A 57,223-nucleotide genomic window follows, 5' to 3' on the forward strand; every position below is an offset into this window, starting at 1 on the left:
TCCTACCTGCCTTACGATACCGGCTGGATGGTGCGGCGTTTTCTCTCGCATTTCCAGCCCCGCCTGTGCGTATTGATGGAGACTGAAGTCTGGCCGAACCTGATTGCCGGTTGCGTGCGTCAGCATGTCCCGGTGATGTTGGTCAATGCCCGCTTGTCGGAACGTTCGCTGGCCAAGGCACAGCGCCTGTCGGGCCTGATGCGGGAAGCGGCGCGGGGATTTTCCTGTATTGCCGCCCAGACCGAGGCCGACGCGGCGCGTCTGCGCCAGATGGGCGCCAGCAACGTGCATGTCACCGGCAGCATCAAGTTCGATGTCGCGCCGCCGCAGGAAATACTGATCCGTGGCGCTGCCTTGCGTGGCCAGATCGGCAGTCGTCCGGTATTGTTGTGCGCCAGCACGCGCGAAGGCGAAGAGGAATTGATCCTGGACGCGCTGCTGCAATGCGACCTGCAGCAGGCGCTGGTGGTCATCGTGCCGCGTCATCCACAGCGTTTCGATGCAGTCGCGCGTATGGCGGCCCTGCGCAATATCATGCTGTGCCGCCGTTCTGAACTGGGCAGCGCCTGGGTCGGGCCGGAGGTGCGTGTGCTGCTGGGAGACTCGATGGGCGAGATGTTCGCCTATTATGCGGCCTGCGATGTCGCTTTCATCGGCGGCAGCCTGCTGCCATTGGGCGGGCAGAACCTGATCGAAGCCTGCGCACTCGGCAAGCCGGTGCTGATCGGCCCGCATACCCATAATTTCCTGACCATCAGCGCCGATGCCGTGGATGCCGGCGCCGCCATCCGCGTCGCCGATGCGCCCGCCATGCTGCAGCAGGCGCGACGCCTGCTGCAGGCCGACGTCGAGCGCATCGTGATGGGCGCCAAGGCCAAGGCGTATGCCGAACAGCACCGCGGCGCCACCGCCAGGACGATGGCCTTGCTCAAGCCGCTGATCGATTAAGTTTTTTCGAATTCCGGACCCGCGGTTGGGCGTCGCCGAAACGCGCCCTGGCGTCGTCACTTATTTTGCAGCGCTGGCGGCATTTTCCTGCAGGCCGCCGCCCAGTGCCCGGTACAGGTCGATTGCATTGGTCAGCCGTAGCAGCCGGGTTTGCACCAGCGCCTGTTCGGCGTTAAACAATTCGCGCTGCGCGTCCAGTACTTCCAGCGAACTGGCCACGCCATTCTTGAAGCGCAGGTCGGCCAGGCGCAGACGATCGGCCTGCGCTTCGCCCACGCTGCGCTGGGCGTCCAGCTGCTCATTCAAGGTGGCGCGCGCCGCCAGGGCGTCAGCGACTTCGCGGAATGCCACCTGGACCGATTTTTCATAATCGGCCACGGCGATATGCTTGCGTACGTGCGCAAGATCCAGGCTGTTGCTGTTGCGGCCGGCATCGAAAATCGGTATGGCCAGTTGCGGCACAAATGACCAGGTGCGCGAACCGGCATCGAACAGGCCGGACAGTGTATTGCTGGCGGTGCCTACTCCCGCGGTCAGGGAAATGCGCGGGAAGAAGGCGGCGCGGGCGGCGCCGATGTTGGCGTTGGTGGCAATCAGGCGCTGTTCGGCGGCGCGGATGTCGGGGCGCTGCGTCAGCAAGTCCGAGGGCAGGCCGGCCGGCAGTTCCGCCACGATCCCTTGCGAATTCAGCATCTGTGCCGTCGGCAAATCTGTCATAGGTTTACCTACCAGCAGCGCCAGCGCATTGGCGGCTTGCGCGCGCTGCCGCGCCAGCGTTGCCAGTGCCACCCGTGCCGAGCCGACCAGGGTTTCATTCAGACGCAGATCAAGCGCGGACGAGGCGCCGACATCGAAGCGCTGTTTTGCCAGTCGGTAAGCGGATTCGCGGCCTTCCAGGGTTTTTTGCGCCAGCACGTATTGTTCATCGAAGGCGCGTTCGGCCAGGTATGCCTTGGCCGTTTCGGCTACCAGGCCGATATGGGCCGCCTGGCGCGCCTCGGCGGTGGCCAGGTATTGCGCCAGCGCCGCGTCATTCAGGCTCCTTATCCGGCCGAAGAAATCCAGCTCGAAGGAGGTCAGGCTCAGGCCGACCTGGTAGCTGCGGCTGACCGTCGACAGGCCGGTGGGCGACAGCGTTACCGGCACCCGCGCGTTCGAGTTCGACACCTGGCCGTTCAGGGTGGGCAGGAGATCGGCCGACTGGATATTGTAGAGCGCGCGTGCCTCGTCGATGCGCAGCGCCGCTGTGCGCAAGTCGCGGTTGTTTTCCAGGGCGGCGGCAATCAGCGCCTGCAGGCGCGCATCGGCGAAGAATTCGCGCCAGCCAAGTTCAACGGGCCTGGCTGCCGTGCCGGCTGCCTCTGCCGGGTAGTTGGCCGCCACCGGCGCCTGCGGTCTCTCGTAGCGCGGCGCCAGCGTGCAGCCGGCCATGAGGCTGGCGCTCAACAGTAAAAGGCTTGATTTGATCATGCCGCTTCTCCATCGTTCGGTTCCAGGTGCGCGGCATACATGCGGCGCTGGCGTTCGCTGCCCTTGAAGATTCTCCTGACCACGACAAAGAAGACCGGCACCAGGAACACCGCCAGCACGGTGGCGGTGATCATGCCGCCCATGACGCCGGTGCCGATGGCGCGTTGGCTGGCCGAGCCGGCGCCGCTTGCCGTCACCAGCGGCAGTACGCCGAGAATGAAGGCCAGCGAGGTCATGACGATCGGGCGGAAGCGTAGCTGCGCAGCTTCCAGCGTGGCTTCGACCAGGCCCTTGCCCTGCGCATGCAAGTCCTTGGCAAATTCGATGATCAGGATGGCGTTCTTGGACGACAGGCCAATGATGGCGATCAGGCCGACCTTGAAATAGACATCGTTGGGCAGATCGCGCATGCTTGCCCCAAGCAAGGAGCCGAGAATTCCGAGCGGCACCACCAGCATCACCGCCAGCGGAATCGAGGTGCTTTCGTAGAGGGCCGCCAGCACCAGGAATACCGCCAGCAGAGACAGCAGGAATAGTGCCGGCGCCTGCGAGCCGGAGGTCTTTTCCTCAAACGACTGGCCGGTCCACTCATAGCCGAAACCGGTCGGCAACTGCGTCGCCAGCCGTTCCATTTCCGCGATTGCTTCGCCAGTGCTGCGCCCTTCGGCGGCCTGGCCGGAAATGCGGAAGGCAGGATAGCCGTTGAAGCGCACCAGTTGCACCGGGCCGGTGCTCCAGCGCGAGGAAGCGAAGGACGAGAACGGCACCATGCTTCCCTTGTTGTTGCGTACGTACAGCCGCAGCAAGTCTTCCGGACGCAGCCGCTGCGGCGCATCGACCTGCACGATCACGCGCTGCTGCCGCCCCTGGTTTGGAAAGTCGTTGACATAGCTGGTGCCGATCGCAGTGGACAGGGTGGCATTGATGTCGGCGAAACTGAGACCGAGCGCGCTGGCCTTGTCGCGGTCGATGTCCAGACGCAGCTGCGGCGTGTCTTCCAGTCCCTCCGGATGCACACCCTTGAGCACCGGGCTTTTCGCCGCCAGCTCAAGCAGTTGGTTGCGCGCGGCCAGCAGCGCCTGCTGGCCTTGGCCGCCACGGTCCTGCAGGCGGAAGGTGAAGCCGGTGGCGTTACCCAGTTCACGGATCGGCGGTGGATTGACCGGGACGATGATGGCGTCGCGGATGCCGGACAGCGCGCCCCTGGCACGCTCGACGATGGCGCCAGCCGAATCATCGGCGCCGCGATCTTGCCAGTCCTTCAGCGGCACGAATGTCAGTGCGGCATTCTGGCCGCGGCCGGAGAAGCTGAAACCGAGCACGGCGATGACGTGCTCGACCCCTGGCTGTTTCAGGTAATACTCCTCGACCTGCTTGACCACTTCGCGCGTGCGGTGGGTCGATGCCCCCGGTGGCAGCTGGATGTTGGTCATGATAAAACCCTGGTCTTCGGTGGGCAGGAAGGACGAGGGCAGGCGCGCGTACAGTAGCGCCACGCAACCGATGATCAGGGCATAAATCACCATGTAGCGCAGGGATTTGCCGAGCATCCTGCCGACCACGCTTTGGTAGCCGGTCGAGGCGCGCTGGAAGCTGCGGTTGAACCAGCCGAAGAAGCCCGACTTCTCATGGTGATGGCCAGCCTGCACCGGCTTCAGGATGGTCGCGCACAGGGCCGGCGTCAAGGTCAGTGCCATCAGGGCCGAGAACACCATCGACGACACCATCGACAGGGAAAACTGGCGATAGATCGAGCCCACCGCGCCGCCGAAAAAGGCCATCGGGATGAACACCGCGATCAACACCAGCGTGATGCCGACGATGGCGCCGGTGATCTGGCCCATGGCCTTGCGGGTGGCGTCGCGCGGCGACAGGCCTTCCTCGCGCATGATGCGCTCGACGTTTTCGACCACCACGATGGCATCGTCCACCAGGATGCCGATCGCCAGCACCATGCCGAACATGGTCAGGACGTTGATCGAGAAGCCGAAGGCCAGCATGGTGGCCAGGGTGCCCAGCAGCGCCACCGGCACGACGATGGTCGGGATCAGGGTGTAGCGGATGTTCTGCAGGAACAGGTACATCACCAAAAACACCAGCAGCACGGCTTCGGCCAGGGTCTTGACCACTTCTTCAATGGAGATCTTGACGAACAGCGAAGTGTCATAGGGAATTTCGTACTTGACGCCAGCCGGGAAGAATTTTTTCAGTTCTTCCATCTTGGCGCGCACCGCGGTGGCGGTGCCGAGCGCGTTCGCGGTAGGGGACAACTGTACGCCAATCGCCGCGCTGGGGCTGCCATCGGTGCGTGAGGAAGTGGCATAGGTCTGGCCGCCGATCTCGATGCTGGCAACATCGGCCAGGCGCACCACCGAGCCATCCGGGTTGGCGCGCAGCGTGATGCGGCCGAATTCGTCGGCGCCGGCCAGTTGCCCGCTCACCACCACGCTGGCCGAAATCGGCTGCGTTCCCGGACTGGGCAAATCACCCAGCGTGCCGCCCGAGACTTGCGCGTTCTGGGCACGGATGGCATTGCTGACGTCGGCCGGCGTCAGCTTCAGGCTGGCCAGCTTGGCCGGGTCGATCCAGATGCGCATGGCGCGCTCGGTGCCGAACAGCTGCGCCTGGCCGACGCCCGGCACGCGCTTGATTTCGTTGAGGACGTTGCGCGAAAGGTAGTCGCCCAGCGCCACCGGATCCAGGCTGCCGTCGGTGGTGGTCAGGCTGATCATCTGCAGGAAGTTGCTGCGCGCCTTGTTGACCTGCACCCCTTGTTGCAGCACTGCCTGCGGCAGGCGCGGCTCGACCCGCTTGATACGGTTTTGTACGTCGACTGCGGCCAGGTCGGGATTGGTGCCCGGCACGAAGGTGACCGTGATCTGCGCGGTGCCGTTGGACTGGCTTTCCGATTCGATGTACTGCAGGCCTTCGGCGCCGTTCATCTCCTGCTCGATCAGGCTGGTCACGCTTTCGTCGAGGATTTTCGCGGTGGCACCGGGATAGGTGGCGGAAATCACCACCGACGGCGGCGCGATGGTCGGGTATTGCGCCACCGGCAGCGCGCGGATCGCCAGCAGGCCGGCCAGCATGATGAACAGCGCGATCACCCAGGCGAAGACCGGACGGTCGATGAAAAATTTTGCCATGGCGGGCTTCCTTTAGCGGGACTTTAGCGGGACTTGACGTCCAGGACGACTGGTTTGGCATCCTTGTCGCCCTTGCCGGCGGCGCCGGACCACGCCACCGTCCTGACTGCGGCGCCCGGTCTGGCTTTTTGCAAGCCTTCGACGATGACACGGTCGCCTGCCTGCAAGCCTTCGCTGACGATCCAGGCATCGCCCTGGCTGCGGTCGGCCTTGACCTGCCTTGCCGTGACCTTGTCGCCGGCGTCTACCAGCATCACGCTGGCGCCATTGGCATTACGCAGCACTGCTTGCTGCGGCACGATGATGGTGTTTTCACTGATCGCCTGGTCCAGCCGCGCACGCACGAACAGGCCGGGCATCAGCAGGCGTTCTGGATTCGGGAATACCGCGCGCAGGATTACCGCGCCGGTGCTTTCATCGACCGTCATGTCGGAAAACAGCAGCTTGCCGGCATGCGGATAGGGGCGACCGTCTTCCATCAGCAGGCTGATCCTGGCTTCATCGCGACCGATGCCTTTGAACTGGCCGGCGGCCAGCGCCTGGCGCAACTGCAGCACCTCGGCGCCGGACTGCGTGAGCGTGACATAGATCGGGTCGAGCTGCTGGATGGTGGCCAGCGGGGTCACCTCGTTCTGCCCGACCAGCGCGCCTTCAGTGACCTGGGCGCGGCCGATGCGCCCGGTAATCGGCGCAGTCACCGTGGCGTAGCTCAGGTTCAGCCGTGCCGTGGCCAGCGCCGCTTTGGCGGTGGCGACATCGGCGGCTGCCAGTTTTTGCGACACATTCACATCATCGTATTCCTGCTTGCTGATCGCGCTGGTGTCGACCAGTGCCGCATAGCGCTGCGCTTTCATGCTGGTTTGGGCGAGATTGGCCTCGGCCTTGGCCAGCGCCGCCTGCGCGCTTTGATGACTGGCCTGGAACGGCGCATCATCGATGCGGAACAGCACCTCGCCGGCCTTGACGTCGCTGCCTTCGTGAAATACCCGCTGCAGCACGATGCCCGGCACGCGCGCGCGCACCTGAGCAACACGCGCGGCTTCCAGCCGGCCTGGCAGTTCGGTAGTCAGCGCCAGGCGTTGCGGCGCCACCGTCATTACCGCCACTTCCGCCGGCGGCGGGCTGGCGGGGGTCTTGCTGGCACCGGCCTGGTCGATGCAAGCTGACAGCAGAGCGGTGGAGGCGAACAGCGCAATTCGGGTGGAACGGCCGGCTATGTTCATGGCTTGCTCGTACGGTAAATGGAGGTCCTGCCGGGCCAGGTCAGCGGGCGGCAGGACACTGCTGTTGGGACGAATCGGCTACGCTTGTTTTTTTAGGTAATTACCAACTTGCACGTTATTATATATACATCCAATGGTGTATGTATATTTTGCTCGCTGCTGCGACTGGCCGAATTACCAGTCCAGGCGGGAATCAAGCCGGTAAAACGACAATGGCAAGAGCGACGAAGGAAGAAGCACAGGAAACACGCAATCGGATTCTCGATGCGGCCGAAGATGTCTTCCATGAACAGGGCGTGGCGCGCACATCGCTGGCCGATATTGCCCAGGCGGCAAATGTCACGCGTGGCGCGATCTACTGGCACTTCAAGAACAAGGTGGATCTGTTCGATGCCATGTGCGAACGGGTACGCCTGCCGATGACGGATATGGTGCAGGCCAGCGCGCAGGGGAATGTCGATGACCCGCTCGGGCAATTGCGCGCTACCTGTCTGTTTGTGCTTCGCGAAGCATCACGCAATCCGCATGCGCGCAAGGTGTTCGGCATCCTGTTCCACCGTTGCGAATACATCGATGGCGCGCACGGTTTCATTACCCTCCAGCAGGGGACGTTGAACACAGGGGCACGCAATATCGAACTGACCCTGAAAAACGCCATCACACGCGGCCAGTTGCCGGCAGATCTGGATGCCAGGCTGGCCGCCATCCTGTTTCAGGCCAGCTGGCGCGGTTTGCTTAGTAACTGGCTTATATCGCCGGAAAGCTTCAATCTCGAGCAGGATGCCGAAAGATTCGTCGATGCCTGCATGGATAACCTGCGCCAGGCGCCCTCGTTACGACGCAAGTAAGCCAGGCGCAAGAAGGGCGATGCGCCGGCTTGGGGGGATGAATCGGTGGGGCGAATGAATCGAGGATCAGGGCTTGAGCAAGCCGTTGACCTGTGCCAGGTCCTCTTCCTTCAACGAGCCGGCGGCGGATTTCAGTTTCAAACCGTTCACAATGGTGTCGTAACGCGCCTTGGCCAGGTTCTGACGCGTGGTGTAGAGCTGCTGCTGGGCGTTCAGGACGTCGATATTGATGCGCACGCCGACCTGGTAGCCAAGACGGTTTGAATCGAGCGCCGACTGGCTCGAACGCTCCGCCGCCTCCAGCGCCTTCACTTGCGCCAGGCCGCTGGTGACGCCAAGATACGCCTGGCGTGCGCCCTGGGCCGCAGTGCGGCGAACGTTTTCCAGGTCGTTGCGGGCCTTGTCTTCCAGTGCGATGGCTTCGCGCACGCGGCTGCTGGTGCCGAAACCGGAAAACAGCGGAATGGTCCACTGTACGCCGACGCTGCTGCTGTCCGTCTTGCCGCTTGGCGAAGTCAGCGTGCTGCCGTTCTGATGGTTGTGGCCGCGCGAAGCCACCAGATCGACGGTCGGCATGTGGCCTGCGCGGTTCCTGCCGATTTCGCGGCGGGCGATTTCCAGCGCCAGCTTTTGCCCGGCGACGCCGTAGTTCTGCTGCTCGGCGCTCTCGACCCACTTGTCGATCTGTGCCGGGCTGGGCGAATTGATCTGCACGCCGGGCCGCAAGGCGGCCAGTTCGCCGGCGGGCTTGCCGATGATCTGCTGCAGGGCGTTGCGCTTGATGTCGAGATCGCTTTGCGCCGCCAGTTCCTGGGCGATTGCGAGGTCATAGCGGGCTTGCGCTTCGTGGGTGTCGGTGATGGTGGCGGTGCCGACCTCGAAATTGCGTTTGGCCGAAGCCAATTGCTCGGTAATGGCCACCTTCTGTGCCTGCACGGACGCCAGCGTATCCTGAGCCGCCAATACGTCGAAGTAGGCTTGCGAGACGCGCACGATCAGGTCCTGTTGCGCCTGGGCGAATTGCGCCTCGCTGGCGGCAACCGACAGTTTGCCTTGTTGATACTGTTCCCAGTTAGCCCAACGAAATAGCGGCTGCGACAGCGAAATGCTATGGCTGTTGCTACGTACGTTGCGTGACAATGTGGCCGACTCCTGCTCGCTGCGGGTATAGCTACCCGACAGCCCGACGGTGGGCAACAGGCCGGCGCGTCCCTGGGTTTCCTTTTCCTGGCCAGCGGCCAGCGTGGCGCGTGCGCTGGCATACACCGGATCATTGGCCTGTGCTTCCTGGTATACCTGCAGCAAGTCGAGCGCATGGGCATTCAATGACAGCAAGCCTGCGGCAAGCAGCGAGGCAATCAGGGTAGGGCGCATTCAGCTCTCCGTCGGGCTATTCGGGTTAATACGTCGGCATTTCAGGATCGACCTGTTGCGCCCACGCATGCACGCCGCCGGTCAGATTGATGACATTGGCAAAGCCATGCTGCTCCAGAAAGCGTGCAACCTGCATGCTGCGCATGCCGTGGTGGCAGATGCAGACGATGCTCGCATCTTCATCCATTTCGCCCAGCCGCGCGGGCACGCTCTGCATTGGCATGCTCACCGCATCGCCGATATGGCAATAGGTAAACTCGTGCGGCTCGCGCACGTCCAGCAACAGCGGCGGCGCGCGCAAGGGGTCTGCCAGCCAGGCAGCCAGTTCCGGAGCGGTGAGTTGCAGCATGGCTAAGTCCTAGAAGTGGAAGTGAGACGGCGTGGCCGCATTTTTCAGTGGCTTGACAACGGTTTCGAACAGCTTGACGGTGTTATAGGCATTGTCGGAGACGCGCGTCACCAGTTCCGCCGACATGACCGGCGCTTGGCCGACGATGGCGAGGATGCGGCCACCGATCTTGATCTGCTGCAGGAAGGTTTCCGGCAATGCCGGCACGCTGCCGGAAATCACGATCACATCGTAGGGAGCGCCGTCGCTGCCCGATCCGGCCCAGCCGCGGGCACCGTCGCCCAGTTCGACCTTGACGTTGGTGATGCCGTTGTCGGCCAGGTTCTTTTCTGCCAGCGCCTTCAGTTCCGGCTCGATCTCGACGCTGGTGACGTGGCGCGATTTGTGCGCCAGCAGGGCGGCCATGTAGCCGGAGCCGGCGCCGATTTCCAGCACGTTCTCGTGCTTCTTGAGCGCGACTTCCTGCAAAATGCGCGCTTCCAGCTTGGGCGTGAACATGTTTTGCCCGCACGGCAGCGGGATTTCGGTATCCATGAACGCCAGGTTCCTGTGGGCGGCGGGCACGAAGTTTTCGCGCTTGACGACCAGCAGCAAATCGAGGACATCCAGGTCCAGCACATCCCAGGGGCGGATCTGCTGTTCGATCATGTTGAAACGTGCTTGTTCAATGTTCATGGTAGGGACTCATTGCGAAAAATGAAATAAGGGCTTGCTGATACTTAAGATAAGCACGCATTTTATCAAATGGCATCCTCCTGGCGGGAGGACGGGCCGACTGGCGCAGCGCCGCCGGCCCCGCGCGCAAACCATCTGGCTCTGGCCCAGACGGCAAAATCGTCCAGGTAGGTGTACATCACCGGCACCACCACCAGCGTCAGCAGGGAGGAAGTGATGATGCCGCCGATGACCGCCTGGCCCATGGGGGCGCGCTGCTCGGAGCCTTCGGCCATGCCGAAGGCCAGCGGCACCATGCCGAACACCATCGCCAGCGTGGTCATCAGGATCGGCCGCAGCCGCACGTGCGCAGCTTCCAGCAGCGCGGCGCCGCGCGCCATGCCTTCTTTCCTGGCCTGGTTGGCGAAATCCACCAGCAGGATGGCGTTCTTGGTGACCAGGCCCATCAGCATGATGAAACCGATGATGGAAAACATGTTGAGGGTCGAGCGGAACAGCATCAGCGCCAGGAAAACGCCGATCAGGGTCAGCGGCAGCGACGACATGATGGCCAGCGGCTGCAGGAAGCTGGCGAATTGCGATGCCAGGATCATGTAAATGAAAATCACCGCCAGCAGCAGCGCGCCCACGGCATAAGCGAAGGATTCCTGCATGTTCTTGGCGGCGCCGCCGACCTGGTAGCGGTAGCCGGGCGGCCAGGCAATGGCGTCCAGCGCGGTCTTGACGTCGGCGCTGGCCTGGCCGGCGGAACGGCCGACCACGTTGGCCGACAGTTCGACTTCACGGTTCAGGTCGCGCCGGTTGATCTGGTTGGCGCCGGTCGACGGCACGATGTCTGCCACCTGGCGCAGCGGCACCATTTTCGGCGTGCCGTCGGCATTGGTCTGCGAGCTGCCCAGCATCAGGCGCGACAGGTCGTCGATATTGTTGCGGTCGTCCGGCGCCAGGCGGACGTTGACGTCGTAATTCTGGTCGTCCGGGGCACGCCAGCTGCCGGCGGCCTGGCCGGCCAGGAGCGGCCGCAATGCCGCGCCGATCTGCGCCACGCCGACGCCCAGGTCGGCGCCGATCTCGCGCCGCGGCACCACCGAGATGGTCGGCATTTGCGCCTTCAGGCTTGAATCGATATCCACCACGCCGGCAAGCGCGCGCATCTTTTCCTGCACCTGCTCCGACAGGCGTGCCAGTTGCGCCAGGTCGGGCCCCAGGATGGACAGGCGCAATTGCTTGTTGTCGCCACCGACGCCGTCGAGCGTGCCGATATGGGTGACCGTGATGCCGGCGACTTCCGTCAGTCGCTCGCGCAGGGGATTTGCCATTTGGGTGGTGCTGCGGCTGCGCTCGCTGCGCGGCTTCAGCCGCACGAAGACGGTAGCGTAATTCTTGCCTTGGGCATTGCCGGTATTGACGGTGGTGTACAGGTCGCGCACTTCGGGAAAGCCGCGCAATACGGCCTCAACCTGGCGCGCCTTGCTTTCGGTGAATTCCAGCGAGGAACCGACCGGGGTGTAAAAAGTGACGCCGGTTTCCGAATAATCCGCCTGCGGCACGAATTCCGAGCCGATCAGGCCGGTGGCCGGAATCAGGAAACCGCCAAAGAACGTGGCGGCAGCAATCGCCAGGGTCGACTTGCGATGCTGCAGCGACCATTTCAGCAAGACCTGGTACGTATCGGACAGCCATTGCACGAGGCGTTCGAACTGTGCCAGCACGCGGCCGATGGTGTTGGCATACCAGCCGCGGCGCGCGCCTGTGGCGCCGTGCACCGCCGGGTCCGGCCAGATCGACGACAGCATCGGGTCCAGCGTAAACGACACGAACATCGAGATCAGCACGGCGGCAGTCACTGTGATGCCGAACTGGTGGAAGAAGCGGCCGATGATGCCGCCCATGAAGCCGACCGGCAGGAACACCGCGACGATCGAGAAGGTGGTGGCCAGCACCGCCAGGCCGATTTCCGCAGTGCCTTCGAGGGCGGCGGTGCGATGGCTCTTGTACTGGCCGTTGACCTTCATGCCGGCATGGCGCACGATGTTTTCGCGCACCACGATGGCGTCGTCGATCAAGAGGCCCACGCATAGCGACAGCGCCATCAGGGTGATCATGTTGATGGTGAAGCCGAACATGTGCATGAACAGGAAGGTGCCGATCAGCGCCACCGGCAGTGTCAGGCCGGTGATCACGGTCGAGCGCCAGGAGTTCAGGAACAGGAACACGATCAGGATGGTCAGCGCCGCGCCTTCGAGCAGGGTCTGGCGGACGTTTTTCACGCCGACGCGAATCTGCCGCGAGCTGTCCTTGATGACCTCGAGTTTCACGCCCGGATAAAGCGCTTTCAGGGTCGGCTGCAGGTCCTGCAGCGCGGCGCCCAGGCCATCGGCGACCTCGATGGTGTTCTGCCCCTGCGCCTTGAGGATGTCCAGCGCCAGCGTGCGTTGGCCGTTGTACAGCGCCAGGCTTTCCTGTTCCTGCTGGCCGTCGACCACCGTGGCGATCTGCGACAGCAGCACTGGCTGGCCGCCGCGGCGGGCGACGATCAGCCGGTTGAAGTCGGCCGGGTTCTTGATCCTGCCCTGCACCTGCACGACGTTTTCACTGGACAGCGAACGCACCGCGCCGGCCGGCAATTCCTGGTTTTCATTGCGCAGCGCAGCGATCACCTGGTCGACGCCGATGCCGAGCGCTTCCATTTCGGTCGGCTTGATAGTGATGTTAATTTCGCGCATGACGCCGCCGACCAGGGTCACCGAACCGACGCCGCGGACGTTTTCCAGGCGTTTCTTGACGACCTGGTCGGCGATCACGGTCAGTTCGCGCAGGTTGTAGCGGCCGGCCTGGCCATCGTTGGCGACCGACACCGAATAGATCGGCCGGTCGGCCGGATCGTAGCGGGTGACGCGCGGTTCCTTGACTTCATCGCGGAAAGCCGTCTTCACCAGCGCCACTTTTTCGCGCACATCCTGCGCGGCCTGCGCCGGATCGACCGTCAGGGCGAATTCGATGATGACTACCGAGGCGCCCTCATAGGAACGCGAAGTCAGGCTGTTGATGCCGTTGATGGTGTTGACCGCTTCCTCGACCTTGCGGGTGACGTCGGACTCGACCGTCTCAGGTGATGCTCCGGGGTAATCGGTCTGCACCACGACCACCGGGAAAGTGATGTCGGGGAATTGGTCGACCGGCAGGCGCTGGTAGGAAAACAGGCCCAGTACCAGAAAGGCCATCATCATCATGGTGGCCAGGACCGGGTTGGCGATGCTGATACGGGTAAACCACATGGCGGCTCAGGCTTTCATGCGTCAGCGTGACGCTGACGGCGCGGCGCTGGCGGCGGTCGTGACAGCGTGGGGATGGGCCGGAGCGGCCGGGGTGGCTGGTGTGGCCGGAGGCGCTTGCGCCAGCCGCACCTTGACGCCGTCAGGCAGCTTGCCGAGGTTAGTCCTGACAATCAGCGCGCCCGCTGCGAGGCCGTCGAGGATTTCCACCGCTTCGCCGGTGCCGTCGTTGCCGCGGCTGCCCAGCTTCACCGCCTGCTGGCGCAGCGTGCCATTGACAATCGCGTACACGATCGCGCTGCCGCCGAGGTCCTGGATCGCCGCCGGCGGCACACTCAACACGCCGGTCTTGCTGCCCAGGGTAACTTCCGCCTGGCCGAACATGCCGACTTTCAGCAAGCCTTGGGGATTGTCGAGCTGAATATAGCTCATGACCGAACGCGAACCGGCCTGGGTGGCGGGGCTGATGCGCGCGATCCTGCCGGTCAGCGGCGTGGCCAGGCCTTCCAGCTTTACTTGCGCGGGTTGTCCAGGCGTCAGCTGCAGGATATCGGTGGTCGGCACCGCCGTTTCCAGCTCCAGCTGGTGCAGGTCGACCAGCTCCAGCAGATGGTTGTCGGCCGAAACCTTTTCGCCCGGCTGCACGGACCGGCTGGCCACCAGGCCGGCGATCGGCGCGCGCACCACGCTGTCGTTCAAGGCCTTCTGTGCCACGTCCAGCGCACCTTGCGCCGATTCGACATTGGCGCGGGCGATGTCATGCTGGCTGGCGGCATTGTCGAAGGCGTTTTGCGAAATGAAGCCCTTGGCCACCAGCGCCTGGTTATTGTCGCGCGCCTTGGCGGCAATCGCCAGTTCGCCGCGTGCGGCCTGCAGGCTGCCTTTGGCCTGCTCCAGGCGGGCCTGGTATTCAGTGCTGTCGATTTTCACCAGCACCTGGCCAGCCTTGACCGCTTCGCCTTCGCGTACCAGCACTTCGCGCACTTCGCCGGCAAGCTTGGCCTTGACTTGCGCCTGGTTGACGGCGCGCAGCGCACCCGACAGCAGCAGTACCTGGCGCAATTCGCGCGGCTGCACCTCGGCGACATCGCTGGGCAGGAATTCGAGACTGGCTGGCGCCTTGGCTGGTGTCGCCTGAGTTGCTTGCGTTGTTTGTGTGTCTGCTACCGGCGCGGCGGCCTGGCGCTTTTTCATGGCGGCGGCGCCGGCGCCGACGGCCAGCAGGCCGGCCAGCAGCAGGATCCAGAAAGCACGTCGTTTCAGCATGGCATTCTCGCAGGCGGCAGCGGCGTAGTCGGGTCTTGCAGCAGGCCGCGCAGGCAAATGTCGATATAGGTCCGGATATAGTCCTGGGGCGAAATCTGCTCCATGTTGCAGGCGCCGAAGGACTGGTTCCAGATCATCAGCATGACCATCGGCGCCACCACCACGCGCATTGCCTGCTGGGGGTCGATCGGCCGGAATTCGCCGCGGGCGATGCCGTGCTCCAGCATGCGAACGATCATGCCATTGACGCGGGAAGTCACTTCCTCATAATAAAAGCGCGCCACTTCCGGGAAATTCCCGGATTCGGCCATGATCAGCTTGGTGATGCCGGAAACCTTGGAGTTGCCCACGCGCTCCCACCAGCCCAGCATGATTTCCTGGAACAGCGAGGCGCTATTGCCCTGGTGCTGATCAATCAAACCTTCGGCTTCGTCGATCATGGGCAACATGTTTTCGCGCACCACCGCCTTGAACAATTCTTCCTTGTTGGTGAAGTACAGATACAAGGTGCCCTTGGAGACACCGGCGCGGGCGGCAACATCGTCAAGCCGGGTGGCGGCAAAACCGCGTTCGACAAACAAGTCCAGCGCGGCGGCCAGCAATTCCTGCGGACGGGCTTCCTTGCGGCGCTCCCAGCGCTTGCTTTTAATAGGACATTGCATGAGCGAAACCCAATAACTTACCAACGAGTCAGTAATGTAGTTGGCATTTTCCTGGGCGTCAAGCCGCATTGATATGTGTTTTTAATTGACACATACGGTTACAAACCGGGCACGCCGGCAGGATGAATACCAGTAGAATCGACCTGGTTGATTTTTATCAGTGAAGAATCATGAATCGATTGCGTAAATGGTGGGTCTGGATCGTTGTATTGTTGCTCGTTATTCTGGCGGCATCCGGGTACTGGATGTGGGCAAAAAACGGTGCCGAACCGCAATATAAGACGGGCAAGATCGAGCAGGGGGAAATTACCGCCAGCGTGTCCGCTTCCGGCACCCTGAGCCCGGTAGTGTCGGTGCAGGTCGGCTCGCAAGTGTCCGGCCAGCTGAAGGAAATTTATGTCGACTTCAATAGTGAAGTCAAGCAGGGCCAGCTGATCGCCCGCATTGATCCGGAAACTTTTGAATACAAAGTGCGCCAGGCGCAGGCTGACCTTGATGCCGCGCGTGCGCAGGTGCTGACCCAGCAGGCGCAGGTGGCTGCCCAGCAGGCGCAGGCGGCGCAGGTAGACATCAACCTGGCCGAGGCCAAGCGCGACCTTGACCAGAAGCAGCAACTGACGGACAAGGGCTTCATTTCCGCCGCCGAGCGCGACAAGGCGCGCGCTGTCTATCATGCACAAGTCGAGCAAGCCAATGCGGCGCGCGCCCAGGTGCGGGTCGCCCAGGCCGGCAACGGTAATGCGCAAGCCGCGGTCAAGCAGCGCGAAGCCGCGCTGGCACAGGCGCGGATCGAACTGGAACGCACTGCCATCAAGGCGCCGGTCAATGGCGTGGTGATCAAGCGCAGCGTCGAGCGCGGGCAGACGGTGGCCGCCAGCCTGCAGGCGCCGGAACTGTTCATCATCGCCGAAAACCTTTCCGACATGCGGGTCGATACCGCCATCGATGAATCGGAAATCGGCCGCATCCGTACTGGCCAGAAAGCCAGCTTTACCGTCGATGCGTTCCCCGGGCGGACCTTCGAAGGCCGCGTCAACCTGATCCGCAAGTCGGCGCAGAATGTCTCGAACGTCGTGACTTACATGGTCGAGGTCGATGCGCCGAATCCGCGCAAGGAATTACTGCCGGGTATGACCGCCAATGTGCGGGTCGTCACCGACACCCGCAGCGATGTCCTGAAGGTGCCGAATGCAGCGTTGCGCTTCCGCCCGCCCGGCGCTGCCAGCCAGCGCGTCAGTGCCACAGACACTGCAGGCGCCAGCCGGCAGAACAACGGCCAGACTGCAGCCCAGGGCAGGGGGCAAAACAATGCGTTGCGCGAACAGCTGGAAAAAGACTTGCAGCTGAGCGAAGAGCAAAAGGGCAAGCTCGATGCAATCTTCGCCGGCATGCGCGACAAGATGGCGGCGGCGCGCGAAGCGCCGCAGGAAGAGCGGCAGAAAATCATGGAACGCAGCCGCAGCGACATGCGCGCGCAAATTGCTGCGATCCTGACGCCCGAGCAACGCAAGAAATATGAAGACCTCACTGCCGAGCAGGCCGGCCGGCGCGGCACGAATACCGCCGGCCGCGTGTATGTCATGGATGAGCGCGGGCAGCCGAAGGAAGTGCCGGTGCGCGTCGGCCTGACCGATGGCACGATGACCGAAGTGATGGCGCCGGACCTGAAGGCAGGCATGGCCGTCATCACCGGCGTGGCGCAGTCGCAAGTGCAAGCCGGCAGCAAGCCCGCGGCAGCGCCGGGCCCGCGCATGTTTTAATGATTGAGATACCCATGACGGCACTGATCGATACCCGCAAGCTGGTCAAGGACTACGTGATGGGTAACAACCATGTTTTTGCCTTGCGCGGCGTGTCGCTGGCAATCAATGCAGGCGAGTTTGTCGCGATCATGGGCGCCTCCGGCTCGGGCAAGTCGACCTTCATGAACATGCTTGGCTGTCTGGATCTGCCGACCTCCGGCGAGTATTTTCTGGCGGGCGAACGGGTGTCGGCCATGGATAGCGACCAGCTGGCGGCGATCCGCAACCGCCGCATCGGTTTCGTATTCCAGCAATTCAATCTGCTGCCGCGCACGACGGCACTCGACAATGTCGAATTGCCCCTGCTGTATGCGGCGGTGCCGGCAGCCGAGCGACACGCGCGCGCGGCGCAGCGCCTGGGAGAGGTGGGCCTGGGCGAGCGCATGGACCATCATCCGGCGCAACTGTCCGGCGGCCAGCAGCAGCGCGTGGCGATCGCCCGCGCGCTGGTCAACAACCCTTCGCTGATCCTCGCCGACGAGCCCACCGGCGCGCTGGATTCGCGCACCAGCGTTGAAATCATGGCGTTGTTCCAGAAATTGAGCCGCGAGGGCATGACGATCGTGCTGGTCACCCACGAGCATGATATTGCCAGCTTTGCCTCGCGCATCATCACTTTCCGCGACGGCAATGTGATCGGCGACGCCGCCAATCCGCCGCAGGATGCGCAGGCGCAACTGGCGGCGCTGGATGCAGCCGCCACGGCGCAGGAAGCGGCATCATGAATCTGCTGGCCACCTTCCGCATTGCCCTGAACGCGCTGCGCGTGAACCTGCTGCGCTCGATGCTGACCATGCTGGGAATTATCATCGGCGTGGCCGCAGTGATCACGATGATCGCAGTCGGCGCCGGTGCGCAGGCGCGCATCCAGGACCAGATCAAGAGCCTCGGTTCCAACCTGATGATCATCATGCCCGGCTCGACCACCGCCTCCGGCGTACGGCTAGGCGCCGGCGCCAACCAGAACCTGACCGAAGACGATGCCATTGCGATCGCCCGCGAAATCCCGGAAGTGCAGGCGGCGGCGCCGTCGATGCGCAGTTCCGCGCAACTGATCGCAGGCGGCAGCAACTGGTCGACGCAGATCTATGGCGTCACGCCCGACTATTTCGAGGTGCGCGAGTGGCCGCTGGCGTCCGGGCGCATGTTCGAGGCGAATGAATTGTCCGGCTCAGCCAAGGTGGTGATTCTCGGGCAGACGGTGGCGAACCAGCTGTTTGGCAATATCGACCCGGTCGATCAGGTGTTGCGGATCAAGAACGTGCCGCATACCGTGATTGGCGTTCTCGCCAGGAAAGGCCAGAGCATGACGGGCCAGGACCAGGACGACGTCGCGATGGTGCCGCTATCGACTGCACGCAACCGCCTGTTCGGCAATGCCCAGGGCAAGCTGCGCCGGGTCGGCACGATCCAGGTCAAGGTGCTGGAAGGCGCCGACATGAAGGTGGCGGAAGAGGGCATGCGCCAACTGCTGCGCCAGCGCCAGCGTACCCAGCCGGGGCAGGACGATGCCTTCACGATCCGCAACCTTACCGAAATCCTCGCCACCCAGGAAGAATCGTCGCGCATCATGACGATCCTGCTGGCGGCAGTGGCGTCGGTGTCGCTGCTGGTAGGCGGCATCGGCATCATGAACATCATGCTGGTGTCGGTCACCGAGCGCACCCGCGAGATCGGCTTGCGCATGGCGGTCGGCGCGCGCGGCAGCGATATTCTCACGCAATTCCTGGTCGAGGCGATCACGCTGTCGCTGATCGGCGGTTTCATCGGCATCGTGCTGGGCGTGGCCGGCTCCTTCCTGGTCAGCCAGTTCGCCGGCTGGGCCACCCGGCTGTCGCCCGAGTCAATTGTGCTGGCGGTCGGCTTTTCGGCGGCGATCGGGATCTTTTTCGGTTTTTACCCGGCGCACAAGGCTTCGAAACTGCTGCCGATTCAGGCGCTGCGTTACGAATAGCGGAATGGCGAGGCGTCGCCCGACGCATGTCTTGCTTAGCGCTTGACCCGCAGGTTGTTGTCAAAGAAAAACCGCGTCACCCAGGCCGGATAATTGATGTGGCTGTAATCGTGGAAGCTGTTGCCATGCGTGCCACCGCCGCTGCCGCCATCGCCCGCTGCAAAGGCATGGCCGAGGCCTTCGACCTGGATGTGCGCCACGCGCAGCTGTCCCTTGTCATCCTTGTACAGGCTGCCGTTGCTCTGGTTGGCTTCGGCGATCTTCCCGCCTTCCTGGCTGGCGCCATACAAGGCCTGCAGCGCATCGCGGTTGCGCCCGGCATGCGCGGCATGGGCCAGGCGGTCGTCGCTGCCGTGGATTACGCTGGCGATCTGGGTGGCGAAGGCGGCTTGCTGGTCGCCCGCGTAACTCCGGCAATTGTCGACGATGGCAGCCGCTTCAATCTTCGGCGGCGCGAATACTTCCGGCACGTTCGATCCCATCGCCGGCGCCGAGTGCAGGCCGACGCCGGCCACCAGTTCCGGGTAGGCGCAGGCCAGGACTTGCGCCACGGCGGCGCCGGAAGACATGCCGACCACGTAGATCTGTTGCGGATCGATATTCAGTTCGGGCCGCGCCTGCAAGCCCTTGATCATTTCGGCCAGGGGGCCGATGTCGCGCCCGTCGCGCTGATGCGCGGTGCCGAACCAGTCCCAGCAGCCGGCAAACAGGCGCGAGCCGGGCGTATTGGTTTCCGGGACATCGGGCGCCGCCAGCACCATGCCGTATTGTTCGGCGGCGCTTTCCCAGCCGGCGCGCTTGTCCATGATGTCGCCATACGCGGTCTGTTTGCAGCCGTGCAGGACCACCATCAGCGCGCGCTTTTTGGCCAGTGTCGGCCGGGCTTGCTGCGGCAGGTAGACATGCAGGTTGAACAGGCCGTAATTCTGTTCGTTTTCGTTCCACGCACCGGGTTTCGGCGTGGCCGCAAAGGCGCTGGAGGTGGCCAGCAGAAGCGCAAGCGCGCGTACAATGTGCAAGGACAAAATTTGCATCGTGTCTTCCTCCTTATTTGAAGCGGGTGTGATGTTTTTTAACTTATTGTACGCGGCGAAACTCCGGTGTGGCCGCTTTGTGTGTTTTTGATCATGACTGCCTATCCCTGCCGCAGCGCTTGCGGCGCCTGCTGCATCGCCCCTTCGATTTCCTCGCCGATTCCCGGTATGCCGGAAGGTAAGCCGGCGGGGGTGCGCTGCGCGCAACTGGATGCGCAAAACCGCTGCCGGATTTTCGGCAGCCCATTGCGGCCGGCGGTGTGCGGCAGTTTGCAGCCCAGCCTGGAAATGTGCGGGGATTCGCCCCGCCAGGCGATCCGCTGGTTGACGCAGCTTGAGGCGGCGACGGTGCCGTGAGGGTGCCGGGCGTCAGCCTGGCTGGCGATCAGGGCTGTGGCGCGGGTCCGCGCGGATCAAAGCCGGTGAAGTAGAGGACGTGACGTTTATTGACCGGGGAATGCTGGGGTATGATGGAATCCATGCCTAAGCATGCTGTTTGATGCTATCTGGACGTGCCGATTTTTGCAGGCATTATTCGCACGCATTATATATCCGACATGCTTCCAGTTCGTTGCCTAAGTGGAATAAATCAAGTATGAAAATGACCAGAGTATTGCCCCGTCTTTGCCTTGCCGTCGTGGCATGCATGCTCGCCGCCTGCGCCGGCCTGCTGGGGCCGCGCAACATGGAAGTGCCGCTGTCGACCCTGCAGGCATCGCTGGAAAAGCGCTTCCCCTTCAATAGCCGTTACCTTGAATTGTTCGATATCCAGCTGAGCGCGCCACGACTGCGCTTGCAGCCGGACGGCAACCGCGTGCTGACCAGTTTCGACGCCGCGATTGCACCCGCCTGGCTCAAACGTTCGTGGCAAGGCAATTTCGCCCTGTCGGGCGTGCTGGCGATCGATCCGGCCAAAAATGCTGTGATATTGACCGAGCCGCGCGTAGAAACCCTCAACATCAATGGGCTGGATGCCAAATATGCCAGCCAATTAACGAAAATTGGCGGTTTGCTGGTCGAACAAGTATTCCGCGGCATGCCTATATATACATTTCAACCGGAGGATTTCCGGTATGGCGGCGCCTCTTTCTTGCCCACAAAAATCAACACGCAAGGCAATGGGCTCGTGGTAACCTTTGAGCCGGTAAAATAGCGCAATTGTTGTTCCCGTCTGGCATCTCCAGAACCCGCGCAGCGATGCATCGCGGGTTTTTTTATTGACTTTTTGGATACTCTTTACACGCCGCAATGGATTTCACGATTGTAATCAAGACCCTGATCATGGGTATCGTCGAAGGCTTGACGGAATTCCTGCCGATTTCGTCGACCGGGCACTTGATCCTGGCTGGCAGCCTGCTCGACTTTGGCAGCGATATCACGAGCGACAAGCTCAAGGTGTTCGAGATTGCCATCCAGTCCGGCGCCATGCTGGCAGTGTGCTGGGAATACCGGGTCAAGATCGCCGGCGTGCTGGCCGGCCTGTTTTCCGATGGCAAGGCGCAAAAATTTTCCCTGAACGTCGTGGCCGCGTTCCTGCCCGCCGCCATTCTTGGCTTGCTCTTCAACAAGGCCATCACGGCCGCGCTGTTTTCGCCAGTACCGGTGGCGCTGGCTTTCATCATTGGCGGCTTCATCATCCTGTGGGTGGAGCGGCGCAACCGTACCAACCCGGTGGCGGTACGGATCGAATCGGTCGACGACATGAATTTGCTCGACGCGGTCAAGGTCGGTTGTGCCCAGGCCTTCGCCCTGATCCCGGGGACATCGCGTTCCGGCGCCAGCATCATCGGCGGCATGCTGTTCGGCATGTCGCGCAAGGCCGCCACCGAATTTTCCTTTTTCCTGGCGCTGCCGACCCTGTTCGGCGCCACCGTCTATTCGCTGTACAAGGAGCGCGCGCTGCTGTCGGCGGCCGACTTGCCGCTGTTCGGCATTGGCGGCGTGGCGGCGATGGTGTCGGCCTTTTTGTGCGTGCGCTGGCTGCTGCGTTATATCAGCACGCATGATTTCACCTTCTTCGCCTGGTACCGCATCGTCTTCGGCCTGGTGATCCTGTTGACCGCTTTCCAGGGCTGGGTGGACTGGTCGCATTGATGGAACAGCCAGGAATAAACGCGCGCGCGCAACATATCCTCGACAGCGTTTTCGGCTACCCGGCGTTTCGCGGCCAGCAAGCCGAAATCGTCGAACAGATCGCCCTGGGCGGCGATGCGCTGGTGCTGATGCCCACCGGTGGCGGCAAGTCGCTGTGCTACCAGATCCCGGCGCTGTTGCGCGAAGGCGTGGGCGTGGTGGTGTCGCCGCTGATCGCCCTGATGCAGGACCAGGTCGATGCCCTCGATGAAGTCGGCGTGCGCGCCGCCTACCTGAACTCCACGCAAAGCTTCGACGAGATGGTGCAGACCGAGCGCAAGCTGCGCCGCGGCGAGCTCGACCTGGTGTACGTGGCGCCGGAGCGCCTGATGACGCCGCGCTGCCTCGAATTGCTGGAATCCTCGAAGATCGCCCTGTTCGCCATCGACGAGGCGCACTGCGTGTCGCAATGGGGGCACGACTTCCGTCCGGAATACATCAAGCTGTCGGTGCTGCACGAGCGCTTTCCCGAGGTGCCGCGCATTGCCTTGACTGCCACCGCCGACCAGCAGACGCGCGAAGAAATCATCGAACGCCTGCAGTTGCAGAATGCGCTGCAATTCGTTTCTTCCTTCGATCGACCCAACATCCGCTACCAGATCGTCGAAAAAGCCAACGCCCGCAAGCAGTTGCTCGACTTTATCGAAAACGAGCATCCCGGCGACGCCGGCATCGTGTATTGCCTGTCGCGCAAGAAGGTCGAGGAAGTCGCCGAATTTCTGAACGCTAGCGGCGTCACCGCGCTGCCGTACCACGCCGGCATGGAAACCGCCACGCGCAGCGCCAACCAGTCGCGCTTTTTGCGCGAGGAATCGATCGTGATGGTGGCGACGATCGCCTTCGGCATGGGCATCGACAAGCCGGATGTGCGCTTCGTCTGCCACCTCGATCTGCCGAAAAGCATCGAGGGCTATTACCAGGAAACCGGCCGCGCCGGCCGTGACGGCGCTCCGGCCAACGCCTGGATGGCGTATGGCTTGCAGGACGTGGTGCAGCAGCGCCGCATGATCGACCAGTCCGAAGCCGACGACGGCTTCAAGCGGGTGCAAGGCGCCAAGCTCGATGCCATGCTGGGCCTGTGCGAAACCCTGTCGTGCCGGCGCGTGCGCCTGCTGGAGTATTTCGGCCAGGGCGCCAGCCCTTGCGGCAATTGCGATACCTGCCTGAATCCGCCGGTCTCCTTCGATGCCACGGTGCCGGTGCAAAAGTTGCTGTCGGCGATTTATCGGGTTGACCAGCGCTTCGGCGCCATGCACGTGATGGATGTCTTGCGCGGCGTGGACTCAGACAAGATCAAGCAATGGCAGCATGAGCAGCTGTCGGTATTCGGCATCGGTGCCGAGCGCGGCGACGCCGAATGGCGCGCTATCCTGCGCCAGGCCATCGCCATGGGGCTGGTGGCGGTTGACCACGACAGCTTCAATGCCCTGAAGCTCACTGACGCGGCGCGGCCAGTCCTGCGCGGCGAGAAAAAAATCCTGCTGCGCGAATACCAGAAACCGGTCAGCCAGAGGAAAAAAGGCGTCAAGCCGAAGGGCTATGTGGAAAGCGATCTGTCGACGCAGGAGCAGACGGTGTTCGACAAGCTGCGCTGGTGGCGCGTGGAAACCGCGCGCAAGCACAATGTGCCAGCCTATGTGATCTTTCACGATGCCACCATGCGCGAAATCGCCAAAGCCCGGCCGGCCTCGCTGGACGACCTGCGCCATGTCTCCGGCGTCGGCGAGAAAAAGCTGGAAACCTATGGCGCGGAAATCATCGCGCTGATGGCCGAGCTGGCTTAAAATCTGCCGGTCCACCGGCTTTGCCACAGTATTCCCCATGGAAATCGACACCATTCGCCAGCGCCTGCGCGCGCTGGGCGCCAAACCGGAACACGAGCAACGCGTATTGCGCGACTGGCTGCAAGCGCGTCCCCATGATCAGGGACGGCGCCGCCCGCAGGATTATTTGCCGCTGGCGCTGCGCGAGGCGCTGCCCGCGCTCGACGCCGAATTGCGCGGCATGGTCCAGCTGCTTTCTACTCATCCGACCGAGGATGGCTCGGCCCGCCTGCTGGTCGGTTTGCATGACGGCCAGACCGTGGAAAGCGTGCTGTTGCCGCGCGATGGATTGTGCGTCTCCAGCCAGGTCGGCTGCGCGGTCGGTTGCCAGTTCTGCATGACGGGGCGCAGCGGCCTGATCCGCCAGCTCACCAGCGGCGAGATCGTCGCCCAGGTGGTGCTGGGGCGCCAGCAGCGCATGGTCAAGAAAGTCGTCTTCATGGGCATGGGCGAACCCGCCCACAACCTCGATAACGTGCTGGAAGCCATCCAGCTGCTGGGTACCGAGGGCAATTTCGGTCACAAGAACCTGGTGTTCTCGACGGTGGGCGATCCGCGCGTGTTCGAGCGCCTGCCGCAGGGAGTGGTCAAGCCGGCGCTGGCATTGTCCCTGCACACCACCAAGCCTGCATTGCGCGAGCAGTTGTTGCCGCGTGCGCCCAGGCTGACGCCGCGGGAACTGGTGGATCTGGCTGAACAGTACGGCCGCGCCACGGCCTATCCCGTGCAATACCAGTGGACCCTGCTGGAGGATATCAATGATGGCGACGATGAAATCGAGGGCATCGTGGATCTGCTCAAAGGCAAACACGCGGTGCTGAACATGATTCCCTACAATACCATTCCGGATCTGCACTTCCGGCGCCCGTCCCCGGAACGTGCCCGCACAATGGTGCGCTTGCTGCACCAGCGCGGCGTGCTGGCCAACCTGCGCGATTCGGCGGCGCAGGATGTCGACGGCGGCTGCGGCCAGTTGCGGGCGCGCGCAAGCGCTGCGGCAGGGCGCACCATCACGATACATTCTGCATGATCCGCATGCGGCCATTTTTCTTTTCTATTTCTTGACGATCCCAGTGACCTTCGCCACCTTTGGTTTGATTGACCCGCTGCTCAGCGCGCTCGACACGCTCGGCTACAAAACCCCGACACCCGTGCAGGTGCAGGCGATTCCGGCCGTGCTGGCCGGGCGTGACCTGATGGCCGCCGCGCAAACCGGCACCGGCAAGACCGCAGGCTTTGCGTTGCCGCTGCTGCATCGGCTGACCATGGAAGGTCCGCAAGTGGCCAGCAATTCGGTGCGCGTGCTGGTGCTGGTGCCGACGCGCGAACTGGCCGAACAGGTGTATGAAAGTTTTCGCGACTACGGCTTGCACCTGCCCTTGCGCATGGCCGTGGCCTATGGCGGCGTGAGCATCAATCCGCAGATGATGAAGCTGCGCAAAGGTCTCGATGTGCTGGTGGCCACGCCCGGGCGCCTGCTCGACCTGTACCGGCAGAACGCGGTCAAGTTCACGCAATTGCAGACGCTGGTGCTCGACGAGGCCGACCGCATGCTCGATCTCGGATTTTCGCGCGAGCTCAACGCGGTGTTCGACGCGCTGCCGAAACGCCGGCAGACGCTGCTTTTTTCAGCGACTTTCTCGGACGCCATCCGCACCCTGGCAGGCACGCTGCTGCTGGACCCGGTCAGTATCGAGGTCAGCCCGCGCAATACCACCGCCAAAAGCGTCAGGCAGTGGATGGTGCCGGTGGATAAAAAACGCAAACCCGAGCTATTCCTGCATCTGTTGAAGAAAAAGCGCTGGGTCCAGGTGCTGGTATTCGTCAAGACCCGCAAGGGCGTCGATCAACTAGTCGAGACGCTGCAGGCGCAGGGCGTCAGCGCCGATTCGATCCATGGCGACAAGCCGCAACCGGCCCGCCTGCGCGCGCTGGAACGCTTCAAGGCAGCGCAGGTGCAGGTATTGGTGGCCACCGACGTGGCGGCACGCGGGCTGGATATCGACGACCTGCCGCAAGTGGTCAACTTCGACCTGCCCATCGTCGCCGAAGACTATATTCACCGGATCGGCCGCACCGGCCGTGCGGGTGCCGCAGGCGAGGCGGTTTCGCTGGTCTGTGCGGACGAGGTGCAGTTATTGGCTGCGATCGAAACCTTGACCCGTCAGACCTTGAAGCGCATTGAGGAGCGAGAATTTGAACCGGAGCACCGCGTGCCCATGACCGATGCGAGTGGACAGGTGCTGAAAAAACCCAAGAAGCTCAAGAAGCCGAAGTTCGGCAAGGAACGCTAGCGTTTGGCGAACACCAGGTCCCAGACGCCGTGGCCGAGTTTGATGCCGCGCTTCTCGAACTTGGTATTGGGCCGGTAGGCGGGGCGTTCGGCGTAATTTTCGGCGGTATTTTGCAAAGTCGGCTCAGCCGACAGCACTTCCAGCATCTGTTCCGCATACTCTTGCCAGTCGGTGGCGCAGTGCAGGTAGCCGCCGGGGGCAATGCGCGAGGCCAGCAGGCTGACGAACGCCGGCTGGATCAGCCGGCGCTTGTTGTGGCGCGCCTTGTGCCAGGGATCGGGAAAGAACACATGCACGCCGGCCAGCGAGTCGGGCGCGATCATGTTGGTGACGACTTCGACCGCATCGTGCTGGAGGATGCGCAGATTCTGCAAACCCTGTTCGCCGATCAGCTTCAGCAGGCTGCCCACGCCCGGCGTATGCACTTCCACCCCCAGGAAATTCTTTTCCGGCATGCCGGCGGCAATCGTCGCCGTGGTGTCGCCCATGCCGAAGCCGATTTCCAGGATGGTCGGCGCCGTGCGGCCGAAGGCGGCATCGACGTCGAGCAGGGCCTTCTGGTAGGGCAGGCAGAACTGCGGGCCGAATTCTTCCAGCGCACGCGCCTGGCCCGTGGACAGGCGGCCGGCACGGGTAACGAAGCTGCGGATGCGGCGCTCGGTCGGGTCGTAGAACAGGGGTTTGCCGGCGGCGTTTTCTGGGAGGTCGGACATGCTGTGGTCGTGAAGTGGTCGCAATGGCAAAACATGGGTGTTGTGCCAACAAAAAGGCACCGGCTTGCGGTGCCTGGAAAACTGGAGCGGGTGAAGGGAATCGAACCCTCGTCGTAAGCTTGGGAAGCTTCTGCTCTACCATTGAGCTACACCCGCGACAGGCGCATTTTACGCGGGTTTGATGGTGTTCGGCAAATGACCAAGAATGGGTGGCGTGCTGGAAAGAAGGGAGTCCGATTCGTTGAAAATTTGCGTTTTCTCAAATCAGCATAAAAATTGATATGTAAGATAATTTCCAACTGGAAACATTTCCAATTTAAAATGCCGCTCGCGATAGCGACCTGATGAGCCATGTCAAGCGTCCATGGAAATTGAAAAACAAGAAAACGGTATAGTGACATGAATAATCAAGTATCTTCCTCCCCTCGACTGGATTTACAAGCCGTTTATAACGCGCTCAATCAGATTCAAGCGATCATCGAGTTTGAACTCGACGGCACCATCATTCATGCCAACGACAACTTTCTAGGCGCGATGGGCTATTCACTTGAAGAAGTGGCGGGCAAGCACCATTCCATGTTTTGCGACCTGGCCTATGTGAAAACCCAGGAGTACAAACAGTTCTGGGAGAAGCTGGCAAGCGGCGCAGCCGATCAGGCAGAATACAAGCGCATCGCCAAGGGAGGCCGCGACGTCTGGATCAATGCTTCCTACAATCCGATATTCGATGCGCAGGGCAAGCCCTGTAAAATTGTCAAGTTCGCTACCGATGTCACGGCAAGCAAGATGATCAATGCCGAGTTTGCAGGCAAGATCCATGCGATCAGCAAGGCCCAGGCAGTCATCGAATTCAATCTTGACGGCACCATCATCACCGCCAATGATAATTTTCTGGCGACCATGGGATACACGCTCGATGAAATCAAGGGTGAGCACCACCGCATGTTCTGCGAGGAATCCCTTGTCAAGAGCGCCGACTACAGCCAGTTCTGGAAAAAATTGGGAGCAGGGCAGTTCGATGCCGGCGAATACAAACGTATCGCCAAGGGCGGCCACGAAGTCTGGATCAATGCCTCTTACAATCCGATCTTCAATGCCGATGGCGTGCCGTTCAAGGTCGTCAAATACGCTTCAGACATCAGCGACTCCAAGCTGAAAAACGCGGAATTTGAAGGCAAGATCCATGCGATCAGCAAGGCACAGGCGGTGATCGAGTTTGACATGAACGGAATCATCCTCGATGCCAACGACAACTTCCTGAATGCGATGGACTATTCGCTGGAAGACATCAAGGGCAAGCATCACCGCATGTTCTGCAATGACGACTATGCTGCCAGTGCCGACTATAAAAGATTCTGGCAGAAGCTCAATCGCGGCGAATTCGATAGCGGCCGCTACAAGCGCCTTGGCAACAATGATAAGGAAATCTGGATCCAGGCCACCTATAACCCGATCATGGATTGGAATGGCAAGCCTTGCAAGGTCGTCAAATTCGCCACCGACGTCACCGAGCAGGTCAATCTGGAAAACGGCATTCAAGCGAAGTCGCAAAACGACAGCCGGAAAGTCAATGAACTGCTGGAATCGGTTGGCCGTGCGGCGCAGGGCGATCTGACATGTAATATCAAGATCGAAGGCACGGAACCCATTGATCTGCTTGCCGAAGGCATCAAGAAAATGATCGTTGACCTGCGGGGGGTGATCGGCAACGTGGTGAATTCCGCCGGCAGCTTTTCGGATATGTCCAAGGCGATCGCGGACCAGTCGAACGGCGTGGCGGCAGGCGCACAGACGCTGGGCGCGACCGTTGAGGAAATGAACGCTTCCATTGAGGGCTTGACATCGTCCATCAACACGATCGCGGCCAATACGCGCAATGCCGATCATCTTGCAAAGTCCACGCAACAAGAAGCGGAGCTCGGAGCGAAAGCCGTCGCCAAATCGATCGAAGCCATGGACCTGATCAATCGCTCGTCTGAGGACATTGGCGAGATTGTCAAGGTCATTGGCGAGATTGCCAACCAGACCAATATGCTTGCGTTCAACGCAGCGATCGAAGCGGCGCGGGCGGGCGAACATGGGCTGGGTTTCTCTGTCGTGGCCGATGAAGTGCGCAAGCTGGCAGAACGCTCATCGCAAGCCACAAAGGAAATTTCCAAACTGATCAATGAGTCGGTCAAACGGGTGTCGATGGGCAGTGAAATTTCCAGGAAAGCCAGTGATGCGTTCGACAAAATCGTCTCCGGTGTCGCCAAGACTACGCAGGCAATTTCCGAGATTTCCATTGCGGCCGACGAGCAGTTGCTGACAGCCAAGGAAGTCAGCGTCGCCATCCAGCACATCGCGGAAGAGACCGAGAAATCCGCAGCCTCCTGCGATAGCATTGCGCGCTCCACCGATGGACTGAACCAGAATGCGGGCGATTTGAACAAAACTGTATCGGGCTTTGTTGTCTGAGGTCATGCAGGCTGCTGCGGACATCGATGCCGCGACACTGACCGCTCTGATCCAGCTGGTGCGCAAGCACACCGGCATGGCGATGACCGAGAAGAAAAGCATTCTGCTGCAGGGGCGATTGCGGCCCCGGCTGCTTGCGCTTTCCCTCGGCAGCTATCGGGACTATCTGCATGTCGTCGAAAAAGACCTGGACGAGGTGCAGTTGTTCATCAACATGGTGACCACCAACGACACCCTTTTTTTTCGCACGCCGCTTGTCTGGGATTTTTTCTCCGTACAGTTCCTGCCCGAATGGCAACGCGATCATGCCGGCCAGACGCTCAGAATCTGGTCGGCTGCAGCGGCCAGCGGGGAAGAGGCATATTCCATCGCAATGCTGTGCGAGGAGTTCCGGCAGCATGCTGCGGACTTTCAGTACCAGATTCTGGCAACCGACATATCCACCGAAACGTTGGCTGCCGCACGGGAAGGCCTGTATCGCGGGCGTTCGCTCGACAAGATCAAGGCGTCGCAGCCCAGGCTGCTGGAAAAATATTTTTATCCGCACGAAGATGGCCGGCGTATCGCAGCGGAATTGAAGAACCGCATTCGATTTGCGGAACACAATCTCCTCTGCCAATTGCAGACACCGGCACGATTTGACATTGTTTTCCTGCGCAATGTACTGATTTATTTTGATGCGCAAAGCCAGGAACGCATCGTGAATCTGGTACGCGGGGTGATGAGTGATGACGCCAGGCTTATTCTGGGCGAGTCTGAGTCGCTGAGTCGGTTGACCACCCCTTTTCAATTTGAAAAATCGCAAATCTATCGCGTCGATCCGGTGCTGGCATGAACGAGCATTCCGCGCAGATTGTCGGCATGGGTGAGCTGAAGATCGGCGGTCGAGGCGACGTTCTGAAGGCCACGCTCGGCTCCTGCATTGGCATAGCGTTCCTCTGGAAAGGCGGCGGGCGCTGCGGGTTGGCGCATTGCCTGCTTTCGGAAGCGCCGGAGCCCGGATTGCGAATCGGCGCCCGCTACGTCAACCAGGCGATACCATCGCTCTTGAAGCTGATGGGCATCAGAAAAATGGACTACCCGGATATCGAGGTCATCGTGGCCGGCGGCGCTCGCATGTTCAGCATCAGGCAGAGTAGCGGGGACGTGGGCAAAGCGAATGCAGAAGCGGCGCAGAAATACCTGCTGCAATACGGGCTGACTGTGACGCGCAGCGAAATTGGCGGCAGACGTGGCCGCCAGATTGTCATCGATTGCGGCCAGCCGAGCGTTCGCATTAAAGAAATCATGGGGTAACCCGAGGAGCAATACCATGAACGTGCTTGAAAAGCAGGGCAGTCCGTCGCCAGCCGCATGCCTGCCGGACATCGAGGCGCCAACCGAGAATATTGCGAAAATCACGGCCGCTGCGCGCGTAACCGCGCCGGAAGCCAAGGCGGCTGCAACAGCGGCGCCGGTGGAGGCCGCTGCAGCATCGGCGGAATTATTCGGTTCCTTCATCCTGGGTGATGAGGAATTCGCGCTATCCGCCAGAGACATCCGCGAGGTGGTGAACGTTCCCGAAAAGCTCACGGCGATCCCCTTATCGCCGGCGTTTCTCGAGGGGATTTTCACGTTGCGCGGCTCTGTTATTCCGGTGCTGAATCTCGGAAAAATTTTCGATGCCGCCGCGCCCGCAGCCGATCGCTCGCAGAAGATCGCGATTGTCGATCACGATCAGGTACAGGTCGGCATCCTGTTTCATGACACCGGCGAGATTTTGCGGGTGCGTCCCGAGCAGCGTTGCCAACTGCACTACAAGAATCCAGCCATCCATGGCGTGATTGCCGGCACGATCCGGTTGGACGATGGCGCGCGTCTGTTGCAGATTCTCGATCCTGCGGCCCTGATCAGCATCGAGAACGTGCCGCAAATTCTCGCCCTCAAATCGGCAGGCCGCGAAGAAAAAAGCAGTCATTTCCACCGTCAGGCGGAACGTCGCCAGTGCGTATCTTTCCGTGTGAGAGGAACCCCCTTTGCGTTCGAGATGAAGGCCATACAGGAAATCATCAGCGTTCCCGAGTTGAAGGGCTCGGTCCTCAACAGCAATCTGTGCATCGGCAGGATCAATCTGCGCGGTAACGCGGTCGCGATAGTGGATTTTGCCAGGCTGCTGAATTTTCCGGATGCCGGCGAACCGGCATCGGCCGAGCAGCGCATCGTCATCGCGCGCATCGGCGATGCCGCGATCGGTCTGCTGGTGGATTCGGTCGACAATATATTCAGTTTCTTTCCAGGCGATCTCCTGCCCGTTCCTCTGTTGAGCAAAACCCGCGCTGCCATGTTCGTCGGCTGCATTCACAAGCAAGGCATGGGCGAAGTTCTATTCCTGAATCACGAGGCGATTTTTTCTCAGGCCGAAATCCTCGACATCACGAAGGGGCATACCAATTTATATCGTCAGGAAGCGCTCGCCGACGATAGCCCGAGCAGGAAAGGCGGCGGCAATCTGCATCGGCAGGTGTACATTACATTTTCCTTGGGACATTCTTGCGCGGTGGAGATCAAGCAGATCCGGGAGATCATCGATTTTCCCAGTGACGTGCTCAAGCCGCCGGGCTTGCCGCAGTTTGTGTATGGCATTCTGAATCTGCGGCGGCAGATGATCACCCTCATCGACTTGCGCAGCCTGTACCGGATGCCGCCCGCAACAGACAGGTCCGATATCAAGATACTGGTGGTCGAGCGTGGCGATGAGCGTTATGGCCTGATGGTCGACGCGGTCGAGAATATTGTGACCGTTTCCGATAGAGACCGCATTTCGACGCCGAAAATCATGCGCAGCCGTGCAAACGCGGATATGCGCAGCGAAATGCAGGAAATCATCGACATTGCCGCTGACGATAACGCCAGGCAGACATTCAGCGTTTTCTATATTGATATTTTCCTGGAACGCCTGCTGCTGGAAATGGCTATCGCTTGATATTTTGCCGGCGGGTCTGGCCGTAAAGGGAACAGGGATGCCGGCCGCGGCAACGCGGTCCGAACTTCCAGCGCCACTTCTCTCATTCCCATGCCGGTTACCGGTTGCTGCGCGCTGCCGCCGGTGTGGCGGCAATGGACAGCTTGTAGGCGCTCTCGCCCTGTCCGAATTCAAGGGTTGAGCTTTGAGATCGTGCCGTAGGCCTGGCCGCCCACCAGTTTCAGGGATTTAAGCCAATCCAGGGTTGTCGCAACCTGAAAGTCGGTTGGCCCTTTTATGGAAAACATGATTCTCCGGCTTAGGCTATTGGCAGGGTCATGGGCGATGATGACGGGCGGTGCGCTCGATGGCGGTATACCGGCGACGATGAGTTTGCTTAATTCGGTGATTTGTTCGTCGGTGCCGTCTACCAGTATCTCGATGTCCAGTTTGCTGTTTGCAGGGTCGATGCTGTTAATAATCATTGGATGCTCCGTAGATGATTGATCAGGCAGACTTGCTGAAAAGCTTGATCAGTGTACTCCATGCAGCGGCGCGGCATCAACCGGCGGGTGTCGATCGTGATCGATCTGGCGGTCGTGAAAACCGGCGCAGCGGATTCGCTTGCTTTTGCGATCGTTCCGTCGACCGGCTTGCAGATGTATCGCTTGTAAGCAAATGCATCATTTGATTGCCTGACGACAGCCATCCGCTAAAGTGAATCCATCACAACGTCGATTGGAGATCACAATGAAACGCATCCTCTGTACTGCCGCCGCAGCGGGTTGAAGTCGTGCCTGCCCAGCGCCGGGGCTATGAATGGGCGCCAGGCTACTGGAACTGGAATGGCAGACGGCACGTATGGGTGGCGGGCCATTGGGAGCGCGCTCGGCCCGGATATGCCTATCAGCGCCCCGAGTGGCGCCAGGAGCGTGATGGCTGGCGTCTGAACCGCGGTGGATGGCAGCGTGGCCCGGCCCATGACCACCGCAAGCATTATGAAAATCGCGGCAATGGTCGCGGCGACCGTGACCACGACGGCGTGCCGAACCGCGTGGACCGTGACCGCGATGGCGACGGCGTGGCCAATCGTTACGACCGTATGCCGAACAACCCGCGCCGCGATTGAACCGCGCCTGTCATCCAGTGAGATTTACATGGTTCACACTGCCTTGGGTTAGCGGTCGGCGGCAAACAGGCATGCTCTGTCTGCGACTGGAAAAGGGGAGGGAAATCGACGACGCGCTTGCGCTTGTGGCACGCGGATCTGGCTTGAAATGGCCTAATGCCAACTGTTCTGACGGCAAAGAAACAGTTTTCAGGATCGCGCGATTTTACTGGATTTGCCCACCGTCGGGCAGTTTCGCCACCCTTGCTTGCCCGATAGGCTTGATCGATCATCCTGTCGTGGACACGGCGGCATGTCTTTCAATTCAGAATGGTCTTGCCTTAGGTCAAGCATTGCTCTTGCGCAGCGCGTAAAATGCGTGGTCTGAATGCAAATAGTCACGCGCAGTTTTCCGCATGCTCACTGCCAATCTTGCGAATGGCACATATGTAAGCATCGCACGGCACATCATCCTGTCACGTCGCAGCAACAATCAATTAACGCCATGATAATTTTGTTTGAACTCGGGCATCGCCCGATCGCGCCCATCCGCGGTATCCGCATGCCGTATCGCTCTGTGGTAGCCGGCATCGTGCTGGTGGCTTGCGTACCAGCCTTGGCGCAGATGCCGGATGCCGGATCCGCTGCCGCCACGCTCAAGCCCGTGGTAGTCACCAGCACCCGCATCGGCGCGACGCCTTTCAATACGCCGGCATCAGTCGGCCTGGTCGCCGGCGAAGAACTGCGCGCCAACCGGCAGCAGGTTAACCTTTCCGAGGGGCTGGGCGGCGTGCCGGGGTTATTGATCCAGAACCGGCAGAATTATGCGCAAGACTTGCAGATTTCGGTGCGCGGTTTTGGCGCGCGCTCGACGTTCGGCATTCGCGGCGTGCGTCTGTATGTGGACGGCATCCCGGCGACATTGCCGGACGGTCAGGGCCAGAGCTCCAACATCGACATCGCCTCGATCGACCGGGTTGAAATCCTGCGCGGTCCTTTCTCTGCCTTGTATGGCAATTCGTCCGGCGGCGTGATCCAGGTGTTTACCGAAGAGGGCAGCGGTGCGCCAAAGGTCACGCCGAGCTTTGCCTTCGGCAGCGACGGTCTGCGGCGTTACGGTATCAAGGCAGGCGGTTCGACCGGCAGCGGCGCCGGCGCCATCGACTATCTGGTGAGTACCAGCCGTTTCACCACCGATGGCTATCGCGACCACAGCGCGGCCAGCAAAAACCTGGTCAACGCCAAGCTCGGTATCCAGTTGGATAATGACAGCAAGCTGACGCTGGTGGTCAACAGCGTGGATCTGAAAGCGCAGGATCCGCTCGGGCTGGAGTGGAGCGACTTCAGGGCGAACCCGCGCGGTGTTGTCGCGGGTGCCAACCAGTTCGACACCCGCAAGAGCGTGCAGCAGACCCAGGGCGGTCTGGTGTATGAGCGCCGCATCGATGCCGCCAACGACTTGCGCCTGATAGCGTACTACGGCCAGCGCGAGACGGTGCAGTTCCAGTCGATTCCCGTCGCTCCACAAGCCAACCCACGCCATGCCGGCGGCGTGATTTCATTGGCGCGCGACTATGGCGGCATCGATGCGCGCTGGACTTCGCGCCTGCAACTGGGGGGGCGCCCGCTGACCATGGTCGGCGGCCTCGCCTGGGATACGTTGAAGGAGCAGCGCCAGGGCTATGAAAACTTCATCGGCGCCGGCGCCACCCAGCAGCTTGGTGTGCAGGGCAGGCTACGGCGCGACGAAAGCAACGACTTGTGGAACATCGATCCTTACCTGCAGGCGTCCTGGCAATTCGCCGAGCGCTGGACGCTGGATGCGGGCGTGCGGCATAGCTCGGTGCGTTTTTCCTCGGACGACCATTACATCGCCGGCGTCAACGGCGACGACAGCGGCGCGGCGCGTTACCGCAAGACGTTGCCGGTGGCGGCGCTGCGCTATCAGGCAACGCCGGACCTGAACTTGTATGCCACACTGGGGCGCGGTTTCGAGACGCCGACCTTCAATGAAATTTCCTACCGCAGCGATGGCCAGGCTGGCCTGAATTTCGCCCTGCGGCCCTCGGTCAACACCAGCGCGGAGGTCGGCGCCAAGGCGCGGCTTGGCAGCGGCATGCTGACGGCGGCATTGTTCCAGACCCGTACCGAAGACGAAATCGTCAGCGCCATCACGACCTTTGGCCGCGCCACGTTCCAGAACGCCGGGCGCACCCGCCGCAATGGCCTGGAGCTTGGATGGGATGGTGCGCTGGCGCGCAACTGGCGTGTGCAGGCGGCCTATACTTACCTGGATGCGACTTACCGCGACAGCTTTTGTTCGCCTTCCTGTACTCCTCCCAATCAGATCGTTCCCGCCGGTAATCGCATTCCCGGCATTGCCCGCCAGATGGCCTTCGCCTCGCTGGCCTGGGCGCCTTCGCAAGGCTGGCGCGCCGGTATCGAAGGTCGCTACCTCAGCGAAATCAAAGTCAATGACCGCAACGATGCCGCCGCGCCTGGGTACTTTGCCGCCGCAGCCCATGCCGGCTATTTGCTGCAACTCGAGCGCTGGACACTGAATGGCTTTGCCCGCATCGACAACCTGTTCGACCGTCAGTATGCCGGTTCGGCGATCATCAACGAGGGCAATAGCCGCTACTTCGAGCCGGCGCCGGGCCGCAACTGGAGTGCCGGGATCAGCGCGGCTTACCGTTTTTAATGGTATCCAGTTATCGCGCGGTCCGAGGTAACAGGCGTGCGCTTGCGTCGTGCTCCTGTTCGGAATCGTACTTGCCTGCTCGACCGGAGTCGCGCCGGTCGATCACGATCCAGATTGGTGCGCCCTTGAATGTAATCCCGATCTATAACTGGGACAAGTATTCGGGTGGATAAGGAATAGACGGCTGATTTTGAAACTGCAATGTCGTTTTTTTTGCTGAAATGGCGGCCTCTCCGTTTGGACATTTGTTGATTTTCTGCAAATTGCTTATACTAAATGTCCTTTTATAAACTTAGAGGCGACAAATATGATCCGTTCCATGCTGACTCTTGCCGGTTTGACTGCAGCGCTTGTTCTGGCCGGTTGTGCTTCGCAACCTGCCGCCCCGGTTTCCAAGGAAGCCGCCGCTGCTACCGCCGTTAACGACGCCGCTGCTGCCGCCAAGCTGAAAGGCAACTGGGCGGGTAACTGGACGCTGCCGGGTTTTGGCGGCGGCAAGTTTGAATTGATCGTTACCGAAGTCAACGGCACCGAAGTCAAGGGCAGCGCCAACTGGTACGGCACTGCCGCCGGCGACACCAAGGGTCCGCTCGCCGGCGCAGCGGTGCAAAACGGTACGCTGATCGAGAACAAATCCAGCAATGCCATCAAGTTGTCGCTGAAGGGCGACAATGAGCTGAGCGGTACCTGGAGTGCCAGCGGTTATAGCGGCCCATTGAGCGCCAAACGCCAGTGATTGGTGCGGAGGCGGTGCGTGGGCAGTTTCCGCGCATTGAACCCGCATTGAATCCATTGAACTACGGATGAAAAACGGGAGCCGCGGCTCCCGTTTTTCATGTGCGGCGCAGGCGCTTGCGGGCTATCGCCCCTGCTGCGGCACATCCTTCGGCAGGGCGGCCTCGCGGCGGTTGAAGCCCGCCACCATATCGAAACGGAACAAGCGGCATTCCAGTGCGCCATTGAAGAAGGGCGTCTTGCGCGATTCTTTCAAACGCAGCAGTTTTGGCACGCCGAGATCGGCGGTAAACAGGAAAACCGACCAGCCGGCGAAGCGCTGCTTCAAGGTGGTGCCGAAGGCGCTGAAGAAGGATTGCGCCATCTCATCGGAGTCGATGGCGCTGTCGCCGCGCACGCCGATCCGTTCGCCATACGGCGGGTTGGTCAGCAGGATGCCGGGCGTCTCGCTCGGCGGCTTGACCTCTTGCGCCTCGATCTGTTTCAGGGGCACCTCGAACTGGATACCGGCGCGCTGCAGGTTGTGGCGCGCCATGACGATCATGTCGCCGGAAATGTCGCTGCCGAAAATCGTCGGCGCAGCGGGCAGGGGATTGGGCTTGAAGCCGCCCTTCATCGCCAGCCAGGCGTCGGCATCGAATTCATGGAATTTTTCGAAGGCGAAGCGGCGGCGCGTGCCGGGCGGAATGCCGGCCAGCATTTGCGCAGCTTCGGCCAGGATGGTGCCGGAACCGCACATCGGGTCGAACAGCACCATGCCGGGTTTCCAGCCGGCCACCCGCAGGAGGCCCGCGGCCAGGTTCTCGCGCAACGGCGCGTCGCCGGTATCCTCGCGCCAGCCGCGCTTGAACAATGCCTCGCCGGACGTGTCCAGGTACAGCGTAAACGTGCGCTGGTCGAGGAAGCCGGAAATGCGCATGTCGGGTTCCTTGGTATTGACCGAGGGGCGCTTGTTGAACTGGTCGCGGAAGCGGTCGCACACCGCGTCCTTGATTTTCAGGGTGGTGAAGTCCAGGCTGGTCAAGGGCGACTTGATGGCGGTGAGATTGACGCGGATGGTGTGGTCCACGCTGAACCAGTCTTCCCAGGGCGCCGCCAACGCCATGTCATAGATATCGTTTTCATTCTGGTAGCCGCCATGCGCGATGCGCAGCAGCACGCGCGAGGCGATGCGCGAATGCAGGTTGATGCGCCAGGCATCGGTGAGCTTGCCGGAGCAGTGCACGCCGCCCGGCACCTGGTTGTGCACCTTGAGCGTGGGGCTTTGCTGCGCGATCTCGCGCAGTTCTTCGGCCAGTGGTACTTCCATGCCGCGCGGGCAGGGGCAGAAATAAGAGTAATTCATGGGGAACCTTTTATCCGTAAGTATTGCTTGCCAGCCGCTCCCTCTTGCGGGGACGGCAGCGCTTGTTTAAAACGGCTTGACCACCACCAGCACCACGGCAGCCAGCAAGCCGATCACCGGCACTTCATTGAACCAGCGGTACCAGGTATGACTACGCTTGTTGACGCCGCGTTCGAATTTCTTTAACAGCGATCCGCAGGCATGGTGGTAGCCGATCAGCAGCACGACGATCGTCAGCTTGGCGTGCAGCCAGCCATTGCCGGGGCCTTTGCCGATGCCGTAACCCAGCCACAGCCACAGGCCGAACACCAGCGCCGGAATCGCCAGCATCGACATGAAGCGGTACAGCCGGCGTGCCATCAGCAACAGGCGCTCGGTGGTGGCAGTGTCGTCGACCTGTGCGAGATTGACGAAAATGCGCGGCAGGTAGAACAGGCCGGCGAACCACGAAGCGACGAAGACGATGTGCAGCGATTTAATCCAGAGCATTTTTATTGTTTCATCAGGGGTGGGTAACTCAGACGCGCACTTCACCATGGTGAAGCAGGGGGTGAGCGGGGAATTCAGACAGCATGCTGTCTGCCCGCGAACCGGGGCATGCCCCGTGCCTGCGTAACGGTGTCGCCTTGCAAGGCGATACTCCGTAAACATAGCATTTATACACGAACTTCTCCATGCCCGAATACCACATATTTCAGCGAAGTCAATCCTTCCAGTCCGACCGGACCGCGTGCATGCAGCTTGTCGTTGGAAATGCCGATTTCCGCGCCGAGGCCGTACTCGAAGCCGTCGGCGAAGCGGGTCGAGGCATTCACCATCACCGAAGCCGAATCGACTTCGCGCACGAAGCGCATGGCGCGGCTGTAATCTTCGGTGACGATGGCGTCGGTGTGCTGCGACGAGTAAAGGTTGATGTGGGCGATCGCCTCATCGATGCCGGGCACGATCTTCACCGCCAGGATGGCCGCCAGGTATTCGGTCTTCCAGTCTTCGTCGGTGGCGGCCGCCAGGTGCGGGTAGCCTTTCAGGACGGCGCGCGCTTCCTCGTCGCCGCGCAGCTCGACTTCCTTCTGTTCGTACAGCTTGGCCAGTTCGGGCAGCACGCGCGGGGCGATTTCGCGCGCCACCAGCAGGGTTTCCATGGTGTTGCAAGTACCGTAGCGGTGGCACTTGGCATTGAAGGCGACCCGCAGGGCCTTGCCGATATCCGCCTTGTCGTCGATGTAGACGTGGCAGATGCCGTCCAGGTGCTTGATCATCGGCACCTTGGATTCGCGCATCAGGCGTTCGATCAGGCCCTTGCCGCCACGCGGCACGATCACGTCCACATATTGCGGCATGGTGATCAGTTCGCCGACGGCGGCGCGGTCGGTGGTTTCGACGATCTGCACCGCATCGCCAGGCAGGCCGGCGCCGGCCAGGCCTTCCTTGACCAGCTTTGCCAGCGCCTGGTTGCAGTGGATCGCTTCCGAGCCGCCGCGCAAAATCGTCGCATTGCCGCTCTTGATGCACAGGCCGGCGGCATCCACCGTGACGTTCGGGCGCGCTTCGTAAATGATGCCGATGACGCCGAGCGGCACGCGCATCTGGCCGACCTGGATGCCGCTTGGACGGAATTTCATGTTCGAGATCTCGCCGATCGGGTCGGGCAGGGCGACGATCTGTTCCAGCCCGGCGGCCATGGTGGCGATGGCCTGGTCTGACAAGGTCAGGCGGTCCAGCATGGCCGCTTCCATGCCGTTGGCGCGGGCGGCTTCCAGGTCTTGCTGGTTTGCCGCGCGCAAGGCGGCGGCGTCGCGGCGGATGGCGGCGGCGATCAGTTCCAGCGCGCGGTTCTTGGCGGCGGTGTCGGCGCGGGCCATGGCGCGCGAGGCGGCGCGGGCGCGCTGGCCGACGTCATTCATGTAATGCTTGATATCCATGATGTTTGGATTCCAGATAAGTAAAACGAAAATTTCGATGCCGGCGCTCAGCGTCCGGTCGCGACCTTCAGGCCCAGTTGCAGCATGGCGTCCCAGGCGTCGCCCGCGAATGCTTTGGCGCGCAAACCTTTGACCATCTTATCGATTTGCGCGGCTTCCTGCAGCGCCGCCTGCAGCGTGGCCAGCGAGATGCGCCGCAGCGCCGGTTCCATCAGGCGCTCGCGCGGTCCCCAGATGCGGTACTCTTTTAACAGCATGCCGAGCGGGCGACCCTGCGTCATGCCCGACTTCAGCTTCAGCAGCGTGCGGATTTCTTCGGCCACCGCCCACAATACCAGCGGCAAGGCTTCGCCTTCGCCTTTCAGGCCTTCCAGCATGCGCGCCAGGCGCGCGCTGTCGCCAGCCAGCATGGCCTCATTCAGCTTGAAAACATCGTAGCGGGCCACGTTCAGCACCGCATCCTGGATCTGTTCGAAGCTGAGCTTGCCCTCCGGGTGCAGCAGCGCCAGTTTCTGGATTTCCTGGTGCGCGGCCAGCAGGTTGCCTTCGACGCGCTCGGCGATGAAATCGATACCCTGGCGGTCGGCGCTCTGCTTTTGCGCCGCCAGCCGCGTTCCGATCCAGCCCGGCAACTGGTTGCGTTCCACCAGCGGGATGTCGATGTACACGCCGGCCTGCTGCAGCGCGCCGACCCAGGCCGCCTTTTGCGTGGCCCAGTCGAGCTTGGGCAGGGTGATCAGCGTGACGTTGTCCGGCGACAGGCTGGCGGCGTAATGCTGCAGCGCCTGGCCGCCTTCCTTGCCCGGCTTGCCGGTGGGGATGCGCAGTTCGATCAGCTTGCGTTCGCCGAACAGCGATTGCGACTGGTTGGCTTCCAGCAGGGCGCCCCACTTGAAGCTGCGTTCGACCACCAGCACTTCGCGTTCGGAAAATCCCTGCACGCGCGCCGTCTTGCGGATGCGGTCGGCCGCTTCCAGCGCCAGCAGGTGCTCGTCGCTGGCGATCACGTACAGCGGCGCCAGCGGCTTGGCCAGATGCGCTTCGAGGGCGTCGATCCGCAGTTGCATGATTATGACGGTTTGATTGCCGCCAGCCGGCGCAGGATCTGCTGCACCAGGTCCGACTGCATGTCGCGGTACAGCATGGCTTTTTCGCCTTCCTTGGCCAGCACGGCGGCTTCGTTGAAGCTCATGTCGCGCTTGAGCACGATGTCGGTCGGCTCGAGCAATTGCTGGCCGCTGCCATCCAGCACCCGAAAGCCGAAATAATAAAACAGCGACAGTTCGCGGATGCGACCCTGGCTGTTGAGCGACAGCACGGATTCCGTGCGCTGTTCGGACAGCGGCTCCAGCACGGCTTCGGCCGCCTTGCGGTCGCTGGCGATTTCGGTGCTGCCGCTGGCGCGGATATAGCGCCGCAACTCGACGCCCAGCGGCGAGTTTTCGGCGAAGGCCAGGTAGATCGTCTTGAACGGCAGGCGGGTTTGCTCCGCTCCGCGCAGGCGGAAGCCGCAGGCGCTCAGTGCGGAGGCGCCTGCCAGGCTGGCCAGCAGGGTGAGCGCGTTACGGCGCGGGTTGCTCATGCGTTTGCTCCTCAGGCGACGATATTGACCAGCTTGCCAGGCACCACGATGACTTTTTTCGGGGCGCCTTCGATAAATTTCTGCACATTCTCGTTGGCCAGCGCCGCCGCTTCGATCGTCGCCTTGTCGGCATCTTTCGAGACCTTGATGCTGCCGCGCAGCTTGCCATTGACCTGCACCATCAACTCGAGCTCGGCCTGTTCCAGCGCGGCCGGATCGACTTGCGGCCAGGGCGCGTCGAGGATGTCGCCGTGAACCTTGGTCAGTCCGGTTTCCTGCCACGCCACGTGGGTGATATGCGGCGCCACCGGATTGAGCAGGCGCAGGAAAATCGACAAGCCTTCGGTGATCACGGCGTTCGATGCAGCCGAGTCGTCGAATTTCGCGCCTTCCAGCGTGTTCAGCATCTTCATGCAGGCCGACACCACGGTGTTGTACTGGATGCGCTTGTAGTCGTGATCGGCCTGCTGCAGGATCTTGTGGATTTCGCGGCGCAGGGTCTTGTGGCTTTCCGGTAGGCTGGCGAAATCGCCCGGCGCTGCGGCGGCGATGCGCGCCGACTGCGCATAGGCATAATTCCACACGCGCTTGAGGAAGCGGTTGGCGCCTTCGACGCCGGTGCCCGACCATTCCAGCGTCTGTTCCGGCGGCGAGGCAAACATGGTGAACAGGCGCGCGGTATCGGCGCCGTACTGGTCGATCTGCGCCTGCGGGTCGATGCCGTTGTTCTTCGACTTCGACATTTTTTCGGTGCCGCCGATCGCGACCGGCTGGCCGTCGGCTGTCAGCTTGGCGGCCACCGGGCGGCCCTTGTCATCCAGGCTCAGTTCGACATCGGCCGGGTTGAACCAGGTCTTCTTGCCGGATTCCTCTTCGCGGTAATAGGTTTCGTTCAACACCATCCCTTGCGTGAGCAGGTTGACGAAGGGCTCGTCGAACTTGACCAGGCCGAAGTCGCGCATGACCTTGGTCCAGAAGCGGGCATACAGCAAATGCAGCACGGCGTGCTCGATGCCGCCGATGTACTGATCCATCGGCATCCAGTAATCGGTGCGCTCGTCGACCATCTTGTCGGCGCTACCCGGCGCGCCCTGTGGCGCGGTATAGCGCATGTAATACCACGACGAATCGACGAAGGTATCCATGGTGTCGGTTTCGCGCCGCGCCGGCTTGCCGCATTGCGGGCAATCGACGTGGAGGAATTTTTCGTGCTTGTTCAAGGGATTGCCGCTGCCGTCCGGCACGCAATCTTCCGGCAGCACCACCGGCAAATCCTTTTCCGGCACCGGCACGTCGCCGCAATCGGCGCAGTGGATGATCGGGATCGGCGTGCCCCAGTAGCGCTGGCGCGAAATGCCCCAGTCGCGCAGGCGGTAGGTGATTTTCTTTTCACCGATGTTCCGGGCCGCGAGGTCGGCAGCGATGGCATCGACTGCCTGCTGGTAGTTCATGCCATCGTACTTGGCGGAATTGACGCAGCGGCCGTTTTCCTTGTCGCCATACCATTCCTGCCAGGCGTCCAGCGAATAATCCTGGCCGTTGACATCGACCACCTGCTGGATAGCCAGGCTGTATTTTTTTGCAAAGGCGAAGTCGCGCTCGTCATGCGCCGGCACACCCATCACGGCGCCGTCGCCATAGGTGATCAGGACGTAATTGCCGACCCAGACTTCGACCTGCTTGCCGGTGAGCGGATGGGTGACGAACAGGCCGGTGGCCATGCCCTTCTTTTCCATGGTCGCCATGTCGGCTTCGATCACGCTGCCTTGCTTGCATTCATTGATGAAGGCGGCCAGCGCCGGGTTGGCTTGCGCCGCGTGCGTCGCCAGCGCATGTTCCGGGGCGACGGCGCAAAAGGTCACGCCCATGATGGTGTCGGCGCGGGTGGTGAAGACCCACAGCTTGCCGTCGTTGATCGCCTGGCCGGCCGCATCCTTGATGTCATGCGGGAAAGCGAAGCGCACGCCGGTGGACTTGCCGATCCAGTTCGATTGCATGATGCGCACGCGCTCGGGCCAGCCCGGCAGTTTGTTGTCGACGAAGTCGAGCAATTCTTCCGCGTAGGAGGTGATGCGGGCGTAGTACATCGGGATTTCGCGCTTTTCGATGAGCGCGCCGGAACGCCAGCCGCGGCCGTCGATCACCTGTTCGTTGGCGAGCACGGTCTGGTCGATCGGGTCCCAGTTCACGGTGCCGGTCTTCTTGTAGATGATGCCCTTTTCCAGCATCTTCAGGAACATCCACTGGTTCCACTTGTAGTACTCGGGGCGGCAGGCGGTCATTTCGCGCGACCAGTCGATCGCCAGGCCCATCGCCTGCATCTGCTTTTTCATGTAGTCGATGTTCGAATACGTCCATTGCGCCGGCGGCACGCCGTTGGCCATCGCGGCATTCTCGGCCGGCATGCCGAAGGCATCCCAGCCCATCGGCATCAGCACGTTGTAGCCGTTCATGCGCAGGTGGCGGTACATCACGTCATTGATGGTGTAATTGCGCACATGCCCCATGTGCAGCTTGCCCGAAGGATAGGGCAGCATCGAACAGGCATAGAATTTCTTCTTGTCCTGGCCGTTCTTGTCTTTTGCGTGTTCGGCGGCGCGGTAGGCGTCGATCGCTTGCCAATGGTCTTGCGCCGATTTCTCGACATCGGCGGGGCTGTATTTGTCTTGCATGACGGATGGTAGGGAAATGGGATATGAACCCGCCATTATACTGGTTCGGGCAAGGGCTTACGAGGCGGCAAAACCATGTCATGCTGCCGCAAAATGATGGAATTGCCGCAAAAACGGCGCAATCGGTCAGCGCAGTAGCAGTTTCAAAGCGGGTTTTTCGCCGTAATCGGCATAGCGCTCGTTGATGCCTTCGATGCAGAAGGCCAGTTCTTCCAGCAAGTCGGGGGCCTGCTGGCGCAGGGTGTCGGCTTGTGTCACTTCGATTTCCAGCACTTCCTCTTCGGCCAGATGGAAGCGGGTCATGCCGTCATCGTCGCGCAGATAGGAGAGGCAATCGACCCAGGCATCCAGGTTGTTGCCATAAAAATCAGGGAAACCGAAAGCCTCGCGGCATTGCGCATGAAAGGCGGGCCAGTCGGTGATGGTCGCGCCATCGAGGAGGACATGTGCCATGGTCTTATTTCGCCGGCGCTGAGCTTGGGGCCGCAGCCGGTTTGGGTTCCGTCACGAAACCAAGCTTGTTCAGTCCGTTGCCCTGGGCGGCCGCCATGACCTCGGCGATGATTTCGTAGCGGGTAGCTTTGTCGGCGCGCAATTGCAACTCCGGTTGCGGCTTTTTCTGTGCCGCCTGCGCCAGGCGCGCGGCCAGGTCTTGCCGGGCGATGACGTCATTGCCCCAGAAGATTTGCCCCTCGCCATTGATCGACAGCGAAATGGTTTCCGGCTTTTCCGGCGCTGCTTCCGCCTGTGCGGTCGGCAAGTCCAGCTTGATGGCGTGGGTAAACAGCGGCGCGGTGATGATGAAAATCACCAGCAAGACCAGCATCACGTCGACCATGGGCGTGACATTGATGTCCGACATGGGCGCTGCCTGCTGGTTCTGGTTGAATCCGCCGAAGGCCATTTTGTTACCTTGAGATACTCATATCTATAATGTTGGGTACAGAGTAATTCGTCGCGCTGCGGCGACTCACAAACTCTGTCCCGCAATTCAAGAACTACTCTGTCCCGCAGCTGGTACAACGCGTGCGCCAGTAGTCAGGTAGGCATGCAAGTCATGTGCAAAGCCATCCAGTTCCGCCAGGGTGAGGCGATTGACGCGGGTGAAGGCATTGTAGGCCAGCACCGCCGGAATCGCCACTAGCAGGCCAAGGGCGGTCATGATCAGCGCTTCGCCAACCGGGCCGGCGACCTTGTCGATCTGTACCGTGCCGGAAGTCGAGACCGCGACCAAGGCATGGTAGATGCCCCAGACGGTGCCGAACAGGCCGACAAAGGGGGCGGTGGAGCCCACCGAAGCCAGCAGGGTCAGGCCGTTTTCCAGGCGCGCGGCGACGCGGTTGATTTCCTGGCGCAAGGTGCGGGTGATCAGTTCGCCCGGGTCGGTATGGGCATTCAGCGAGCCGGCCTGGTTGCCGACACTGGCGGCCTGGGCGCTTTGCGCGGCCAGCGGCGTGTAGACGCTTTCCGGGTCGGCGGCGCGGATCAGGGCGATGGCATCGGTCAGGGTCGGCGCATTCCAGAACGCTTCCAGGGTCCGGGCGCTCTTGCGGATGCGCCACGAAGTCCAGGCCTTGGAGAGGATGTAATACCAGCTGGCGATCGACATCAGCAGCAGGGCGTAGGCGACCGCATGCGAGACGGCGTCGCCCTGCGCCCAGTAGTGGGCGAAACCGAGGGTAGGGGTGGCTGGATTCATGGATCAGCGCAGGCCGAGCACGTCCTGCATGTCGTACAAGCCGGTGCTCTTGTCGGCCAGGAAGCGCGCGGCGCGCAGGCTGCCATGCGCATAGGTGACCCGGCTGGACGACTTGTGGGTGATTTCAATGCGCTCGCCGATGCCGGCAAACAGCACCGTATGGTCACCGACGATATCGCCGCCACGGATAGTGGCAAAGCCGATCGAGGACGGGTCGCGCGGACCGGTCACGCCTTCGCGCGCGAACACGCCGACTTCCTTGAGGTCGCGGCCGAGCGCCTCGGCCACGACTTCGCCCATTTTCAGCGCGGTGCCGGAGGGGGCGTCGACCTTGTGGCGGTGATGTGCCTCGATGATTTCGATATCGTAGCCTTCGGCGAAGCTTTTTGCCGCCATTTCCAGCAGTTTCATGGTGACGTTGACGCCGACACTCATGTTGGGCGCGAACATGATCGCCGTCTTTTGCGCGGCGGCGGCAATTGCCGCCTTGCCGGCATCGTCAAAGCCTGTCGTGCCGATGATCACCTTGATGCCGTGGGCAGCGCAATATTCCAGGTGTTTCAGGGTGCCTTCGGGGCGGGTGAAATCGATCAGGTAATCGGCATTTGCCAGGCCTTTGGCCAGGTCCGATTCGATGGCCACGCCGCAGGGCTGGCCGGCGAAGGCGGTGGCATCGCTGCCGACATATTGTCCCGGGATATCGAGGGCGCCGGCCAGCACGGTGTCGTCAGCTTCCTGTACGGCTTCGATCAGCATGCGGCCCATGCGGCCGGAGGCGCCGGCAATGGCGATTTTTAATGGATTCATGAGGCTAAACCAGTTCTGTTGGCAAAATATTACTTGGCCGGCGTTGCCACTTTTGGCGTTGCCGTTTTCGATGCCTGCGGCGTCGTGCCAGCGATCAGGGACAGGAAATCCTGTTCGGTCGGCAAGGTGCCGGCATCGATATTGGCTACGCGGTTATCCTGGAAATGTACCGCGATGCGGCTGCTGATCACTTCACCATTGCCTTTTTGCATACGGAATACGTAATCCCAGCGGTTGGCGTGGAATATATCGTTCAGCAGGGGCGTGCCCAGCACGAAGCGCACCTGGTCCGCGGTCATGCCGGTCTTGAGTTGCGCCAGCTGTTCTTGCGAGATGAAGTTGCCTTGCTGGATATCGATCCGGTAGGGCGAAAAAATCCCGAACAGGCGCTTTTCTTTGGTGGTCTGCACTCCCGTGGTGGCCGGTACGGCAGCCTTGGGCTGCTGGGCTGCGACGGCAGGGGTGCTGGTGGCGGCAACCGGCTCTTCCATCAAGGGATTCTTGCTGGCGCAGCCGATCAGGGCGCAGGCCGCGACCAGACACAATGCCTGAGACAAGGCTGAAGCGGAAGGTAATACTGGAAACGGCAGGCGCATAAATAGTAGAGTCTTGATCGAATCAGGAAATTTTTGCAGAAACACTATATGATAAAGCAGAACTCAGCTTCCAACCATAATCATGCCGAACAATCCTTCCGACTTGAAAGCCAGCGGCCTGAAGGCCACCCTGCCACGCTTGAAAATTCTGGAAATCTTCCAGAACAGCGCGGTGCGCCATTTGAGCGCGGAAGACATCTATAAAGTCCTGCTAGCCGAGAATATGGATGTCGGACTGGCAACCGTCTATCGCGTGCTGACGCAATTCGAGCAGGCCGGCCTGTTGCATCGCAATCATTTTGAAACCGGCAAGTCCGTCTTCGAACTGAATCAGGGTTCGCACCATGACCACCTGGTATGCCTGGATTGTGGCCTGGTGGAAGAATTCTTTGATGACGAGATCGAACAGCGGCAACAGAAAATCGCCGGCGAGCGCGGCTTCAAGATTGCCGACCATGCGCTGGCGCTGTATGGCCATTGCACCAAGGAGAACTGCCCCCACCGCGGGCGTTGAATGCTGACTGAAGGGCTGCCGGCTAGTGGTGGCTGAGGGCGTTCGACAGCAGCTTGGCGGTGATGTCGACGATCGGGATTACCCGTTCGTATGCCATGCGTGTGGGGCCGATCACGCCTAGCGTGCCGATGATCTTGCCATTGGCTTCATAGGGAGCGGTCACCACGCTCATTTCGTCCATCGGCACCAGTTGCGATTCGCCGCCGATGAAGATTTGCACGCCGGTGGCGTTGCTGGAGATGTCCAGCAATTGCATCAAGCCGGTCTTTTGCTCGAAAACTTCAAACAATTTGCGCAGCGACGCCATGTTGGACGACAGGTCCGACACCGACAGCAGGTTGCGCTCGCCGGAAATCACCACATCCTCGCCGGTATCGGCCATGGCATCGCTGCCGGCTTCCACCGCTGCCTGCATCAGCGCGGTCATGTCGTCGCGCAGCTGGCGCAGTTCGCCCTTGAGGCGCAGGCGCACGTCGTCGAAACTCATGCCGCCATAGTGCTGGTTGATGTAATTGGCGGCATGCGTCAGTTGCGACGGCGTGTAATCGGCCTCGGTCAGCAACAGGCGGTTTTGCACCTCGCCGTTGGGGGCGACGATCACCAGCAGGATGCGCTTTTCCGACAGGCGCAGGAACTCGATTTGCTGGAACACCGATTCATGGCGCGGGGTCAGCACCACACCGGCGAATTGCGACAGCGACGACAGGATCTGCGCCGCGTTGGAAAGCAGTTGTTGCTGCGAATGGGATTGCAGGCGGGAATGCATTTTCGATTCCAGCCCCGACTCGTCGATCGATTGCACCGTCAGCAGGGTGTCGACGAAGACCCGGTAACCGCGCGGCGTTGGCACCCTGCCGGCGGAAGTGTGCGGACTGGCGACAAAGCCCATCTCTTCCAGGTCGGCCATGATGTTGCGGATGGTGGCCGGCGACAGTTCCAGCCCGGATATCTTCGACAGCGCCCGCGAGCCGACCGGCTGGCCGTCGGCAATATAGCGTTCGACTAAGGCTTTCAAGAGGGTTTGTGCGCGGCTATCGAGTTGCATGGAAGTATTGTAACCAGCACCTATGGGCTAAGCTAGAGTCTGTTTGGCATGAATGTGGCATTTCAGGCGGCTTTCACGGTGAGCTCACTTCTTTGGATACTAAATGGGTGCTTGTATGCCATCTTTCAAGACTGGCCATAAATATGGTCTAATCCGCACCATGCTATCAAACAAGTTCTCTTCTACTCACGTCAAGACCATTGCCATCGTCGGCAAGCCGATGGCCGCTGGTATTGGCGATTCTTTGATGGAAATTGCTGCTTTCCTGGCCAGCATCGGGCACAAAGTGGTGTTTGAGGCTGAGACTGCCCGCAATATTGCCCTCGACCATGTAACCGCGCTTTCTCCGGAACAAATCGGCCTGCAAGCCGATGCCGCCATCGTGGTTGGCGGCGACGGCACCATGCTGGGGATCGCCCGGCAACTGGCGCCTTACAATGTGCCCTTGATCGGGATTAACCAGGGGCGCCTGGGTTTCATGACCGATATCCCGGCCGAGCGCATGATGCCTGTACTGGCTGACATGTTGTCAGGCAAAATCGAATCGGAACAGCGCAGTCTGCTGGAGGGTGAAGTCTTGCGCGACGGCGTCAATATTTTCCAGGGGCTGGCCTTCAACGATGTGGTGGTCTCGCGCGGCAGCGGCGCCGGCATGGTGGAATTGCGGGTCGAAGTCGATGGCCACTTCATGTATAACCAGCGCTCGGATGGCTTGATCGTGGCCACGCCCACCGGCTCCACCGCCTATGCCTTGTCGGCCGGCGGACCCTTGCTGCATCCGAACCTGGGCGGCATTGCGATGGTGCCGATCGCCCCGCACGCCTTGTCGAACCGGCCGATCGTGCTGTCGGACAGTAGCGAGATCGTGATTGAAATCGTCAATGGCCGCGATATCAGCGTCAACTTCGATATGCAAACCTTCGCCAGCCTGCAGCACCATGACCGCGTGGTGGTGCGCCGCTCGCGCCATGTCATCACCTTTCTGCATCCGTCCGGATGGAGTTATTTCGATACCCTGCGCGAAAAATTGCACTGGCACGAATATCCCTCGGCCGAAGGAAAGTTAAAATAACAACTATGCTGCGCACACTTTCCATACGCGATTTCGTCATCGTCGATGCCATCGAGCTCGACCTGGCCGGCGGTTTTACCGTATTTACCGGCGAAACCGGCGCCGGCAAATCGATCCTGATCGATGCCCTGGCGCTGGCGCTGGGCGGCCGCGGCGACGCCAGCGTGGTGCGCGAAGGCGCGGCGCGCGCCGATATCACGGCGGAATTCGCCGACGGCGCCGAAACTGCCGCCTGGTTGGCGGAGAATGAATTCAATCGTGACGACGGCGCCATCCTGGTGCGCCGCGTGATCGACAATGCCGGCCGTTCCAAGGCCTACATCAACGGCATCGCCGCCACCGCCACGCAATTGCGCGAGCTGGGCGAATTGCTGGTCGATATCCATGGCCAGCATGCGCACCAGTCCTTGCTGAAAGCCGACGGCCAACGCCGCTTGCTCGATGGTCAGGGCGGTTTGCTGGAGGAGGCCAGGGCGGTCGCCGCCGCCTGGAAAGCCTGGCGCGCGCTGGCCCGGCAGCGCGAGGAAATCGAGGGCAATGCCAGAAGCGTGCTGCTCGAGCGCGAGCGCCTGGAGTGGCAGGTGGGCGAGCTGGAAAAGCTGGCGCCGAAAGCCGGCGAATGGGATGAGGTGAACCAGGAATACAGCCGCCTGTCGCATGCCGCTACCCTGATCGATGGCGCCCAGGAAGCGCTGACGGCGATTTCCGAGGCCGAGGACGAGCCGATGCTGGCACGCCTGTCGACGCTGAACCAGCGGCTGGCGAAACTGGCCGATATCGACGAAGCCCTGAAACCGGTGTTGGAAGTGCTGGAGCCGGCCCGCATCCAGTTGCAGGAAGCGGTGTATGCATTGAACGATTATCTCGACCGGCTGGAACTCGACCCGCAACGGCTGCAGGAAGTCGAGCGTCGCATGGGGGATCTGCATGCGACGGCGCGCAAGTTCCACGTCGAGCCGGAGGCCTTGCAGGCCGAGCTGGAAAGCCTGTCGGCGCAATTGCGGCAGCTGGCCGACGCCAGCGACCTGGACGCGCTGAAGGCGCAGGAAGAAAAGTTGAAGTCGGCTTATCTGGCGGCCGCGCAGAAGCTGTCAAAGGCGCGCGCCAAGGCCGCCAAGGCGCTGGGCGCGGCAGTGACATCGGCGATGCAGGACTTGAGCATGGCGGGCGGCCGCTTCGAGGTGGCGTTGAATCCGGGCGAGCCGGCTGCGCATGGCCTGGAACAGGTTGAATTCCTGGTGGCCGGCCACGCCGGCACCCAGCCGCGGCCGCTGGCCAAGGTCGCTTCCGGCGGCGAACTGGCGCGCATTTCTCTGGCGATCTCGGTGATCACTTCGAGCGCGACGGCAACCCCGACCCTGATTTTCGATGAGGTCGATTCCGGCATCGGCGGCGGCGTTGCCGAGGTGGTCGGTCGTTTGCTGCGCCGTCTCGGGCAGGACCGGCAAGTCCTGTGCGTCACCCATTTGCCGCAAGTAGCCAGCCAGGCCAACCAGCATTTTCAGGTCAGCAAGCGCAATGCAGGCGGCAAGACAGTGTCCGGCATCGCGGTGCTGGAGACAACTGCGCGTATCGAGGAAATCGCCCGCATGCTGGGCGGCCTGGAAATCACGGCGACGACCCGCAAGCACGCCAGGGAACTGTTGGCGCTCTAGCCGCATGCCGCTCGGCACGGCATCCTGCGCGCCGTCGTGCACTTCATTTCACCTGATCCTGTCGAATCGAGAACAGATGGCTTTTCGCAAAGAACCCCCCTATACCCATGGCACGGCGGAACAGACCGCGGTCGTGCTGGTCAACCTTGGCACGCCGGATGCGCCGACCGCGCCTGCGGTGCGACGCTACCTGAAGCAATTCCTGTCCGATCCGCGTGTGGTGGAGATTCCCAGGGCGCTGTGGGCGCCGATCCTGCATGGCATCATCCTGCCGTTTCGCTCCGCCAGGTCGGCCGCCAAGTATGCGTCGATCTGGGGCGCCGATGGCTCGCCGCTGAAGGTCCATACTGAAAAGCAGGCCATGCTCCTGCGCGGCTATCTGGGCGAACGCGGCCATCAGGTGCAAGTCGCGCATGCGATGCGCTATGGCGCGCCCTCCCTGCCGCAGGTCTTGCAACAGTTGCAGGAACAGGGCTGCAGCCGCATCCTGGTGTTGCCAGCCTATCCGCAGTATGCCGGCAGTACCACCGCATCGGTCTATGATGCGGTATTCGCCCATTACGCCGCCCAGCGCAACGTGCCGGAGCTGCGTCTGGTCAGGCATTATCATGACCATGAAGCCTATATCGAAGCGTTGAAGCATTCGGTGCTGGCGCACTGGGACGCGCATGGCCGGCCCGACAAGCTGGTCATGAGTTTTCATGGCGTGCCCCGGCGCACGCTGGAACTGGGCGACCCTTACCATTGCGAATGCCACAAGACGGCGCGCCTGGTGGCAACGCAACTTGGCCTGACTGACGAGCAATACCTCGTGACCTTCCAGTCGCGCTTTGGCAAGGCCGAATGGCTGCAGCCTTATACCGCGCCTACCTTGCGACGACTGGCGCAGCAGGGCATCAGGCGCGTCGATGTGATGTGCCCGGGTTTTGTCGCCGATTGCCTGGAAACCCTGGAGGAAATCGATATGGAAGTCCGGCAGGATTTTCTCGACGCTGGCGGGCGTGAATTTCACTACATTCCTTGCTTGAATGAAAATCCGGCCTGGATCCATGCCTTGACTGATATTGCTGAGGAGCATTTGTTGGGATGGCCGACCATGTCCAATGCTGCTGCCCGCGATGCGCAAGCGCGCGAATTGGCCATCAGTCGGGAGCAGGCGCGGCGCCTGGGTGCGGTGCAGTAGGCGGCGCTGCAATAGGCAGAGGGGGCTTGAAAATGCCGAAAATAGTCCCATATGGCTAAAATTGTTATTTAAGTCATTGATTGTTGGAGGGGTTTCGATGCAAGAACAGGAAAAACAAACTGGGCCGGAAGTCGGCATAGAGGAAGAGACGATCGCCGCGGAAACTGGCGCTGGCGTGGCCGAGCAGGATCTGGCGGAAAAACTGGCCGCTGCCGAAGCCAAGGCGGCGGAATTCCAGGATGCCTATTTGCGGGCCAAGGCCGATGTCGAGAATTTCCGCCGCCGCGCCCAGGAAGACATTGCCAAGGCGCATAAATTCGCCATCGAGGGTTTTGCCGAAGCCCTGGTGCCGGTCAAGGATAGTCTGGAAATGGCACTGAAAGTCGAAGCGCCTTCGGTCGAATCCCTGCGGGAGGGGGTCGAAATGACCTTGAAACAATTGAATGCCGCGTTTGACAAGGGCCGTCTGGCCGAGGTTAATCCGCAAGCCGGCGACAAGCTCGACCCCATGAAGCACCAGGCGATTTCGATGGTGCCGGCCGAGCAGGAAGCCAATACCGTGGTCAGTGTGCTGCAAAAAGGCTATACCATCGCCGACCGCCTGCTGCGCCCGGCCCTGGTGACGGTTGCGCAAGAAAAATAAGCGTAATTTTGCGGAAGGCGCTTGAAAGTACGGCATTTCTCCACATATTGACGACATCAGAATCTGTTATCCAGCTATAAAAGGACAAAATCATGGGCAAGATTATCGGTATCGACCTGGGCACCACCAATTCATGCGTTTCCGTCATGGAAGGCGGCCAGCCGAAAGTGATTGAAAACTCCGAGGGCGCGCGCACCACGCCTTCCGTCATCGCTTACCAGGACGATGGCGAAATCCTGGTCGGCGCGCCGGCCAAGCGCCAGGCGGTGACCAATCCGAAAAACACGCTGTATGCCGTCAAGCGTCTGATCGGCCGCAAGTTCGATGAAAAGGAAGTGCAGAAGGACATCAGCCTGATGCCTTATGCGATCAGCAAGGCCGACAATGGCGACGCCTGGGTGACGGTGCGCGACAAGAAGCTGGCGCCGCCGCAGATTTCCGCCGAAGTCCTGCGCAAGATGAAAAAGACCGCCGAAGACTACCTCGGCGAGGAAGTCACCGAAGCCGTGGTGACGGTGCCGGCCTACTTCAACGACGCCCAGCGCCAGGCCACCAAGGACGCCGGCCGTATCGCCGGTCTCGATGTGAAGCGCATCATCAACGAGCCGACCGCGGCAGCGCTGGCGTTTGGCCTCGACAAGACCGAAAAGGGCGACCGCAAGATCGCCGTGTATGATCTGGGCGGCGGCACTTTCGACGTCTCCATCATTGAAATCGCCGACGTCGATGGCGAAAAGCAGTTCGAGGTGCTGTCCACCAACGGCGACACCTTCCTCGGCGGCGAAGACTTCGACCAGCGCATGATCGATTACATCATCGACGAGTTCAAGAAGATCAACGGCCTCGATCTCTCCAAGGATGCCATCGCCCTGCAGCGCATCAAGGCTTCCGCCGAGCGCGCCAAGATCGAACTGTCGTCGTCGCAGCAGACCGAGATCAACGAGCCGTACATTGCCATGGTCAATGGCGCGCCGGTCCACCTGAACCTGAAGATCACCCGCGCCAAGCTGGAATCGCTGGTCGAAGAGCTGGTCGCCCGCACCATCGAGCCGTGCCGCACCGCCATCAAGGATGCCGGCGTCAAGGTTTCCGATATCGACGACATCATCCTGGTCGGCGGCCAGACCCGCATGCCGATGGTGCAGGAAAAAGTCCGGGAATTCTTTGGCAAGGATCCGCGCAAGGATGTCAATCCGGACGAAGCCGTTGCCGTTGGCGCAGCCATCCAGGGTTCGGTCCTGTCGGGCGATCGCAAGGACTTGCTGCTGCTGGACGTGACCCCGCTGTCGCTGGGTATCGAGACCCTGGGCGGCGTGATGACCAAGATGATCCAGAAGAACACCACGATTCCGACCAAGTTCAGCCAGGTGTTCTCGACCGCCGACGACAATCAGCCGGCGGTGACCATCAAGGTCTACCAGGGCGAGCGTGAAATGGCCGCCGGCAACAAGGGCCTGGGCGAATTCAACCTCGAAGGCATTCCGCCGGCAGCACGCGGCACGCCGCAGATCGAAGTGACCTTCGACATCGACGCCAACGGCATCCTGCACGTGAACGCGAAAGACAAGGCTTCCGGCAAGGAAAACAAGATCACCATCAAGGCCAATTCCGGCCTGACGGAAGAGGAAATCCAGAAGATGGTGCGCGACGCCGAGGCCAATGCCGAGGAAGACAAGCGCCTCAAGGAGCTGGCCGAAGTACACAACCAGGGCGATGCGCTGGTGCACTCCACGCGCAAGGCACTGGGTGAATACGGCGACAAGCTGGATGCCGGCGAGAAGGAAAAGATCGAGTCGGCCATCAAGGATCTGGAAGCCAGCCTGAAAGGCAATGACAAGGCCGATATCGAAGCCAAGGTGACGGCACTATCCACGGCGGCGCAAAAGCTTGGCGAGAAGATGTATGCTGATGCCCAGGCGCAGCAGACCGCGGCTGGCGGCGGGGCGGAAGGTGGTAGCGGTTCACAACAGCAAGAAGCCAAGCCGGCCGAGGACGACGTGGTGGATGCCGACTTCAAGGAAGTCAAGGACAAGTAAGCCGCAACTGGCCGCGCGGCGGGAAGAAATTCCCGGCGCGCGGCGGCGCGCCGAGTCGATGTGGCCGTTACGGCCCCCGGCTCGGCGTTTTCCGTTCAGGCAGAGCCCATTTCAGGAAGCCTGCCAGCCGGCAGTTTCACGAAATTGGTTTTGAAATAATAAGGTGCCGACAAAATGGCAAAGCGAGATTTTTACGAAGTTTTGGGAGTGGGCAAGAACGCTTCGGATGAGGAAATCAAGAAAGCGTATCGCAAGCTCGCAATGAAACACCATCCGGACCGCAATCCGGACAGCAAGGGGGCCGAAGAGAAATTCAAGGAGGCCAAGGAAGCCTACGAGATGCTGTCGGATCCGCAAAAGCGGGATGCCTATGACCGCTACGGCCATGCGGGGGTCGACCCCAACATGGGCGCCGGCGGTGGCGGTGCTGGCGCCGGCGGCTTCGCCGATGCTTTTGGCGACATTTTCGGTGACATCTTCGGCAATGCCCGCGGCGGTCGCGGCGGCGCTGGCGGCCCGCAAGTCTATCGTGGCGCCGACCTGCGCTACAACCTCGACATCAGCCTGGAACAGGCCGCGCACGGCTTCGATACCACCATCCGCGTGCCGTCGTGGGATGGCTGTGATGTCTGCCATGGTAGCGGCGCCAAGCCGGGCACCCACCCGGCCACCTGCCCGACTTGCGGCGGTCATGGCCAGGTGCGCATGCAGCAGGGTTTCTTCAGCATCCAGCAAACCTGCCCGAAATGCCACGGTACCGGCAAGATCATCCCCGAGCCTTGCACCGCCTGCGCGGGTGCCGGGCGCATCAAGCGCAACAAGACGCTGGAAGTGAAGATCCCTGCCGGTATCGATGATGGCATGCGCATCCGCTCAAGCGGCAATGGCGAGCCGGGCATGAATGGCGGCCCGCCGGGCGACCTGTATGTCGAAATTCATATCAAGCAGCACGCGGTATTCCAGCGCGACGGCGATGACCTGCACTGCGAGATACCGATCTCCTTCGCCAAGGCGGCGCTGGGCGGCGAGGTCGAAGTACCGACCCTGAGCGGCAAGGCATCCTTCTCGCTGCCGGAAGGAACGCAAACCGGCAAGACTTTCCGCCTGCGCGGCAAGGGTATCAAGGGGGTGCGTTCGGGTTATCCGGGCGACCTGTTCTGCCATGTGGTGGTGGAGACGCCGGTCAAGCTGACCGACAAGCAAAAGGACCTGTTGCGCGAACTGGAGCGGCTGACGACTGAAGGCGGTGCGAAGCACAACCCGCAATCGAAATCCTGGATGGACAAGGTCAAGGGCTTTTTCGAATAAGGCGAAAAATCCCGCGTACCACCAAAACGCCGGCCTGAGTGCCGGCGTTTTGTATTTTAAAACCCGGCCATGATCTGGTCTTCCGGTGGCAGCGTGTTTTCGGGCGGGCCTGGTTGCGCAAGACTTTCCCGCGGCAGGAATTCCGGTATCGGCAATTGCGCCAGCGGCTGCGGCCGGCCAAACAGGTAGCCTTGCGCGTAATCGACGCCGATG

Annotated in this window: 51 protein-coding genes and 1 tRNA gene (2 of these 52 cut by a window edge); 26 read left to right on the forward strand and 26 right to left on the reverse strand. The window is 61.4% G+C overall.

What is annotated here, in order from left to right; genetic code table 11:
- Positions 1–948: the 3' portion of a lipid IV(A) 3-deoxy-D-manno-octulosonic acid transferase gene (waaA, locus tag D3878_RS21060; protein WP_119787256.1), read on the forward strand. It extends 330 nt beyond the left edge of the window; only the last 948 of its 1,278 coding nucleotides appear in the window; its start codon lies off the left edge, out of view; its stop codon occupies positions 946–948.
- Positions 949–1,008: 60 nt separating this feature from the next.
- Here waaA and D3878_RS21065 read toward each other — a convergent pair whose 3' ends face one another.
- Genes D3878_RS21065 through D3878_RS21075 form a run of 3 tightly spaced genes read right to left on the reverse strand, consistent with a single transcriptional unit; the run spans position 1,009 to position 6,787 of the window.
- Positions 1,009–2,418, reverse strand: a complete 1,410-nt coding sequence (locus D3878_RS21065) for an efflux transporter outer membrane subunit (protein WP_119787257.1) — start codon at positions 2,416–2,418, stop codon at positions 1,009–1,011.
- Entirely contained in the window at positions 2,415–5,564 is a 3,150-nt protein-coding gene (locus D3878_RS21070) for an efflux RND transporter permease subunit (protein ID WP_119787258.1), read from the reverse strand. Before D3878_RS21070 ends, D3878_RS21065 begins: the two co-directional genes overlap by 4 nt.
- Positions 5,565–5,587: 23 nt before the next feature.
- The gene (locus D3878_RS21075; RefSeq protein ID WP_119787259.1) at positions 5,588–6,787 is read right to left on the reverse strand and encodes an efflux RND transporter periplasmic adaptor subunit; all 1,200 of its coding nucleotides are present in this window, start codon (positions 6,785–6,787) and stop codon (positions 5,588–5,590) included.
- A gap of 212 nt (positions 6,788–6,999) precedes the next feature.
- Here D3878_RS21075 and D3878_RS21080 point away from each other — a divergent pair, with 212 nt between their 5' ends.
- Entirely contained in the window at positions 7,000–7,635 is a 636-nt protein-coding gene (locus tag D3878_RS21080) for a TetR family transcriptional regulator (protein WP_119787260.1), read from the forward strand.
- 66 nt (positions 7,636–7,701) lie between these two features.
- On the opposite strand, the gene D3878_RS21085 is transcribed toward D3878_RS21080, so the two are convergent.
- The 6 genes from D3878_RS21085 to D3878_RS21110 form a co-directional block, all read right to left on the reverse strand.
- On the reverse strand, positions 7,702–9,009 hold the full coding sequence (locus D3878_RS21085; RefSeq protein WP_119787261.1) for a TolC family outer membrane protein: 1,308 nt from the start codon (positions 9,007–9,009) through the stop codon (positions 7,702–7,704).
- Between the two features lie 25 nt (positions 9,010–9,034).
- Entirely contained in the window at positions 9,035–9,358 is a 324-nt protein-coding gene (locus D3878_RS21090) for a rhodanese-like domain-containing protein (RefSeq protein WP_119787262.1), read from the reverse strand.
- 9 nt (positions 9,359–9,367) lie between these two features.
- Positions 9,368–10,033 (reverse strand): protein-L-isoaspartate O-methyltransferase family protein, encoded by a 666-nt coding sequence (locus D3878_RS21095; RefSeq protein WP_119787263.1) that lies wholly within the window; start codon positions 10,031–10,033, stop codon positions 9,368–9,370.
- A gap of 65 nt (positions 10,034–10,098) precedes the next feature.
- Entirely contained in the window at positions 10,099–13,311 is a 3,213-nt protein-coding gene (locus D3878_RS21100; RefSeq protein WP_119787264.1) for an efflux RND transporter permease subunit, read from the reverse strand.
- A 21-nt stretch (positions 13,312–13,332) separates the two neighbouring features.
- Positions 13,333–14,574 carry an efflux RND transporter periplasmic adaptor subunit gene (locus D3878_RS21105; RefSeq protein ID WP_119787265.1) on the reverse strand — a complete coding sequence of 414 codons (1,242 nt, stop codon included), beginning with the start codon at positions 14,572–14,574 and terminating at the stop codon, positions 13,333–13,335.
- Positions 14,568–15,236, reverse strand: coding sequence for a TetR/AcrR family transcriptional regulator (locus tag D3878_RS21110; RefSeq protein ID WP_119788060.1), 669 nt, complete (start codon positions 15,234–15,236; stop codon positions 14,568–14,570). The genes D3878_RS21105 and D3878_RS21110 overlap by 7 nt, the downstream gene beginning before the upstream one ends.
- 170 nt (positions 15,237–15,406) lie before the next feature.
- Here D3878_RS21110 and D3878_RS21115 point away from each other — a divergent pair, with 170 nt between their 5' ends.
- The 3 genes from D3878_RS21115 to D3878_RS21125 are packed head-to-tail and all read left to right on the forward strand — an operon-like array spanning position 15,407 to position 18,992.
- Positions 15,407–16,996 carry an efflux RND transporter periplasmic adaptor subunit gene (locus tag D3878_RS21115; RefSeq protein ID WP_119787266.1) on the forward strand — a complete coding sequence of 530 codons (1,590 nt, stop codon included), beginning with the start codon at positions 15,407–15,409 and terminating at the stop codon, positions 16,994–16,996.
- 14 nt (positions 16,997–17,010) lie between these two features.
- Positions 17,011–17,763 (forward strand): ABC transporter ATP-binding protein, encoded by a 753-nt coding sequence (locus tag D3878_RS21120; protein ID WP_119787267.1) that lies wholly within the window; start codon positions 17,011–17,013, stop codon positions 17,761–17,763.
- The gene (locus D3878_RS21125; RefSeq protein ID WP_119787268.1) at positions 17,760–18,992 is read left to right on the forward strand and encodes an ABC transporter permease; all 1,233 of its coding nucleotides are present in this window, start codon (positions 17,760–17,762) and stop codon (positions 18,990–18,992) included. Before D3878_RS21120 ends, D3878_RS21125 begins: the two co-directional genes overlap by 4 nt.
- A gap of 35 nt (positions 18,993–19,027) precedes the next feature.
- Here the strand turns inward: D3878_RS21125 and D3878_RS21130 are convergent, their stop codons facing one another.
- Positions 19,028–20,026, reverse strand: coding sequence for an extracellular catalytic domain type 1 short-chain-length polyhydroxyalkanoate depolymerase (locus D3878_RS21130; protein ID WP_119787269.1), 999 nt, complete (start codon positions 20,024–20,026; stop codon positions 19,028–19,030).
- 93 nt (positions 20,027–20,119) lie between these two features.
- Here D3878_RS21130 and D3878_RS21135 point away from each other — a divergent pair, with 93 nt between their 5' ends.
- The 6 genes from D3878_RS21135 to D3878_RS21160 all read left to right on the forward strand — a co-directional run bounded on the left by D3878_RS21135 (position 20,120) and on the right by D3878_RS21160 (position 26,276).
- Positions 20,120–20,383: a YkgJ family cysteine cluster protein gene (locus tag D3878_RS21135; protein ID WP_119788061.1), complete on the forward strand. Its 264-nt coding sequence runs from the start codon at positions 20,120–20,122 to the stop codon at positions 20,381–20,383.
- A 238-nt stretch (positions 20,384–20,621) separates the two neighbouring features.
- Positions 20,622–21,179 carry a DUF1439 domain-containing protein gene (locus tag D3878_RS21140; RefSeq protein ID WP_233556414.1) on the forward strand — a complete coding sequence of 186 codons (558 nt, stop codon included), beginning with the start codon at positions 20,622–20,624 and terminating at the stop codon, positions 21,177–21,179.
- Positions 21,180–21,274: 95 nt separating this feature from the next.
- Entirely contained in the window at positions 21,275–22,120 is an 846-nt protein-coding gene (locus D3878_RS21145) for an undecaprenyl-diphosphate phosphatase (protein ID WP_119787270.1), read from the forward strand.
- Positions 22,120–23,943 (forward strand): DNA helicase RecQ, encoded by a 1,824-nt coding sequence (recQ, locus tag D3878_RS21150; RefSeq protein WP_119787271.1) that lies wholly within the window; start codon positions 22,120–22,122, stop codon positions 23,941–23,943. The genes D3878_RS21145 and recQ overlap by 1 nt, the downstream gene beginning before the upstream one ends.
- Positions 23,944–23,980: 37 nt before the next feature.
- The gene (locus D3878_RS21155; RefSeq protein ID WP_119787272.1) at positions 23,981–25,012 is read left to right on the forward strand and encodes an RNA methyltransferase; all 1,032 of its coding nucleotides are present in this window, start codon (positions 23,981–23,983) and stop codon (positions 25,010–25,012) included.
- A 43-nt stretch (positions 25,013–25,055) separates the two neighbouring features.
- A complete protein-coding gene (locus D3878_RS21160; RefSeq protein WP_119788063.1) occupies positions 25,056–26,276 on the forward strand; it encodes an RNA helicase RhlE1 in 1,221 nt (406 codons plus the stop codon).
- Here D3878_RS21160 and trmB read toward each other — a convergent pair.
- Positions 26,273–26,989 carry a tRNA (guanosine(46)-N7)-methyltransferase TrmB gene (gene trmB / locus D3878_RS21165; protein ID WP_199688222.1) on the reverse strand — a complete coding sequence of 239 codons (717 nt, stop codon included), beginning with the start codon at positions 26,987–26,989 and terminating at the stop codon, positions 26,273–26,275. The genes D3878_RS21160 and trmB overlap by 4 nt on opposite strands.
- Positions 26,990–27,071: 82 nt before the next feature.
- Positions 27,072–27,145 (reverse strand) — tRNA-Gly (locus D3878_RS21170).
- A 243-nt stretch (positions 27,146–27,388) separates the two neighbouring features.
- Here D3878_RS21170 and D3878_RS21175 point away from each other — a divergent pair.
- The 4 genes from D3878_RS21175 to D3878_RS21190 are packed head-to-tail and all read left to right on the forward strand — an operon-like array spanning position 27,389 to position 32,408.
- Positions 27,389–29,446 (forward strand): methyl-accepting chemotaxis protein, encoded by a 2,058-nt coding sequence (locus D3878_RS21175; protein ID WP_119787273.1) that lies wholly within the window; start codon positions 27,389–27,391, stop codon positions 29,444–29,446.
- Between the two features lie 4 nt (positions 29,447–29,450).
- The gene (locus tag D3878_RS21180) at positions 29,451–30,281 is read left to right on the forward strand and encodes a CheR family methyltransferase (protein WP_119787274.1); all 831 of its coding nucleotides are present in this window, start codon (positions 29,451–29,453) and stop codon (positions 30,279–30,281) included.
- Complete coding sequence (locus D3878_RS21185) at positions 30,278–30,742, forward strand: chemotaxis protein CheD (protein ID WP_119787275.1); 465 nt, start codon at positions 30,278–30,280, stop codon at positions 30,740–30,742. Before D3878_RS21180 ends, D3878_RS21185 begins: the two co-directional genes overlap by 4 nt.
- Before the next feature lie 16 nt (positions 30,743–30,758).
- On the forward strand, positions 30,759–32,408 hold the full coding sequence (locus D3878_RS21190; protein ID WP_119787276.1) for a chemotaxis protein CheW: 1,650 nt from the start codon (positions 30,759–30,761) through the stop codon (positions 32,406–32,408).
- A 170-nt stretch (positions 32,409–32,578) separates the two neighbouring features.
- On the opposite strand, the gene D3878_RS21195 is transcribed toward D3878_RS21190, so the two are convergent.
- Positions 32,579–32,872 carry a hypothetical protein gene (locus D3878_RS21195; RefSeq protein ID WP_119787277.1) on the reverse strand — a complete coding sequence of 98 codons (294 nt, stop codon included), beginning with the start codon at positions 32,870–32,872 and terminating at the stop codon, positions 32,579–32,581.
- A 60-nt stretch (positions 32,873–32,932) separates the two neighbouring features.
- On the opposite strand from D3878_RS21195, the gene D3878_RS24680 reads away from it, so the two are divergent.
- From D3878_RS24680 to D3878_RS21210, 4 genes are all read left to right on the forward strand, one after another.
- Positions 32,933–33,061: a hypothetical protein gene (locus tag D3878_RS24680; protein ID WP_274381926.1), complete on the forward strand. Its 129-nt coding sequence runs from the start codon at positions 32,933–32,935 to the stop codon at positions 33,059–33,061.
- A gap of 119 nt (positions 33,062–33,180) precedes the next feature.
- Entirely contained in the window at positions 33,181–33,516 is a 336-nt protein-coding gene (locus D3878_RS21200; RefSeq protein ID WP_420799554.1) for a hypothetical protein, read from the forward strand.
- A gap of 541 nt (positions 33,517–34,057) precedes the next feature.
- Positions 34,058–36,196, forward strand: coding sequence for a TonB-dependent receptor (locus D3878_RS21205; RefSeq protein ID WP_119788065.1), 2,139 nt, complete (start codon positions 34,058–34,060; stop codon positions 36,194–36,196).
- Positions 36,197–36,503: 307 nt separating this feature from the next.
- Complete coding sequence (locus D3878_RS21210; protein ID WP_119787279.1) at positions 36,504–36,932, forward strand: hypothetical protein; 429 nt, start codon at positions 36,504–36,506, stop codon at positions 36,930–36,932.
- A gap of 123 nt (positions 36,933–37,055) precedes the next feature.
- Here D3878_RS21210 and D3878_RS21215 read toward each other — a convergent pair whose 3' ends face one another.
- From D3878_RS21215 to D3878_RS21265, 11 genes are all read right to left on the reverse strand, one after another.
- The gene (locus D3878_RS21215) at positions 37,056–38,276 is read right to left on the reverse strand and encodes a THUMP domain-containing class I SAM-dependent RNA methyltransferase (protein WP_420799555.1); all 1,221 of its coding nucleotides are present in this window, start codon (positions 38,274–38,276) and stop codon (positions 37,056–37,058) included.
- 66 nt (positions 38,277–38,342) lie between these two features.
- Entirely contained in the window at positions 38,343–38,765 is a 423-nt protein-coding gene (locus D3878_RS21220; protein WP_119787280.1) for a CopD family protein, read from the reverse strand.
- A gap of 167 nt (positions 38,766–38,932) precedes the next feature.
- Positions 38,933–40,198 (reverse strand): glutamate-5-semialdehyde dehydrogenase, encoded by a 1,266-nt coding sequence (locus D3878_RS21225; RefSeq protein WP_199688223.1) that lies wholly within the window; start codon positions 40,196–40,198, stop codon positions 38,933–38,935.
- A 47-nt stretch (positions 40,199–40,245) separates the two neighbouring features.
- Positions 40,246–41,265: a DNA polymerase III subunit delta gene (gene holA, locus D3878_RS21230; protein ID WP_119787282.1), complete on the reverse strand. Its 1,020-nt coding sequence runs from the start codon at positions 41,263–41,265 to the stop codon at positions 40,246–40,248.
- A 2-nt stretch (positions 41,266–41,267) separates the two neighbouring features.
- A complete protein-coding gene (locus D3878_RS21235) occupies positions 41,268–41,780 on the reverse strand; it encodes an LPS-assembly lipoprotein LptE (RefSeq protein WP_119787283.1) in 513 nt (170 codons plus the stop codon).
- Between the two features lie 11 nt (positions 41,781–41,791).
- A complete protein-coding gene (leuS, locus tag D3878_RS21240; protein ID WP_119787284.1) occupies positions 41,792–44,452 on the reverse strand; it encodes a leucine--tRNA ligase in 2,661 nt (886 codons plus the stop codon).
- A gap of 126 nt (positions 44,453–44,578) precedes the next feature.
- Complete coding sequence (locus D3878_RS21245; RefSeq protein WP_119787285.1) at positions 44,579–44,905, reverse strand: barstar family protein; 327 nt, start codon at positions 44,903–44,905, stop codon at positions 44,579–44,581.
- 4 nt (positions 44,906–44,909) lie between these two features.
- Positions 44,910–45,356, reverse strand: coding sequence for an ExbD/TolR family protein (locus tag D3878_RS21250; RefSeq protein WP_119787286.1), 447 nt, complete (start codon positions 45,354–45,356; stop codon positions 44,910–44,912).
- 87 nt (positions 45,357–45,443) lie between these two features.
- Positions 45,444–46,151 (reverse strand): MotA/TolQ/ExbB proton channel family protein, encoded by a 708-nt coding sequence (locus D3878_RS21255; protein WP_119787287.1) that lies wholly within the window; start codon positions 46,149–46,151, stop codon positions 45,444–45,446.
- A 3-nt stretch (positions 46,152–46,154) separates the two neighbouring features.
- Positions 46,155–46,958, reverse strand: coding sequence for a 4-hydroxy-tetrahydrodipicolinate reductase (gene dapB, locus D3878_RS21260; RefSeq protein ID WP_119787288.1), 804 nt, complete (start codon positions 46,956–46,958; stop codon positions 46,155–46,157).
- Between the two features lie 29 nt (positions 46,959–46,987).
- Positions 46,988–47,515 (reverse strand): outer membrane protein assembly factor BamE, encoded by a 528-nt coding sequence (locus tag D3878_RS21265; RefSeq protein WP_233556415.1) that lies wholly within the window; start codon positions 47,513–47,515, stop codon positions 46,988–46,990.
- A 121-nt stretch (positions 47,516–47,636) separates the two neighbouring features.
- Between D3878_RS21265 and fur the strand changes: the two genes are divergently transcribed.
- The gene (gene fur, locus D3878_RS21270; protein WP_119787290.1) at positions 47,637–48,068 is read left to right on the forward strand and encodes a ferric iron uptake transcriptional regulator; all 432 of its coding nucleotides are present in this window, start codon (positions 47,637–47,639) and stop codon (positions 48,066–48,068) included.
- A 22-nt stretch (positions 48,069–48,090) separates the two neighbouring features.
- Here the strand turns inward: fur and hrcA are convergent, their stop codons facing one another.
- Positions 48,091–49,113 carry a heat-inducible transcriptional repressor HrcA gene (gene hrcA / locus D3878_RS21275; RefSeq protein WP_119787291.1) on the reverse strand — a complete coding sequence of 341 codons (1,023 nt, stop codon included), beginning with the start codon at positions 49,111–49,113 and terminating at the stop codon, positions 48,091–48,093.
- A gap of 160 nt (positions 49,114–49,273) precedes the next feature.
- On the opposite strand from hrcA, the gene D3878_RS21280 reads away from it, so the two are divergent.
- From D3878_RS21280 to dnaJ, 6 genes are all read left to right on the forward strand, one after another.
- On the forward strand, positions 49,274–50,185 hold the full coding sequence (locus D3878_RS21280; RefSeq protein ID WP_119787292.1) for an NAD kinase: 912 nt from the start codon (positions 49,274–49,276) through the stop codon (positions 50,183–50,185).
- A gap of 5 nt (positions 50,186–50,190) precedes the next feature.
- Positions 50,191–51,840, forward strand: coding sequence for a DNA repair protein RecN (recN, locus tag D3878_RS21285; protein ID WP_119787293.1), 1,650 nt, complete (start codon positions 50,191–50,193; stop codon positions 51,838–51,840).
- Between the two features lie 76 nt (positions 51,841–51,916).
- Positions 51,917–53,023 carry a ferrochelatase gene (hemH, locus tag D3878_RS21290; protein WP_119788067.1) on the forward strand — a complete coding sequence of 369 codons (1,107 nt, stop codon included), beginning with the start codon at positions 51,917–51,919 and terminating at the stop codon, positions 53,021–53,023.
- 97 nt (positions 53,024–53,120) lie between these two features.
- Positions 53,121–53,666, forward strand: coding sequence for a nucleotide exchange factor GrpE (gene grpE / locus D3878_RS21295; protein WP_119787294.1), 546 nt, complete (start codon positions 53,121–53,123; stop codon positions 53,664–53,666).
- A 92-nt stretch (positions 53,667–53,758) separates the two neighbouring features.
- A complete protein-coding gene (gene dnaK / locus D3878_RS21300; protein ID WP_119787295.1) occupies positions 53,759–55,702 on the forward strand; it encodes a molecular chaperone DnaK in 1,944 nt (647 codons plus the stop codon).
- A 174-nt stretch (positions 55,703–55,876) separates the two neighbouring features.
- Positions 55,877–57,010, forward strand: coding sequence for a molecular chaperone DnaJ (gene dnaJ / locus D3878_RS21305; protein ID WP_119787296.1), 1,134 nt, complete (start codon positions 55,877–55,879; stop codon positions 57,008–57,010).
- 56 nt (positions 57,011–57,066) lie between these two features.
- On the opposite strand, the gene D3878_RS21310 is transcribed toward dnaJ, so the two are convergent.
- On the reverse strand, positions 57,067–57,223 hold the 3' portion of the coding sequence (locus D3878_RS21310; protein WP_119787297.1) for an EAL domain-containing protein. 2,708 nt of this gene lie beyond the right edge of the window; only the last 157 of its 2,865 coding nucleotides appear in the window; its start codon lies beyond the right edge, outside the window; it ends in the stop codon at positions 57,067–57,069.

This window comes from Noviherbaspirillum sedimenti, assembly GCF_003590835.1.
GTDB classification, from domain to species: domain Bacteria; phylum Pseudomonadota; class Gammaproteobacteria; order Burkholderiales; family Burkholderiaceae_D; genus Paucimonas; species Paucimonas sedimenti.

Excerpts from the sequence above, each read along its gene's own strand:
- dnaJ (WP_119787296.1), top strand. The coding sequence starts at position 55,877 with ATGGCAAAGCGAGATTTTTACGAAGTTTTGGGAGTGGGCAAGAACGCT.
- holA (WP_119787282.1), bottom strand. The coding sequence starts at position 41,265 with ATGCAACTGCGGATCGACGCCCTCGAAGCGCATCTGGCCAAGCCGCTG.
- D3878_RS21250 (WP_119787286.1), bottom strand. The coding sequence starts at position 45,356 with ATGGCCTTCGGCGGATTCAACCAGAACCAGCAGGCAGCGCCCATGTCG.
- recQ (WP_119787271.1), top strand. The coding sequence starts at position 22,120 with ATGGAACAGCCAGGAATAAACGCGCGCGCGCAACATATCCTCGACAGC.
- D3878_RS21105 (WP_119787265.1), bottom strand. The coding sequence starts at position 14,574 with ATGCTGAAACGACGTGCTTTCTGGATCCTGCTGCTGGCCGGCCTGCTG.
- D3878_RS21195 (WP_119787277.1), bottom strand. The coding sequence starts at position 32,872 with ATGATTATTAACAGCATCGACCCTGCAAACAGCAAACTGGACATCGAG.
- D3878_RS21065 (WP_119787257.1), bottom strand. The coding sequence starts at position 2,418 with ATGATCAAATCAAGCCTTTTACTGTTGAGCGCCAGCCTCATGGCCGGC.
- hemH (WP_119788067.1), top strand. The coding sequence starts at position 51,917 with ATGGCTTTTCGCAAAGAACCCCCCTATACCCATGGCACGGCGGAACAG.
- recN (WP_119787293.1), top strand. The coding sequence starts at position 50,191 with ATGCTGCGCACACTTTCCATACGCGATTTCGTCATCGTCGATGCCATC.
- D3878_RS21110 (WP_119788060.1), bottom strand. The coding sequence starts at position 15,236 with ATGCAATGTCCTATTAAAAGCAAGCGCTGGGAGCGCCGCAAGGAAGCC.
- D3878_RS21070 (WP_119787258.1), bottom strand. The coding sequence starts at position 5,564 with ATGGCAAAATTTTTCATCGACCGTCCGGTCTTCGCCTGGGTGATCGCG.
- D3878_RS21245 (WP_119787285.1), bottom strand. The coding sequence starts at position 44,905 with ATGGCACATGTCCTCCTCGATGGCGCGACCATCACCGACTGGCCCGCC.
- D3878_RS21255 (WP_119787287.1), bottom strand. The coding sequence starts at position 46,151 with ATGAATCCAGCCACCCCTACCCTCGGTTTCGCCCACTACTGGGCGCAG.
- leuS (WP_119787284.1), bottom strand. The coding sequence starts at position 44,452 with ATGCAAGACAAATACAGCCCCGCCGATGTCGAGAAATCGGCGCAAGAC.
- grpE (WP_119787294.1), top strand. The coding sequence starts at position 53,121 with ATGCAAGAACAGGAAAAACAAACTGGGCCGGAAGTCGGCATAGAGGAA.
- D3878_RS21100 (WP_119787264.1), bottom strand. The coding sequence starts at position 13,311 with ATGTGGTTTACCCGTATCAGCATCGCCAACCCGGTCCTGGCCACCATG.
- D3878_RS21125 (WP_119787268.1), top strand. The coding sequence starts at position 17,760 with ATGAATCTGCTGGCCACCTTCCGCATTGCCCTGAACGCGCTGCGCGTG.
- D3878_RS21095 (WP_119787263.1), bottom strand. The coding sequence starts at position 10,033 with ATGAACATTGAACAAGCACGTTTCAACATGATCGAACAGCAGATCCGC.
- D3878_RS21090 (WP_119787262.1), bottom strand. The coding sequence starts at position 9,358 with ATGCTGCAACTCACCGCTCCGGAACTGGCTGCCTGGCTGGCAGACCCC.
- D3878_RS21085 (WP_119787261.1), bottom strand. The coding sequence starts at position 9,009 with ATGCGCCCTACCCTGATTGCCTCGCTGCTTGCCGCAGGCTTGCTGTCA.
- D3878_RS21115 (WP_119787266.1), top strand. The coding sequence starts at position 15,407 with ATGAATCGATTGCGTAAATGGTGGGTCTGGATCGTTGTATTGTTGCTC.
- D3878_RS21220 (WP_119787280.1), bottom strand. The coding sequence starts at position 38,765 with ATGCTCTGGATTAAATCGCTGCACATCGTCTTCGTCGCTTCGTGGTTC.
- D3878_RS21225 (WP_199688223.1), bottom strand. The coding sequence starts at position 40,198 with ATGGATATCAAGCATTACATGAATGACGTCGGCCAGCGCGCCCGCGCC.
- trmB (WP_199688222.1), bottom strand. The coding sequence starts at position 26,989 with ATGTCCGACCTCCCAGAAAACGCCGCCGGCAAACCCCTGTTCTACGAC.
- D3878_RS21210 (WP_119787279.1), top strand. The coding sequence starts at position 36,504 with ATGATCCGTTCCATGCTGACTCTTGCCGGTTTGACTGCAGCGCTTGTT.
- D3878_RS21175 (WP_119787273.1), top strand. The coding sequence starts at position 27,389 with ATGAATAATCAAGTATCTTCCTCCCCTCGACTGGATTTACAAGCCGTT.
- fur (WP_119787290.1), top strand. The coding sequence starts at position 47,637 with ATGCCGAACAATCCTTCCGACTTGAAAGCCAGCGGCCTGAAGGCCACC.
- hrcA (WP_119787291.1), bottom strand. The coding sequence starts at position 49,113 with ATGCAACTCGATAGCCGCGCACAAACCCTCTTGAAAGCCTTAGTCGAA.
- D3878_RS21190 (WP_119787276.1), top strand. The coding sequence starts at position 30,759 with ATGAACGTGCTTGAAAAGCAGGGCAGTCCGTCGCCAGCCGCATGCCTG.
- D3878_RS21180 (WP_119787274.1), top strand. The coding sequence starts at position 29,451 with ATGCAGGCTGCTGCGGACATCGATGCCGCGACACTGACCGCTCTGATC.
- D3878_RS21155 (WP_119787272.1), top strand. The coding sequence starts at position 23,981 with ATGGAAATCGACACCATTCGCCAGCGCCTGCGCGCGCTGGGCGCCAAA.
- D3878_RS21135 (WP_119788061.1), top strand. The coding sequence starts at position 20,120 with ATGACTGCCTATCCCTGCCGCAGCGCTTGCGGCGCCTGCTGCATCGCC.
- D3878_RS21145 (WP_119787270.1), top strand. The coding sequence starts at position 21,275 with ATGGATTTCACGATTGTAATCAAGACCCTGATCATGGGTATCGTCGAA.
- D3878_RS21075 (WP_119787259.1), bottom strand. The coding sequence starts at position 6,787 with ATGAACATAGCCGGCCGTTCCACCCGAATTGCGCTGTTCGCCTCCACC.
- D3878_RS21130 (WP_119787269.1), bottom strand. The coding sequence starts at position 20,026 with ATGCAAATTTTGTCCTTGCACATTGTACGCGCGCTTGCGCTTCTGCTG.
- dnaK (WP_119787295.1), top strand. The coding sequence starts at position 53,759 with ATGGGCAAGATTATCGGTATCGACCTGGGCACCACCAATTCATGCGTT.
- D3878_RS21205 (WP_119788065.1), top strand. The coding sequence starts at position 34,058 with ATGCCGTATCGCTCTGTGGTAGCCGGCATCGTGCTGGTGGCTTGCGTA.
- D3878_RS21280 (WP_119787292.1), top strand. The coding sequence starts at position 49,274 with ATGCTATCAAACAAGTTCTCTTCTACTCACGTCAAGACCATTGCCATC.
- D3878_RS21080 (WP_119787260.1), top strand. The coding sequence starts at position 7,000 with ATGGCAAGAGCGACGAAGGAAGAAGCACAGGAAACACGCAATCGGATT.
- D3878_RS21215 (WP_420799555.1), bottom strand. The coding sequence starts at position 38,276 with ATGAATTACTCTTATTTCTGCCCCTGCCCGCGCGGCATGGAAGTACCA.
- dapB (WP_119787288.1), bottom strand. The coding sequence starts at position 46,958 with ATGAATCCATTAAAAATCGCCATTGCCGGCGCCTCCGGCCGCATGGGC.
- D3878_RS24680 (WP_274381926.1), top strand. The coding sequence starts at position 32,933 with ATGCAGCGGCGCGGCATCAACCGGCGGGTGTCGATCGTGATCGATCTG.
- D3878_RS21185 (WP_119787275.1), top strand. The coding sequence starts at position 30,278 with ATGAACGAGCATTCCGCGCAGATTGTCGGCATGGGTGAGCTGAAGATC.
- D3878_RS21120 (WP_119787267.1), top strand. The coding sequence starts at position 17,011 with ATGACGGCACTGATCGATACCCGCAAGCTGGTCAAGGACTACGTGATG.
- D3878_RS21140 (WP_233556414.1), top strand. The coding sequence starts at position 20,622 with ATGAAAATGACCAGAGTATTGCCCCGTCTTTGCCTTGCCGTCGTGGCA.
- D3878_RS21235 (WP_119787283.1), bottom strand. The coding sequence starts at position 41,780 with ATGAGCAACCCGCGCCGTAACGCGCTCACCCTGCTGGCCAGCCTGGCA.